37 protein-coding genes, 2 rRNA genes and 1 pseudogene (2 of these 40 running past the window's edge) are annotated in these 43,972 nt (G+C 37.4%); 37 read left to right on the forward strand and 3 right to left on the reverse strand.

Translation table 11 applies throughout. The features are described from left to right. From rsmB to IGI52_RS15985, 22 genes are all read left to right on the forward strand, one after another. Positions 1–313, forward strand: the final stretch of a protein-coding gene (gene rsmB / locus IGI52_RS15880; protein WP_016181577.1) for a 16S rRNA (cytosine(967)-C(5))-methyltransferase RsmB. It extends 1,040 nt beyond the left edge of the window; only the last 313 of its 1,353 coding nucleotides appear in the window; the start codon falls outside the window, past its left edge; it ends in the stop codon at positions 311–313. A gap of 21 nt (positions 314–334) precedes the next feature. Further along, positions 335–1,078: a Stp1/IreP family PP2C-type Ser/Thr phosphatase gene (locus IGI52_RS15885; RefSeq protein WP_016181576.1), complete on the forward strand. Its 744-nt coding sequence runs from the start codon at positions 335–337 to the stop codon at positions 1,076–1,078. Beyond that, the gene (gene pknB / locus IGI52_RS15890; protein WP_016181575.1) at positions 1,075–3,225 is read left to right on the forward strand and encodes a Stk1 family PASTA domain-containing Ser/Thr kinase; all 2,151 of its coding nucleotides are present in this window, start codon (positions 1,075–1,077) and stop codon (positions 3,223–3,225) included. The genes IGI52_RS15885 and pknB overlap by 4 nt, the downstream gene beginning before the upstream one ends. 165 nt (positions 3,226–3,390) lie before the next feature. After that, complete coding sequence (rsgA, locus tag IGI52_RS15895; protein ID WP_016181574.1) at positions 3,391–4,272, forward strand: ribosome small subunit-dependent GTPase A; 882 nt, start codon at positions 3,391–3,393, stop codon at positions 4,270–4,272. A gap of 206 nt (positions 4,273–4,478) precedes the next feature. Next, complete coding sequence (gene rpe / locus IGI52_RS15900) at positions 4,479–5,129, forward strand: ribulose-phosphate 3-epimerase (RefSeq protein ID WP_016181573.1); 651 nt, start codon at positions 4,479–4,481, stop codon at positions 5,127–5,129. Then, complete coding sequence (locus IGI52_RS15905; RefSeq protein ID WP_016181572.1) at positions 5,129–5,767, forward strand: thiamine diphosphokinase; 639 nt, start codon at positions 5,129–5,131, stop codon at positions 5,765–5,767. The genes rpe and IGI52_RS15905 overlap by 1 nt, the downstream gene beginning before the upstream one ends. A 157-nt stretch (positions 5,768–5,924) precedes the next feature. Beyond that, positions 5,925–6,785, forward strand: coding sequence for a rod shape-determining protein MreC (gene mreC / locus IGI52_RS15910; RefSeq protein WP_016181571.1), 861 nt, complete (start codon positions 5,925–5,927; stop codon positions 6,783–6,785). Then, positions 6,782–7,312: a rod shape-determining protein MreD gene (gene mreD, locus IGI52_RS15915; RefSeq protein ID WP_438781714.1), complete on the forward strand. Its 531-nt coding sequence runs from the start codon at positions 6,782–6,784 to the stop codon at positions 7,310–7,312. The genes mreC and mreD overlap by 4 nt, the downstream gene beginning before the upstream one ends. A 226-nt stretch (positions 7,313–7,538) precedes the next feature. Continuing rightward, on the forward strand, positions 7,539–8,978 hold the full coding sequence (locus IGI52_RS15920) for a C40 family peptidase (protein WP_438781715.1): 1,440 nt from the start codon (positions 7,539–7,541) through the stop codon (positions 8,976–8,978). Positions 8,979–9,041: 63 nt separating this feature from the next. Then, a complete protein-coding gene (locus IGI52_RS15925) occupies positions 9,042–9,545 on the forward strand; it encodes a VanZ family protein (protein ID WP_016181568.1) in 504 nt (167 codons plus the stop codon). A 597-nt stretch (positions 9,546–10,142) separates the two neighbouring features. Then, a complete protein-coding gene (locus IGI52_RS15930) occupies positions 10,143–10,733 on the forward strand; it encodes a hypothetical protein (protein ID WP_438781716.1) in 591 nt (196 codons plus the stop codon). Between the two features lie 214 nt (positions 10,734–10,947). After that, entirely contained in the window at positions 10,948–11,433 is a 486-nt protein-coding gene (locus tag IGI52_RS15935) for a hypothetical protein (protein WP_438781717.1), read from the forward strand. A gap of 42 nt (positions 11,434–11,475) precedes the next feature. Beyond that, positions 11,476–12,051 (forward strand): hypothetical protein, encoded by a 576-nt coding sequence (locus IGI52_RS15940; RefSeq protein ID WP_438781719.1) that lies wholly within the window; start codon positions 11,476–11,478, stop codon positions 12,049–12,051. A 378-nt stretch (positions 12,052–12,429) separates the two neighbouring features. Further along, positions 12,430–13,056 carry a recombinase family protein gene (locus IGI52_RS15945; protein ID WP_438781720.1) on the forward strand — a complete coding sequence of 209 codons (627 nt, stop codon included), beginning with the start codon at positions 12,430–12,432 and terminating at the stop codon, positions 13,054–13,056. 275 nt (positions 13,057–13,331) lie between these two features. After that, on the forward strand, positions 13,332–13,577 hold the full coding sequence (locus IGI52_RS15950; protein ID WP_438781721.1) for a hypothetical protein: 246 nt from the start codon (positions 13,332–13,334) through the stop codon (positions 13,575–13,577). Positions 13,578–13,598: 21 nt separating this feature from the next. Then, the gene (locus IGI52_RS15955; protein WP_438781722.1) at positions 13,599–13,940 is read left to right on the forward strand and encodes a hypothetical protein; all 342 of its coding nucleotides are present in this window, start codon (positions 13,599–13,601) and stop codon (positions 13,938–13,940) included. A gap of 91 nt (positions 13,941–14,031) precedes the next feature. Beyond that, entirely contained in the window at positions 14,032–16,158 is a 2,127-nt protein-coding gene (locus IGI52_RS15960) for a MucBP domain-containing protein (RefSeq protein ID WP_438781723.1), read from the forward strand. A gap of 1,040 nt (positions 16,159–17,198) precedes the next feature. Continuing rightward, positions 17,199–17,366: a hypothetical protein gene (locus IGI52_RS15965; protein WP_438781724.1), complete on the forward strand. Its 168-nt coding sequence runs from the start codon at positions 17,199–17,201 to the stop codon at positions 17,364–17,366. A gap of 12 nt (positions 17,367–17,378) precedes the next feature. Then, positions 17,379–17,510, forward strand: coding sequence for a hypothetical protein (locus tag IGI52_RS15970; RefSeq protein ID WP_438781726.1), 132 nt, complete (start codon positions 17,379–17,381; stop codon positions 17,508–17,510). Between the two features lie 305 nt (positions 17,511–17,815). After that, positions 17,816–18,097, forward strand: a complete 282-nt coding sequence (locus IGI52_RS15975) for a helix-turn-helix domain-containing protein (protein ID WP_438781727.1) — start codon at positions 17,816–17,818, stop codon at positions 18,095–18,097. Positions 18,098–18,183: 86 nt separating this feature from the next. Further along, positions 18,184–19,473 carry a tyrosine-type recombinase/integrase gene (locus IGI52_RS15980; protein ID WP_438781728.1) on the forward strand — a complete coding sequence of 430 codons (1,290 nt, stop codon included), beginning with the start codon at positions 18,184–18,186 and terminating at the stop codon, positions 19,471–19,473. 204 nt (positions 19,474–19,677) lie between these two features. Next, complete coding sequence (locus tag IGI52_RS15985; protein ID WP_127978364.1) at positions 19,678–20,400, forward strand: YebC/PmpR family DNA-binding transcriptional regulator; 723 nt, start codon at positions 19,678–19,680, stop codon at positions 20,398–20,400. Between the two features lie 98 nt (positions 20,401–20,498). Here the strand turns inward: IGI52_RS15985 and IGI52_RS15990 are convergent, their stop codons facing one another. After that, entirely contained in the window at positions 20,499–21,905 is a 1,407-nt protein-coding gene (locus IGI52_RS15990) for a L,D-transpeptidase family protein (RefSeq protein ID WP_438781729.1), read from the reverse strand. A 206-nt stretch (positions 21,906–22,111) separates the two neighbouring features. Further along, positions 22,112–23,092, reverse strand: coding sequence for an L-lactate dehydrogenase (locus IGI52_RS15995; RefSeq protein WP_016181565.1), 981 nt, complete (start codon positions 23,090–23,092; stop codon positions 22,112–22,114). Positions 23,093–23,451: 359 nt separating this feature from the next. On the opposite strand from IGI52_RS15995, the gene pth reads away from it, so the two are divergent. From pth to lysS, 13 genes and pseudogenes are all read left to right on the forward strand, one after another. Beyond that, complete coding sequence (gene pth / locus IGI52_RS16000; RefSeq protein WP_048721935.1) at positions 23,452–24,009, forward strand: aminoacyl-tRNA hydrolase; 558 nt, start codon at positions 23,452–23,454, stop codon at positions 24,007–24,009. A gap of 63 nt (positions 24,010–24,072) precedes the next feature. Then, positions 24,073–27,585, forward strand: a complete 3,513-nt coding sequence (gene mfd / locus IGI52_RS16005) for a transcription-repair coupling factor (RefSeq protein WP_438781730.1) — start codon at positions 24,073–24,075, stop codon at positions 27,583–27,585. A 39-nt stretch (positions 27,586–27,624) separates the two neighbouring features. Continuing rightward, positions 27,625–29,187: a putative polysaccharide biosynthesis protein gene (locus IGI52_RS16010; protein WP_438782254.1), complete on the forward strand. Its 1,563-nt coding sequence runs from the start codon at positions 27,625–27,627 to the stop codon at positions 29,185–29,187. A 3-nt stretch (positions 29,188–29,190) separates the two neighbouring features. Next, the gene (locus IGI52_RS16015; RefSeq protein WP_016181561.1) at positions 29,191–29,460 is read left to right on the forward strand and encodes an RNA-binding S4 domain-containing protein; all 270 of its coding nucleotides are present in this window, start codon (positions 29,191–29,193) and stop codon (positions 29,458–29,460) included. Between the two features lie 73 nt (positions 29,461–29,533). Further along, positions 29,534–29,968, forward strand: coding sequence for an FtsB family cell division protein (locus IGI52_RS16020; protein ID WP_016181560.1), 435 nt, complete (start codon positions 29,534–29,536; stop codon positions 29,966–29,968). A gap of 54 nt (positions 29,969–30,022) precedes the next feature. Continuing rightward, positions 30,023–30,466, forward strand: coding sequence for a S1 domain-containing RNA-binding protein (locus IGI52_RS16025; RefSeq protein ID WP_016181559.1), 444 nt, complete (start codon positions 30,023–30,025; stop codon positions 30,464–30,466). 268 nt (positions 30,467–30,734) lie between these two features. Next, positions 30,735–32,069, forward strand: coding sequence for a tRNA lysidine(34) synthetase TilS (tilS, locus tag IGI52_RS16030; protein WP_049219843.1), 1,335 nt, complete (start codon positions 30,735–30,737; stop codon positions 32,067–32,069). Positions 32,070–32,082: 13 nt separating this feature from the next. Further along, the gene (gene hpt / locus IGI52_RS16035; RefSeq protein WP_016181557.1) at positions 32,083–32,628 is read left to right on the forward strand and encodes a hypoxanthine phosphoribosyltransferase; all 546 of its coding nucleotides are present in this window, start codon (positions 32,083–32,085) and stop codon (positions 32,626–32,628) included. Between the two features lie 96 nt (positions 32,629–32,724). Further along, positions 32,725–34,794, forward strand: coding sequence for an ATP-dependent zinc metalloprotease FtsH (ftsH, locus tag IGI52_RS16040; RefSeq protein WP_049219842.1), 2,070 nt, complete (start codon positions 32,725–32,727; stop codon positions 34,792–34,794). Positions 34,795–34,915: 121 nt separating this feature from the next. Beyond that, positions 34,916–35,462: pseudogene (locus tag IGI52_RS16045) on the forward strand (GNAT family N-acetyltransferase). Between the two features lie 263 nt (positions 35,463–35,725). After that, positions 35,726–36,610, forward strand: coding sequence for an Hsp33 family molecular chaperone HslO (gene hslO, locus IGI52_RS16050; protein WP_049219841.1), 885 nt, complete (start codon positions 35,726–35,728; stop codon positions 36,608–36,610). A gap of 11 nt (positions 36,611–36,621) precedes the next feature. Further along, positions 36,622–37,620 (forward strand): tRNA dihydrouridine synthase DusB, encoded by a 999-nt coding sequence (dusB, locus tag IGI52_RS16055; RefSeq protein ID WP_102866124.1) that lies wholly within the window; start codon positions 36,622–36,624, stop codon positions 37,618–37,620. Between the two features lie 120 nt (positions 37,621–37,740). Continuing rightward, on the forward strand, positions 37,741–39,204 hold the full coding sequence (gene lysS, locus IGI52_RS16060) for a lysine--tRNA ligase (protein WP_102866125.1): 1,464 nt from the start codon (positions 37,741–37,743) through the stop codon (positions 39,202–39,204). Between the two features lie 66 nt (positions 39,205–39,270). Here the strand turns inward: lysS and IGI52_RS16065 are convergent, their stop codons facing one another. Then, positions 39,271–40,611, reverse strand: a complete 1,341-nt coding sequence (locus IGI52_RS16065; RefSeq protein ID WP_102866109.1) for an ISL3 family transposase — start codon at positions 40,609–40,611, stop codon at positions 39,271–39,273. A 730-nt stretch (positions 40,612–41,341) separates the two neighbouring features. Here IGI52_RS16065 and IGI52_RS16070 point away from each other — a divergent pair. Next, positions 41,342–42,900 (forward strand): 16S ribosomal RNA (locus IGI52_RS16070). Positions 42,901–43,139: 239 nt separating this feature from the next. Continuing rightward, positions 43,140–43,972: ribosomal RNA gene (locus tag IGI52_RS16075) — 23S ribosomal RNA — on the forward strand (it continues 2,079 nt past the right edge of the window). Together the 16S and 23S rRNA genes form the textbook arrangement of a ribosomal RNA operon.

Below are 43,972 nucleotides of genomic sequence, written 5' to 3' on the forward strand. Positions count from 1 at the left end.
GAAGCCAGATATCAAATACCAAAAACAACCACAAGATTTTGTTCAATTGCCTAAAATTCAACTAGAAATTTTAAAGAATTGCGCTCCCACATTGAAATCTGGTGGAATTATGGTATACAGTACATGTACGATTGCGAAAGAAGAAAACCAAATGGTAGTTGCTGAATTTTTAACAGCTCACCCAGAATTTGAAAAAATTGAACTAGATTTAGAGATGAAATTACAGCCAGCGGTTCATGAACAAATGTTGGTTTTATACCCAGAAATGTTTATGACAGACGGCTTCTTTATTTGTGCAATGCGAAAAAAATAGCTAAATGAGGTGGACAAAAAGATGGAGATTCAATTTCAATCAGACATCGGCAAGCGGCGCAATATGAATCAAGACTATGCAAATGTTTTTACCAATCAAGCAGGTATGTATTTAGCGATATTAGCCGATGGCATGGGCGGTCATTTGGCTGGCGATGTTGCTAGTAAAATGGCGGTTGACGGATTAGGTGCTGCTTGGTCGACCTCAACTATTGAGCAGCCTGAAGAAGCCGCTAAATGGTTTTCAGCTGAAATTCAAAATGTCAATGAAGCGATCTATCAAGAAGGGATTGCTCATCCTGAAATGCAAGGAATGGGAACAACAATCGTCAGTACAGCCTTGTTGGATGAAAAATTTGTATTGGCTCATGTCGGTGACAGTCGAGCCTATTTGATTCAAAATAATCAGTTGCAGCAATTGACAGATGATCATTCCTTGGTTAATGAGCTGCTGAAATCGGGAGAAATTACTGCAGAAATGGCGGCAATCCATCCGCAAAAGAATGTACTGACACGTTCGGTAGGAATTGCTGGCACGATCCAAACAGATATTTCAAAGCATCAGTGTCATCAGAACGATTATTTGTTGCTGTGCTCAGATGGCTTGACTAATATGGTTAGTGAAGAAAATATTTTAGCAATCGTGGAAAGTGATCAAACATTGGAAGCTAAGACGAAACAATTGATTAATGCGGCCAATGATGCTGGTGGTGCAGATAACATCACTGTCTTGCTGATCCATTTTGAAGGGGAGGCTCGTCCATGATCGAAATAGGCAAATTGGTCAATGGACGTTATAAAGTCATCGCCAATATCGGTAGCGGCGGTATGGCTAACGTCTTCTTGGCCCACGATTTGATTTTGGATCGTGATGTTGCCATCAAAATATTACGCTTCGATTTTCAAAATGATCAAACTGCGATTCGTCGTTTTCAACGGGAAGCTTTAGCAGCAACTGAAATGGTTCATCCCAATATCGTCGGTGTTTACGATGTGGACGAAGAAAGCGGTATGCAGTATTTGGTTATGGAATACGTGAAGGGAATGGATTTGAAACGCTATATTCAAATGCATCAGCACATTCCTTACGGCAAGATTGTAGATATCATGGAACAAATTCTATCTGCAGTGAGCCTAGCTCACGCACATGGAATTATCCATCGTGACTTGAAGCCCCAAAATATTTTGATGGATCAGGCAGGCGTGGTAAAAATCGCGGATTTTGGTATTGCGATCGCCTTATCTGAAACCTCTCTGACCCAAACCAATTCTATGTTAGGTTCTGTCCATTATCTATCACCAGAGCAAGCCCGCGGCAGTATGGCAACAAAGCAATCGGATATTTATGCTTTGGGGATTATTTTGTATGAGATGATCACCGGTAGTGTTCCTTTTGACGGTGAATCGGCCGTAACGATTGCACTGAAGCATTTTCAAGACGAAATGCCATCGGTAAAAGGCTTTGATCCTGAAGTGCCGCAAGCATTAGAGAACATTGTGATGCACGCAACTGCGAAGGAGCCGGCAGATCGTTATAAGACGGCCGAAGAAATGGCAGCGGATCTTTCAACTGCATTAACATCCGGTCGGGCAAATGAATTGCCGTGGCAACCAACGGTGATGCTGGATGAGACAAAAGTATTGACGCCAATTCAGCCAGAAGATATGCAGACTGAAAAACCTAAAGAAGAACAGCCTGCACCCGAAGAAAAGCCGAAAAAGAAAAAAGGTAAGAAGCGCTTTATTATCATTTTCTTATTGCTGATGTTGGGAATCGGCGGGGTTGTTGGGTATCTGCTAACCAGTTCCGCTGAAATATCGATTCCTCAAGTTGAGAATATGACTGAAGCAGAAGCGCGAACCGCGTTAAAGAATGCAAATTTGACCGTTGATAGTAAAACATCAGAAGTACCGAGCGATACGATAAAAAAGGGTCACGTTGTTAAGACAAGTCCTGAAGCGGGTACTATGATTAAAAAGAGTCGTTCTGTACGGTTATTTATCAGCTCAGGTACTAAGAAGGTTACGATAAAAAGCTATAAAGGTCAGACGATTGATGCTGCAACACAAGAGCTAGTGGAAATTGGTTTTTTAGAAAAAAATATTGTTTCTGAAAAAGTCAACGACGACACAGTTCCAGCAGGACAAATTCTGAGTCAAACCCCTCAAAGCGGGACCAAGCTTGATCCAAAAGAAGATGAGATTACTTTTAAGGTTTCAGACGGTCCTGAAAAAATAAAAATCGGTGATTATTCTCAAATGACCTATGATGAGGCTGAACAAAGCCTGTTGCAATTAGGGATTACAATAGATCAAATCAAACGGATAGATGAATATAGCGAGACAATTGAAGCTGGCGAGGTCATCAGTCAAGACCCTGTCAGTGGAACAGGATTGACTTCAAAAGACACAATTACTTTAAAAGTCAGTTCAGGATCAGAATATGCGGCACTAAATGACTTATCTGGTCAAGATAAAGCTACGGCGGAAAGTACAATTTCCAATTTAGGTTTAAAATATTCTGAGCAACAAGAATTTTCAGATGATGTTGAAAAGGGAAAAGTTATTCGAACAGATCCCGGAGCAGGTTCTATAAAGCTTGGCAGTAATGTAACAGTCTATGTTTCAAAGGGACCAGAAAATGAAGAGACAAGCTTTGATGTGACGATATCTGCTAAATTTACTGGTTCAGGTGATCAACAAGATACGATTACAGTGATGCTGAAAGATGCAAAAAACGCAACTTCAACACGAGCTTTAGACTTTAAATTAGACAAAAATACCCCCTCAATGGAACAGTCTGTCTCAGTAACGATTATCAAAGGAGAATCTGCCACCATTGAAGTCCAACGTAACGGTAATTCAGCAGTCACGAAAAATGTTCAAAAGGCTGAAACAATCTCAGTACCGTAGAAAAAACCTTTCCTAAATTCTTTAGGAAAGGTTTTTAGGTTATTTGTACTGAAATTAGATTTGAAGTATGCTACAATAAAGCTGAATTGTAAGATGATTTTAGAAATGTTTGTAAAGATAGTACACGGCTTGTAGATTGAATTAATTTTTCAAAAGAAAAAGGAGATGAGACGGATCGAAGGACAGATTCGTAAAGCCCTGAGTGGTTTTTATTATGTTGCTAGTGAAGGAGAAATTTACCAAACTCGCGCACGGGGAAACTTTCGTAAAAGAAAATTGACACCCTTAGTTGGGGATGAGGTTGTTTTTAGTAGCGAAGAAAATAGTGAAGGCTATATTCTTGAATTGCTACCAAGAAAAAATGATTTGGTTCGTCCACCAGTCGCTAACGTTGACCAAGGTGTGATTGTGACTAGCCTAGTGGAGCCCAATTTTTCTTACAATCTATTGGATCGTTTCCTAGTAACTTTGGAAAATAAGTATATTCATCCGATCATCTATTTGTCTAAGACGGATTTAGTCGCTGATGAAATGTTGGTTGATGAAATCCGTTCAGTTTATGAGCCGCTCGGTTATCCTGTAATTGATGGTGAACAAGATAAGCAAAAATTAACAAATTTATTTACAGATAAATTAACCGTTTTTATGGGACAATCAGGAGCTGGAAAGTCAACATTGTTGAATATTGTTTCGCCGGACTTGAATTTAGAGACAGGGGAAATATCTGATTCATTAGGTCGCGGACGCCATACTACTCGCCACGTCGAGCTGTTAGAGTTATTTGGTGGTTTGGTAGCCGATACTCCCGGATTCAGTTCGATTGATTTTTTAGAAATTACAGCTGATGAACTTCCAAAACAATTTCCAGAATTTCGTGAAGCTGCGCCGAATTGCCGTTTCCGTGAGTGTCGACACGTGAAGGAACCTGGCTGTGAAGTAAAGCATCGTTTAGAAGAAGGAACGATTGCACGGAGTCGTTACGATGATTATTTGCAGTTTCTACAAGAAATCGAAAAACGTCGACCTATCTACAAAAAAAATAAGTAGTTTTTAAAGGAAAATAAATACATTAAAAAGAAAAAGGATGTCAGTCCAACTTTTCGCAGTACGTTTTGTATAAAGGGGACCTTAAAAATATTAGTACGTTTCAATGTTGTAGGGCGCTAGTTGGATGATATACGGCTTGAAAATCAGACTTATTTTTTCTGAAAGGGAAAATAAATACATTAAAAAAGAAAAAGGAGTAAACGACTATGAAAATTGCCCCATCGATTTTAAGTGCGGATTTTGCACGCTTAGGTGAAGAAGTGAAAATGGTAGAAGATGCAGGTGTTGACTACATCCACATCGATGTGATGGATGGAAACTTTGTCCCAAATATTTCTTTTGGTCAAGTTGTGGTGAACGCATTGCGTCCAGTTACCAAATTACCGTTAGACGTCCATTTGATGATCGCTAATCCAGAAAATTATATCAATGATTTTGCAAAAGCCGGAGCGGATATTATTATGGCTCATGTAGAAGCTACACCGCATATTCATCGCGTGGTTCAAATGATCAAGGCTGCAGGTGTAAAACCAGGTGTTGTATTGAATCCAGGAACACCGGTAGAATCAATCAAGTACATTTTAAATGATGTAGATCAAATTCTAGTGATGACGGTCAATCCTGGTTTTGGTGGACAATCATTCATTGAGAGTCAAGTTGAAAAAATTGCAGAATTAGACCGGCTGCGCAAAGAGCATGGTTACCGTTATGAAATAGAGGTTGATGGTGGAATTCAGCCAGAATCAGCAAGAAAATGTGCAGAAGCTGGAGCAGATGTTTTTGTGGCAGGTTCATACATCTATGACGCGGAAAATCCAGAAGAAAAAATCAATGCACTGCGGACGGCTATCGAATAATGAAAACTTTACTTGTGGCAGGCGGTGATCCTAATCACTGGCCTGCTATTTCAAATGATTTTGATAAAATCATCGGAATTGATCGAGGGAATCTATACCTTTTGCGTCGAGGAATTATTCCTGATTTAGCGATTGGCGATTTCGATTCGTTAAATGATGCTGAAAAAAAGGAAGTGTTTAGCCAAGTTGCTGAAGTGCAAACCTCACCTGCTGAAAAGGATGATACAGATACACAATTGGCGTTAGTTCGTACCTTTGAACGATATCCTAAAGCGGATGTAACTTTAATTGGTGCGACAGGCGGACGTTTGGATCACTTATTAGCGAATTTGTGGTTAGGATTAGAACCACGGTTTGAACCTTTTTTGTCTCAGATCACCATAGCAGATAAAGGAAATACGGTAAATTACATTTCTTCAGGAAACCATGTTATTGAGAAAATTCCGTCTATGAAATATCTAGCTTTCTGTTGCTTGACTCCTGTAAGTAAATTGACTTTAAAGAATGTAAAATATGAACTTGACGTCGTTGATTTTCTACAGCCAACTAGCTTAGCTAGCAATGAGTTTTTAACAGGAAATGCTGAGGTAAGTTTTTCAACTGGTCTGATTGCTGTGATACAAAGTAAAGATATTTAATCGAGGAGTATTGAATCGTTTTTTGGGAACGAGTTCACTGCTTCTTTTTTGTTTATGTAGAGATACTAAAATTCTCTAAAATCAATCGCCCAAGCTTTTTAATCCCTTCATTTAGTGTTAAAATTTGTTCTATATTATAGCGTTCAGAGGTGCCTACGTGAGAAAGTTTAATCCGAATAAGAATATTATTATCATACTAATTGTTGTTATTATTATTGTAGCAACTGTATCGATTACTGCAGCAAATCGTGCGAAGGATAGTGATACAAATGTTGTTCAATCGACCATTAATGATACTATCAGCGTGGTTGATAAAGTTATTACTGCACCAGGACGTTGGCTTGGCAGCGGTGTAGCAGCTGTTTCCAATTTAATTAATACGTATGACGAAAATCAAAAACTAAAGAATGAAATTGATCAATACGATGAGGTGAAACAGCAGACAAAGAACCAAGCTCAAGAAATCGAACGTTTAAAAAATGAACTTGAGTTGAATCAAACGTTGACCAGTTATGAAAAAGTTACAGCTAATGTTATCACCCGTTCTCCTGATACTTGGCAAGATATGCTGATTGTTGATAAAGGCAGCAGTGACGGAGTTGAAGGGAATATGGCGGTTATGTCCAAAAAAGGTTTAATTGGTCGAGTAATGGAAGTGAATGCTCATTCCTCCAAAATTCAACTATTAACCTCTGATAATAAAAGCAGTAATCATTTTCCGGTAAGAATAAGTTCAGATAAAGGGAATTCATTTGGTGTTTTAAGTAAGTATGATGTAAAGGCGCAACAATTAATTGCGTCAGAAATTACAGGTGATCAAGATATTAAAGAAGGAGACGTCGTTCAGACTTCTGGGTTAGGTGGGAACTCACCAGCTGATTTAGCCATCGGTACGGTCGTTAAAGTGAAGCCAGACAGCTATGGGTTAAATCGTGAAGTTTACATCAAACCCTATGCACAAATGTATGATATTTCAGTCGTAACGATTATTCAAAGAATGGCGGGAGCGACAGAATGATTAGCAGAACAACTCTAAAATATATTACCCCGTTCTTATTATTTTTCTTATTTTTAATAGATGCCCATGTCACACGAATTATCGCAGCTTGGACAGACAATATCTATGTTGCAAACGCACATTTAGCGCTGTTGGTCCTTTTGATTGTCTCGCGTGTTGTTAACGAGCGTTTTTTATTAGGAACTTCTTTAGTCTTGGGGACATTGTATGATCTGTATTATATTGGCGTTATTGGAATCTATGCTGTGATTTTCCCATTACTAGTCATGGTATTTTATTTTTTCAAAAAAACCATTCAGCAAAATATTTTAACGCTCTTTTTTACTGTTGTAATCAGTGTAACGCTCTTTGAATTAATCAGTTTATTATTGCAATCTGTTTTCGGACTAACAGGGGTCAGCAGCGATTTTTTTGTTCCGCGATATTTAGGCCCAACGTTGCTTTTTAATATTCTAACATTTGTAATTTTAATCTTTCCATTAGAAAAAATGTTGATTGGGCCACCCGAAGAAGAGCTTGGTATATAAGGGATAATCCGATTATTTTAATAAACAAAAAAAACAGAAGGAATTTTCTTCTGTTTTTTTGTAGACAAAATTTGTAACTAAAAAATAGTGAATTGAAATGTTTTTGTAACAAAGCTATTATCTGCATGACATACAGCTGTGGTAAACTCATGAATGTGTTAGAAAAAAGTCTAATAAAAATCAAAACTTTAAAATTAAACTTAAAAAATAGTCGGAGGACATAAGAGTGAAAAAAAGTTTGTTATCAGCATTAATGGTATGTTCAGTAACATTAAGCGCATTAGCAGCTCCAGCCGCAGCTTCTGCCGATGAATTTGATAGTAAAATTGCAGATCAGGATGCGAAAATTTCAAGTTTACAAAACCAACAAACCGATGCGCAGTCACAAATTAGTGCATTAGAAGGTGAAGTTGCTTCAATTAACGATAAGGCTCAAGGCCTATTAAACGAACAAGAATCTCTAAGACAAAAATCTCAAGAATTACAAAAGCAAATCGAAACGTTAGATAAACGTATTGAAAAACGCTCCGAGGCAATCAAAGAGCAAGCGCGTGATACACAAGTTAAACAATCTTCAGGTACAAATGTTATTGATGTAGTATTGAATGCTGAATCATTCACTGATGCTGTTAGCCGTGTTCAAGCAATGACAACGATCGTTAAAGCAAATAACGATTTAGTTGAACAACAAAAAGCGGACAAAGCAGAAGTTGAACAAAAACAAGCTGAAAATAAAAAGCAACAAGAGCAAATTGCTGCTAACCAAGCGACTTTAGAAAGTCAAAAAGGTGATTTGATCGCTAAGCAAGCTGATTTAAATGTTCAAACAACAACATTAGCTGCTGAACAAGCAACAGCTGAGAGCGACAAAGCAAGTTTGAAAGAAAAACAAGAAGCGGCTATCAAAGAACAACAACGTGTTCAAGAAGAAGCTCGTAAAGCTGCGGAAGCACAAGAAGCTGCTAAGAAAGCAGAAGCTGAAGCACAAGAAAAAGCAGATGCAGATGCTAAAGCGGAAGCTGATCGTAAAGCGCAAGAAGAAGCTGCGGCTAGCACGACTACAACTGAAAGTTCTAGTTCTACTGTAGAATCTTCTTCAACTGAGCAAACTCAATCAAGCACAGTGGATTCTTCAGCGACAGAATCTTCAAATGAAGATAATTTCCAAGGCGGCGGAGCAACACCAACAACGCCTTCTGAGTCTGATACAGGAAATACAAATTCAAATAATCAAGGCTCGACTTCATCAACAACAAATAACCAAACGCCATCAACACCTGCACCGACGCCTACACCAACTCCAGCACCATCTGGAAATGGCTCAGGCGTAGTTGCGGAAGCTATGAAATATATTGGTACGCCATATGTGTGGGGTGGAAAAACACCTGCAGGATTCGACTGCTCTGGCTTTACTTCATACGTGTTCCGTCAAGCTACTGGACGCGAAATCGGTGGCTGGACAGTACCTCAAGAATCAGCTGGAACTCGTATCTCAGTTGGCGAAGCACAAGCGGGAGATTTATACTTCTGGGGTAGCCCTGGTGGAACGTATCATGTTGCCATTGCAATGGGCGGTGGACAATACATCCACGCACCACAACCAGGTGAAACAGTTACAGTAAGTTCTGTAAGTTACTATGCGCCAAGCTTTGCGGTTCGTATGTAAGCTAATTTAATTAATCGTGACCGGTACGAATTTCGTACCGGTTTTTTTAATGGAGGAAATGCAATGCAAAAACAATTGAAAAATGGAAATTTTTATTTAGGTATTGCTGTTTTGATGATGCTGGTTCTATTTATTAGTTCTTCAATGACCTATCAACAGCAAAGTCAAGTTGGACTAATTCAAAGAGTATTAGTGAACGAACCGCTAAAAGGCTTTTTTAGCAAGATTTCTTTTGACTATGCAGGTAGTGAGGTAAGTATTTCAGCAAAGGGTTATGTTAAGTTTGTTGAATTTTTTATTCGTAAAGGTGCACACTTTATGACTTATTTTATTTTAGGTGGCAGCTTATATTTAGGATTATCCCCGAAATTAAAGCAAAAATCATCAGTCTTAGGTCTGTATTTCGCATGGATGGCTGCAACTGGTTATGCCGCAACAGATGAATTTCATCAAATGCTGAATGGTGGACGAACACCATTATTTCAGGATGTTATGTTAGATTCTTTTGGGGCACTGACTGCTTGTCTAATTATTATTGTTTATCAGACGATTCGTAAAAAGCGCTAATAGTGTTTATTCTTGACGGAAAGTAGTTTCAGGTAGACAATAATAGAGACCAAAAATATGGGAGGAATGTACCATGTCAGGACATAGTAAATGTCCTGCGTAGGTACTTGACAACGTATAAAATAATTGATACATAGCGATTTGTATGCTTTTTTTTAGTCTACTTAAAAAATAAAAAGTCTACAAACTGCTCAAAATATAACCCCGAAGTAGACTTTTTTGTAGACTAAAATTTAGTATGATACTAATTTGATGGTATACAGAAAGGTGTTGATTCTATTCTTAAATAACGAAGTAGTGTTATTTAAGTGGGTAGAATTTATTACCCAATTTTTTCTAATTTGGTAGACTAAAAAGTAGACTTTCATTTTTTGTTATTTGTTATTTGGTCAAATTGGTGTTATTAATAAATTTGTAGGATGTCAAGTATGATATAGTCGTTATTTAAAATTTGATTTTTTGCAAAAAAAGTGGTAATAGTAACATAGTTGGTACTTATTCTTGAAATTTTCAGAAAAGACTTGATGAAGTATTAGAACAGAGTTATCCTTCAATCGTTAAAAGAAAACGATTACAAAATATTGGAGGGTAATTTAAATGTCAACTACATCGAAGATTAAAGAAGAACTTATCAGATTACTGAACGAGGAAGAAAACAAGGCAGGACTAACTTTTTCAGAGGTCTGGGATAAGCTAGAGCAAACAGATTTTAAAGAGGAACTATATAATGACAAAAAAGAAAAACGTATTGGTTGCTTGGTAGGTTTAAGCACAAGAATTAGAAAGGGAAAAATTCAAGGATTAAAGATACTCAAAAATTCGAGTAATGAATTAGTATTTGTATCTTCTTCAAATGAAATTGATTATCTTATGAAATTGACTGAAAAGTTTGTAAAGGATACAACTAATATACAAGTGAAGACAGATAATTATTCAAAAGAAAAAATTGAAGTGATTGAAGGGTACAATAGTTTACTTGAGCAACTAAAACAGTATGTTAAAAAGCTTGAGAAGGTTTCGAGTGATGTTGAAATAGATAAGATACTTGAAAATAAAAAGCAAGAGAAAGAAAATGTTAAACCAAAGAAAATAATTGGAACAAGTAAAAAAGAAATTTCAAAAATTGAAGTAAAGGAAAAAGCATTTAAGAAGAGTAAAGGGAAAGATACTAATAGCGCCAAAAAGTAGACAAGGAGGAGCCTAATAGGCTTCTTTTTTATTTGAGTGTACTGGTAGGCTGTATAAGAGGATATAAAATTTTAAGGGTAAAATGTGTATTTAAAATTTTAAAGTGGCTTATAAGGTTCGACAAGTACCTTAGAGTTAACAAAAAGTAGTTTATCTCAAAATTTATCCTCTTATTCAAATATGATATACTGTTACCATTGGTGCAAGGGGTTGAATGGATTTGGTTGCAAAATTGATAAACGATGAGTATTTTGATTTTGATGGATTGGTGAAAAATTTAGATAATGAAAGAATTGGAAAAACTTACAGATTAAAATTCTGCAGGTTTTTACATGATATCTGTGAATTATATACACTTGAAAAAAACGAATTGCTGGAGAATACGATTTCTTTTTATGTTAAAGACAAAAATGGGAATAAATTAGTAAAGACTATCAAGTATCTAACAAAAGATAGGTACGGTAATATAGTAAAAAAGACAAGAAAAGAATTTGTCGTTAGTTGGAAATTCAAGAGTGCTAGCAAAATTGATAATTACTATAATGTTCTGAAATATCGTTCTTATTATTATCTGTTATTCAATTTCATCTATTTTGATTATTCTCTTGATGATGTTCTAAAATTCAGAAAATTACTTGAAGAAAGATTGAACGAAGAAAAATATTTTGAACCTTTTGAAGGGGATGAATATCTTGGTTAGGAAACTATGTATGCTGGGATTGCTGATATACGTGGATATATAATGGCAAAGGAAGAATACCAATACTTTTTATCAAACAAGCGAGTATCTGTGAAAAAATACTTAAAGGCAGATTTAATAGAAAAACAGTGTAGGATTTTGAAAAAGGATGTACAAGAAAGAGGGTTTCAATATCTAACTTATTACAGAAATGTAAACCCTTTTATTACTAATGGAAAAAGCAAAAAGAAGATATCGAATTCAACAAGATTGAGAAATGCTCGAAGGAATACTACAGATATATATGAATTTCAAAAAGAGAAAAGTGAAGAGACTGATAAGTATTTAATTAAGGTTATGGAAAATTATTATACTTTGAAAAACAGAAATTCAAAAATGATTATCAATGAATTCTTGAAAATGAACAACAATATTTCAAGAAGAACTTTCTTTAATTACAAGAAAATTTATGATGAAAGATATAAAGGGAGAAGTAAATTTGAAAAGGCTCGTGAAGAATATCTAAGTGAAATAGAAAAAGACCCAAATTTTAAAATTACTGCGGAATTTGTTGGTAAGTATAAAATATCCCAGAAGCAATTTAAACAATATTTAGATGATAATAGTGCAGAGGCTTGAATGAGTTATGCGAAATAACCTAATTCATAAAAACCTCTGTATTTTTATCATTCGAAATTATTTTATAGAAATTTTACAAAGAGCATTACTGGAAATCCAATTGACTTTATTACTTTAAATTATTACCAATAAAAGTTGTCTCCATCAACTCCCTTTTTCCGAGTCGATTAGTTGTTGGAAATACTAACTCGAATTAAATAACTACCAAATTTTGATAGATGATAATAAAGAGCAACATCATTACGATTAAGATGTTATGCTTACTTTAAGAAAAAAATAAAATTAAGCCCAAAAGTATATATACCATCATAGGACATATTGAAACATACTAATGATTGAAACATAGAATACATGATATCAACATTAGGAGGTTTCAATATGAGTAAGAAGAAATTAGAAAAGAAAATTATTAAGATAGGATATTGCAGAGTGTCGACGGATGATAGACAAGAGATGTCTTTAGAAAATCAGATTCAAATGATGGAGCAACAAAATTGTGGTTACATCTATTCGGAGCATGGAAGTGGAAGAAATGATAATCGAGTAGAATTTAGGAAGATGCTTAAGCATATCAAAGAATTGGCAAAAGATGAAAATAATGAGGTTTACCTTATTGTTTTTAAAAATGATAGGTTATCAAGAAAGTTTAGAACCCTTGTGAATACCGTTGAGGATTTAATGGAATTGGGTGTAAATTATATCAGCTTGGTAGACCATATAGATACTTCAACTATCGGTGGGAAAATGTTCTTTCAAATACTAAGTAGCTTCAATGAATACGAAGTAAACAATACTCGGGAACGTGTAAAAATTGGACTAGACAAGGCAAGGGAGAAAGGAAAAGTATTAGGAAGACCAAGTATTACAAAATCTCAATTTAATAAGTTAATAAGACTATACCAATTGAATAACCTTACTGTGGAAGAAATTTCAAGGAGATGCGGCATTAAAACGTCAACGGCATACAAATACCTAAAAGAAGCAAACATCCAAAGAAGAAGGTAAATAGGGTTTTATGATAATTAGTATCATGGTAAAATAATACTTGTAATCTGAATGTGAACCAAATGTCTGTTTTTTAGTTGATTTATAGAGTAGTTAGATAAAAAAATATAGGCAGTACATAAAGCTTGTGAAGGTTGGGTTTCCAATTTTCATGAGCTTCTTTTTTATGCTCTTTTTACTATTTCTATAAATCAACTGATAAATAGAGATAAGTAGTGTTTCACAAAAGATAACAAGTAAAGAATTATTAAATGAGGTTAGGAAGGAAGAGTGTAATGGCATTTAATATTAAAGGTTTTGCAGAAGAGGTAAATGCAAGTAGGTTAGCTTTAGAGGAGGGGAAATTGGTTTTCTTATTAAAAGATGGCAGTAGGGAAGAACATAATCTAAGTAGTGAAATTATTGGAATTGATGGGTTCTTTGGAAAGACTTTAGAGTGGAAATCTGATGGGAAGAAGCAAAGTAAAGATATCTACTATATTAAAAGTGCAAATGGTATTCAAAAATCAAAATTTGAGTAATTTTTAGGAGGTTGTTAAAAAGTGAAATACGGTTTTAGTAGATTAATATTGCAGTTGGCGTGGTATGGAACATTTGCTTGCCAGGCGATAATGGTAATTTTATGGATTAGTTCATTTTTTTCACAAGATTCCTCATTTTTTTTCAAGATGAACCTATTTACGGGTGTTCTAATTTTCCTATTAAACTTTTTTGTTCTTCGAAGAGGCTGGGAAATAATTGATGGGACTAATAGTGTAAATGTTCTATATATTGCTACTGGTGTGTTAATGATTTTAAATGTTTTTTGTCTGCCGGTTGGTGTGGTTTATGTCGGAATACCAATGTTTATGCGAATAAAAGAACATATTGAATTGAGAGGATAAAAAGTACTACAGAACATTAGGTAAAAGATGATCATCTTTTACCTACAGCCGCATAGATTATTTTGATTAACTAAAAAAGGAGTGTCAAACAGTGAAGAAAACTAAAATACTAATGGGTTTATCACTATTTCTAGGTTTAAGTATTAGTGTAGCATTCGGAGATGAGGCAGATGCTGCAAGGAGTATGCATCGATTATATAACCCAAATAGTGGTGAACATTTTTATACTGCAGATACAAATGAAAAAAATGTATTAGTTAATAAACATCGGTGGAAATACGAAGGTGTGGCATGGACAGCACCAGATGTTGGGAATAATGTTTATCGTGTATACAATCCAAATTCTGGAGAACATCATTATACAATGGGATTAAATGAAAAAAACTTTTTAGTAAAATTAGGTTGGCGATATGAAGGAGTAGGTTGGAAGAGTGATACTTACAAAGGACAAGCATTGTATCGTTTATATAACCCAAATGCAGGAGCAGGTGCCCATCATTACACGAAGGATATGAATGAACGAAAACATTTGTTAAAGGTCGGTTGGAAGAATGAGAATATTGGTTGGTATGGGATGAATCCAAATCAACAAATGAATATTACAATAATCCACAAAGGAAATGATGGAAAAGTATTAAATAAATCTGTAGTAAAAGTAAAACGTGATACTAATTACACTGCAAAAGGAAAAAGTTTTAATGGTTATTCTATTAAAGGTAGTAGCTCCCAAAAAGTAAAGGCAGATGGAAATAAAACAATTACTTTTAATTACATCAAAAACGCAGTAAAACCACCATCAGCACAAAAATTTACTATTAAAACAATTCATTTAGGAAGTGATGGAAAAACATTAAAATCATATTCAACAGTAATAGAAAAAGGAAAAAGTTATACTGCTAAGGCAGAAAGTTTTAGTGGATACACTTTAAAAGGAAATAACAGTAAAACAATTACTGTAAATGGAAATACAAATATTGTATTCAATTACACAAAAAATACTGTAGCACCAACTAAATTTAAAGTTTCTGTGCAATATAAAGAGAAGAATGGCAAGTTATTAACCGCGACAATTGATACAGCAACAGTAGAAAAAGGGAAGCAATATATTGCAACTGCAAGAACTTTTGATGGATATGTTGTAGAAGGAAGCAAAACACAAACAATAACAGTAAACCAAGATACGTTAATTACATTTAATTACTTAAAAAATGTACCTACAGTGAATAAAACAGAATTACAAAATTTGTATAATTCAGTAAAAGGAAAAGTAAAAGGGAATTATACAGATACGAGTTGGAAAACTTTCCAAAACTCTTTAAACATTGCAAAAAATATTTTAGATAATACTAATGCAACACAAACACAAGTAGATAATGCAAAGAATGCTTTGCAAATAGCTGTAAATGGATTAAAAGAAAATCCAATAACTATTCAGAAATTTAATGTGACAGTAGTTCATAAAGATACTAATGGAACAACATTACAAACAGAAAATACTGTTCAAATAGAAAAAGGTAAAACGTTTACAGCAAAAGCAAAAGTATTTAATGGATATACCTTACAAGGACAAAATTCACAAACAATCACAGTAAATGGAAATGCAACAATAACATTTACTTATAAAAAAGATGTAGTAGAAGATTTATTAGCAATTGAAAATCAATTAAACAATCAAGCATTAGTAAATATCAATAATCATCGGAGTTCGAATGGTAAAGCAAAATTAACCTTTAATAGTGCTTTACAAAAAGCAGCAACAGTACGTTCAAGAGAATTACCAATCAGATGGGACCATAAACGCCCAAATGGTAGTGATAGTTCAACAGCGGCAGAAGAGGCTGGATACGATAAACTAAATTGGAATGAAAATATTTATAAAGGTAATGGAATGTCTTTAAATTGGATTAAAACCAATGGTGCACAATTAATAGTAAATGCTTGGATTAACTCTCCTGAGCATAATGGAACTTTACTAAGTGGATATAACATTGATGGTGCTGTAGGAGTTTATATTAAAGATGATGGAGGTGGTCGTTATAGCCTATACGCCTCATTTATGCCGGGGGAAAAAAGATTAGGTACAAGAAAAACTCAAAATGAAAATATTGAACAATCAGAAGCTACACAAGAGGAAAGTAATAGTGCAAAAGAAATAAGTTCTACAGAAGCAAGTTCTATTGAACAACTTGAAGAAACAACATCAAGTATTGAAAAGTAAATTACCATTTTCTATATAAAGCCCTAGGAGCGATTCTGGGGCTTTATAAACGTTTGGGTGTAATTATCCCAAAAATATTTTTAGAGGGCACACAAGTAATCTGGTAGCTCTGAAAATTACAAATATTACCTTTTTAATAACTTGATAGAAGAAATTCCAAATCATGGAAACAAAAATGAATTGACATCAAATTTTAATAATTGAATATCTCCAAAAAAATTTTTTCAGTTATGAGAACATTGATTAAAATGTCAATACCGAGTATTTTTAGATAAAAAAATTTGAAAAGATGATAAGAAAAAGAGGAAATAAAATTGACATGATGCTATACTTAATTTAAGAATGAAAGATAAAAGAATAACAAAAAATAAAAATAATAATTGAAGGGAAACTTTATACATATATAGATAGTTAGATGATTGATACATAGAACATGATATAGATATATGATGAATAAGATACAGAGTAGATTCCTGATAATTGATATTAGGAGTCTATTTTTTTATATAGATGAAAATATCCTAATAATAGAATACATGAAGTATGTTGGAATTTGAGTAAACCAATAACATGGGGCAATTGCAGAAAATAAAAACGTTACGAAGACTAAAAAAAAGAATCCGATAGGATTCTATAAAAGAAATTGATTTAGGAAATACTCTTTCTGAATTTGTAATTTTGCCAAAACATATAAATTGAAAAAAATATCAAACTGAAGATTAGTAATTTCCAACTGTGGAATCGGAAGGAAAAGAATAATATAGCTAAGAAAACTGTTAAAAAAAATATCACTGCGTAGCCTGCTTCTCTTTTAATCATTTCACACCTCATGGTATAGATTTAGTTATTTAAATTCTATGCGAAATAAACAAAATATACAACATATTTCAGTTGAATAATATAGTTACTACACTAGTGGACGGAATAACATAGATTCAGAATCCGTGAATTTAATAAGTATTTAATAAATGTAGAAGGGTGTTCCACAAATGGATGAAGAGCAAGCTTTAAATTGATAACAATAACAAGGAGAGGATGATATGAATAAGAAAGAAAAAGAATTAATGAAAAGGTTATCACAAATGATGAAGGAAAATGGATATATCTTAGAAGATGCAAAAAGCCAATTGGATTTTAACATCTATACTGTAATGCTTTTTGACAAAATTTTAGAAAAGGACTATACCATACCTTTCGAGAAATTTTAAGGAGGCTACATAATGGTGAAATTAAATAACAAGGATGAGAATAATATCAAATACATAATAGAAAAATATGAACATGATATCGAAGTTTACATATACCTAACTAATTTATTAAAAATAATTTTAAAGGAAAATAAGGACAAATAGTTTAATCAAATACGGACATAATGTTAGTTCAAAAACGGAATATTTTAGAGCAACCTTATGTCCTAATTTTTTGATAAAAGTGTCAATACTTGTGAACCGAAAAATAAAAATTTTAGAGGTAATTAGATAAATTTTCTTGATGATTTAGATATTGAACAAGCAAATGTCATCATCAAATTAATTCAACAGGTGATATTTTAGAAGAACATCAAAATATAAAAATGAACCTTTTGTCCTATTTTAAATTAAAAAAGTGTCAAGGATTGTGAAGTAGGAATTAGGACATAAGGTTGAAGGAGGAACGAATGGAAGAAAAACAAAATTATGTTCCAAAGATTTTATTCAGTAGAATTGATGGGAATGAATTAAAAAAAGTATATAAGACTTTAACTAAGAATAAAAAAATTAGTGATGGGTTAAATACTTCAATACAGCAAGTCGGAAGACCCTCAAAAATTACAGAAGAAGCTGTAAAACGAGCATATCTATTATGGAAGCAAAAGAAAATTACTCAAAAAGAAATTGCGAAGAATTGGAATGTTAGTGAAAGGACTGTTAGAAGAAGATTTAAAAGGTTGGATAACTAAATATTAATATAAATTCAAATGTCGTGCCATTATTCCTACAAAAAGTCTACTTTTAGAGGTATAATTTCATTGATGGGGTGAGTTTGATGCTGAAGACAAGTCAAAAGGTAAAAGGTGAAGTTCTTAAAGTTGATGGTCGGAAATTTTCAGGGAGGCAAGGTATTGTCAAAACTGGAAAATATGAATATGCTTTCAATTATATTATAAGGGATGAAAATAAAAAGGATGTTATCTATTCAAAAAGTTCTTTCAAACATGTTGAAGGAACTGCAAAACTATTAAAAAAATACGATGCTTTTGTGAAAAAAGCAGAAGATAGTTATAGAAAACATCTTACTGTTAAGGAAAATAAACTTGAGGAACTGAAGTTAAAGGAAACTAAAAAAACTCAATTCAATCAATACATCAAAAGTGAAGAATTTTTGACAGAATACAAAAAGAACTATACTAATAGTAGCTACAATAACAATTTAGCAAATTTATATCGACTGCAAAAGAAGAATAAGACAATATTTCAACAACAATTTTATGATATTAGTACAGCAGATATAACAAAGATGCTGAACAAGATAGATAAGGATAATACAGTAGCAACAACAAGGAAATATTACTATTCGTTAAACAAAGCGTTTAAAATAGCTCTAAGGATGAACAATATTCCTTTATCAAATAATCCGTGTTTAGGATATGAATTTGATAGAGATAAAGCAATTGCGGAACAAGAGCGTGAAGCTAAGAAAGATAAACGAAATGTCTTAGATGTGAATGAAGAGAAATATGTGATAAGTAATTTGGAAAAATTAGATAAAATTTACGAGGTTGGATTTAGATTTGTTCTACTAACTGGTGTTAGAAATGGTGAATTTTTAGGATTAGAGTGGGATGCTATTGATTTTGAAAATAAAACAATAAGTATTCACCAAGTATTAACAGAAGCTGAGGGTAATAGGCAAAATACTGTAATCAATAAATACACAAAGAACAAAGGTAAGAGGATTATTCCTCTGTATAAGGAACTTGAAGAAATATTAATCGATTGGAAAAAATATCAAGATGATGTTTATAGTAAGTTTGATGTGAAGCATGAAGAATTAGAGTATGATTTAGTATTTGCTAAACAAGATGGTCAAAGTTATAATTTATCTCGATTTTCTTCGGAGTGGTTAAAATTTAGAAAAGATATTAAACTAGGAAAAGAGACAACATTTCATAATTTACGAGGTACTTATATTAGTAGATGCTTAAATAATAAAGGAATTCCGGCAACAGTAGTACAAGCGCTTTCAGGACACAAGACATTAGATATAACAACTATATATTATAATGAGGTATCTGTAGTGGATATTAAAGCATTAGTTTCTGAATATTTTATATAATTAGTGTTATATTAAATATATAAGTTGTTGACAACCATTAAAAAAGGTGTTAAAAAGTAGACTATTTAAAAGCGTGAAAAGTACTGATATATAGCGGTTTCTTTTGATTTTTAGAACCTAAAAGTAGACTATTATTTTTGGAAGCAAGTGTAAAACTAATTAATAACGTTGATATATAAGGGTTTAAGAGAGGATGAAAAATGAATGTCAGGACATAGTAAATGGCATAATATTCAAGGGCGTAAAAATGCTCAAGATGCGAAAAGAGGAAAAATCTTTCAAAAAATGTCGCGGGAAATCTATATGGCTGCTAAAGCTGGAGGACCTGACCCAAGTACAAATCCCGCACTTCGCTTGGTGATAGACAAGGCGAAATCTGCTAACATGCCTAATGACAATGTTGACCGTGCGATCAAAAAAGCGACATCAGCAGGCGAAGGTGAACATTATGATGAGATTACGTATGAAGGTTATGGGCCCGGTGGTGTCGCAATATTAGTTCATGCTTTAACCGATAATCGTAATCGAACAGCAACGAATGTACGTGTAGCTTTTACTCGAAATGGCGGGAATTTAGGAGAAACTGGTTCAGTGAACTATATGTTTGATCGCAAGGGATATATTGCTATTGAGCGTGAGGGCTTATCTGTGGATGAGGATACAATGCTTGAAGATGTGCTAGAGGCTGGAGCAGAAGATCTAGAGGTTTCGTCAGAAGTCTTTGAGATATATACTGCAGCGGAAGACTTTGCCAGTGTGCGAGACCAATTAGAAGAGGATGGTTTTACTTTGGCACAGGCAGAATTGACGATGATCCCTCAAACCACAGTTGCATTAAATGAAGAGCAACAAGAAAAGTTAGATCGTTTAGTTGAGAAGTTGGAAGATGATGACGATGTTTCAGAAGTGTTCACTTCAGCAGGATAATTATAAACTCAGCGAATCATCTAGCTTTGATTATTAGAGCTAATATTACAATTGAGCCGAATAAAAAAACCAGCGAAATTCTCGCTGGTTTTTCGTTTCTAAAATACTAATACTGGTGTACCGACTTCCACCATGTCGAAGAGTCTAGACATTACATCAGGTGGGGTGTTCACGCAACCATGGGAGCCGCGAGTTTTCCAAAGTTCCCCGCCATATTCAGGCTGCCAATCTGAATCGTGAAGGCCGACCCCGGTCCAATCAATCGGCATCCAGTATTTTACTGGACTTGCATAATCTGTTCCGTCATCATTTTTTCCCTTTAAGGTTTTGTTGGTCTCTTTTGACCAAACATAATTGACACCCGGAGGCGTTGGAGAACTTGGTTTTCCGCTGACAATATCTGTCTCTAAAGCAACTTTGCCATCTTTGTAATACCACATATGTTGATTTTGCAAATCTACTTCAATATACGTTTTATCTATTAGAGGTTTGTCAGCTGTTGTTGCACCAGTAACGATTGGTGAGCGAGTAAAATCTTTACCTTCTAAGATTTGTTTCGTTAAAGCTTCAACTTCTGCTGAAGTGTTGATAGTCCAGCTGTAAGTACCTGCCGGAACAGAAACCTTTCCGCGGCGAGTACTATTGAATTCGGTTGGTTTTGAACTGGTATTATATTTTTCACCTAAACTAGTAACATAGGCGGTAACTTTTTCTTGGTCTAGTGACATTGTACCATTGTCATCAATTAACCAGCTGTTGATATCTGCTGTAGGGATTTGGAAATTTTCTCCATTGATGTTGTAGTTCGCTTTGATTTTTGCTACAGCATTCATTTTGTCCATCGTTTTTTTCAACTCAGGATCATCTTTAGTGATAGTAGGTTTAGTTAGATAATTATCGAAATCAATATCCTGTTTCCCGTTTTTTGCTGCCTCTTTGAAAGCGTCAACGGCAGCGTCAATATCGATTGTATTTCCTTGTTTTTCTGGGGTTATCTCAAAACCCTCATTTGTCCGAGTAACCTTTGCATTTTCTGTAGCTGTTCGAGTTGTGTTTGTTTGAGTTAGTTCTGCTCGGACTGCTTCACCGACGGCATTCAATTTTGTTTCGTCCAAGGTATTGCCGTCAACATCCTTTTTCTCAGCTGCGGAGACTAATTGCATGCCCCAGCTAAAAGGATTTTGTTTTTTCTGCAACGTTTTTAAACCGGGCAGATAATCATTTTGCCAGCCTAAATCTTTGCGATTGATTTCTTTCCAATTTTCGTTGTCAATCTTAATTAGGAAAGGTGAGTCCGATAGCTCACGGGTAATCTTTCGATTGGCTTCACTTACCGTAAGATTATTGATTTTTACTCCATTAACTACTGTATTTGGGAGAAACCTTTGAGCATAATATGTACTGCGAATAGTGTATCCGCCAACCAAAACTACCAATAAACCTAAAACAACAATTACACCGATCCGTGTTCGGCTACGAGAATTTCTTTTTTCATTTCTTGTCATCGAAATAACTCCTCATGGCTTTTTTGTATTTGGTCTTCATTAATCATCAAAGCAATTTTATCTATATAATAGCTACTAATTTTAAATGATATACCGAGTATAAATATACCACAGAATAGCCGAAATACGAGTGATTTGTCTTGAAACGTTAGCAAATATTAAAAAAACCGCAAAGAATATGAGGATTCTTTGCGGTAGTGAAAAGTCTATTTTCCTTCAGCTTCAAGATCAGCGAAAGCTTTGTCCATAACTTCTTTAAGTTGGGAAGCAGAAGCATCCATACGATCTTTTTCAGCATCGCTTAATGGAATTTCGATAATATTTTGGATTCCTTTCGCATTGATAACTGCTGGAGCACCGATATAAATATCATTTTGTCCGTATTGTCCTTCTAAATAAACAGATAGTGGGAATACAGCACTTTCGTCATTTAAGATTGCACGAGTGATACGAGCCAAAGCAACAGCGATTCCGTAGAATGTTGCGCCTTTTTTCTCAATAATTTCATAAGCAGCGTCACGTACACCGAAGAACAAGTTAACTAATTCTTCTTCATCAACTTCTGGGTTATCTTTGACCCATTCGTAAATTTGCAAGCCAGCAACGTTAGCGTGTGACCAAACTGGGAACTCTGAATCACCGTGTTCACCTAAGATATATGCATGGACGTTACGTGCATCAACGTCTACTAGTTCTGCAATTGCTTGACGGAAGCGAGCTGTATCTAAAGATGTACCAGATCCGATAACGCGTTCTTTAGGGAAACCTGAGAATTTCCAAGTAGAGTAAGTTAGGATATCTACAGGGTTTGCTGCTACTAAGAAAATTCCGTCAAAACCAGAAGCAACAACTTGTTCTACAATGCTTTTGTTGATGCGTAGGTTTTTACCAACTAAATCCAAACGAGTTTCGCCTGGTTTTTGTGGTGCACCAGCGGTAATGACAACTAGGTCAGCATCGTGACAATCTTCATAAGAAGCAGAATAAATTTTCTTAGGTGACGTAAAGGCTAATGCGTGTGATAAGTCGATAGCGTCTCCTTGTGTACGGTTGGTATCGATATCGATAATACCGATTTCTTGAGCGATATTTTGATTGACAAGAGCGAAGGCATAACTTGATCCTACTGCGCCGTCTCCGATTAACATTACTTTTTGATGGGTTTTACTAGCTGCTGTTGCAGTCATGTGTACCAATCCCTTCTAATATTTGTTTTTCCAGAGGAATGATAACACTAATTAATGAAACTTGTCACGTATTTTACTCATTAATAATACAGTTATTTTAGCTGTTTCAGAAGAAAACGCTTCATGTGTTAATAGCTCAAGAAGCTGGTACTATTAACTTTTTTCAAAAATAACAGAAACTTATAAGAGACTTAAAGCGCTGAAAACGGTCACTACAGGTTAGTTTGTGTTATACTGTATAAAGAAAAATTTGGACTGGGTAGTCATTTGACTATCCAGCATTTTGTCATGCAGATGAAAAGTGACATTCCTTTGCTACAAGAAGGAATTACATATCTAAAAGAACGAGGCGAAACAATATGAAAATGATCGTAGGTTTGGGAAATCCAGGAAAAAAATATGAAAATACAAAACACAACGTTGGCTTTATGGTTGTGGATCGATTGGCGACGGAGCATGGTGCAGTTTTCAAAAAGAATGCTTTTGAAGCAGAAGTGGCTGATTATTTCGTAGATGGTGAGAAAGTATTGTTGGTAAAACCAATGACCTTTATGAATGAATCCGGTCGAGCAGTTGGTCCGTTAATGACCTATTTCGGCGTCTATCTAGAGGAATTAGTTGTCATAGCAGATGACTTGGATATGGATCTTGGCAAACTGCGCTTGAGACAAAAAGGCAGTGCGGGTGGGCATAACGGATTAAAAAGTATCATCTCACATATTGGGACGCAAGAGTTCAATCGAATCAAGATTGGTATCGGTCGTCCAAATGGAAAAACAGTGGTAAATCATGTATTGAGCACATTTGGAAAAGAAGATGAAATGACAATCGCGGATAGTGTTGCTCGTGCGGCTGATGCAGCGGATGATTTTGTTATAGGTAATGATTTTTTAAAAACGATGAATCGGTTTAATTAAAGCTGATTCTTTTTCAACGTTATTCAGAATTTTGAAGATTAGAAGTAGATAAGGAGTAAGAAAATGAATTTGATTGAAATTATTAATCAGTTGCCACTAGTAAAAGAATGGCAGTCTAATTTAGAAAAAAAAGCAAAGCGGCAATTGCTGATTGGACTTTCAGGTTCGGCGAAAGCTTTGGTAATGGCTGCTACACATCAGGCGGAAGAAAAACAAACAGTAGTAGTAGTTCCGAATCTCTATTACAGTAATCAACTTGCTGATGAGCTACGGCAGATTGTCGAGGATGTTCATTTATTCCCAGTGGATGAGGTGCTTTCAGCTGAGATGGCCTTTGCGTCACCAGAAGCACGCGCTGAACGTGTTTCTACTTTACAGGCTCTATCACAAGGAGAAAATGGAATATACGTTGTGCCTGCTGCTGCTCTACGTAAATATCTACCTTCAATCGAGACATGGAGAGAAAACCAATTACACTGGGAAATTGGCAGTGAGGTTGATTTAGAGAACTTAGCGCAGCGTTTAGTATTGATGGGATATGAACGTCAAACAATGGTTGGTAAACCTGGTGAATTCAGCATGCGAGGAAGTATTATTGATATTTATCCCTTAACGACAGAATATCCTGTTCGGGTAGAGCTATTCGATGTTGAAATTGATTCATTACGTTATTTTGAACCAGAGACTCAACGTTCGGTAGAGAATCTAAATGAGGTATGGATTACACCAACGACTGATCTAGTTTTTTCTGCACACGATTTGGCACAAGGGGCTTTAAAAGTAAACCAGCTCTTGCAAAATCGTTTGGCCGTCACTAAAGATAAAGAAGATTACAATTTCTTAAATGACTATTTTGGACAATTAATTGCTTCTTGGGAAGACGGTATTCCGACAGAGCAAGCTAAGTATTACACAGATTTATTATACGAGGAAAAAATTTCACTACTGGATCATTTTGCCAAAGATGCACAGTTGTTTGTCGACGATTATCCACGTATGATGGAAGCACAACGCGAAATGGAGCGGGAAGAGGCCGAATGGCATACGCAAAAAATTGAAGAATTGCGTGTTTTTTCTGATCAAACTTTTGGTATGAATGCTCATGACCTAATCAAAAAGAGTAAGTTAGTGACTAGCTTCTTTTCGTTATTTCAAAAAGGGATGGGGAATTTACGCTTTGAAGCGATCCATAATTTCCAATACCGATCAATGCAGCAATTTTTTGGACAAATGCCTTTATTAAAAACAGAAGTTGACCGTTGGCAAAAGCAAGAACAAACGGTATTATTCCTTGTATCTGACCAAGAACGGCAAGAAAAGCTAACTCAGGAGTTTCATGATGTGGAAATCAAAGCAGTTCAAACGACTCCTGATCAATTATTGATTGGTCAGACCCAGATTGTTACAGGTAGCTTGACGAATGGATTTGAATTACCGCAGGACAAATTAGTTGTAGTAACAGAACGTGAAATCTTTCAAAAAGTCACAAAAAAGCGGGCTCGAAGACAGACAATCTCCAATGCAGAACGCCTAAAGAGTTATAATGAATTAAAAGCCGGAGACTATGTTGTTCATGCCAATCACGGTATCGGTAAATACATTGGGATGGAAACGATTGAGATCGATGGGGTCCATCAAGACTACATGTCAATTGTATACCAAAAAGATGATAAACTATTCATTCCAGTGACCCAATTGAACCTAATTCAAAAATATGTCTCTTCTGAGGCGAAACCGCCGAAGATTAATAAATTAGGCGGTAGTGAATGGTCGAAAACTAAGAGTAAAGTATCGAAAAAAATCGAAGATATCGCAGATGATTTGATTGAGCTTTACGCCAAACGTGAAGCAGAACGTGGCTATGCCTTTGGTCCTGATGATGAATATCAAAAAGAGTTTGAAGACGCCTTTCCATATAGTGAAACAGATGACCAGCTGCGTAGCACTGCTGAGATCAAACACGACATGGAAAAAGCTCGCCCAATGGATCGCTTATTAGTTGGGGATGTCGGTTTCGGTAAGACCGAAGTAGCATTACGCGCAGCCTTTAAAGCAATCAAGGAAAACAAACAAGTTGCGTTTCTTGTACCAACGACGATTCTGGCTCAGCAGCATTTTGATACAATGACGGAACGGTTCGAGAATTTTCCCGTTAATGTAGCGATGCTGAGTCGCTTCCGTACAAAAAAACAACAGAATGAAACAATCGAACAAATCCGTACAGGACAAATCGATATCGTGGTGGGAACTCATCGGCTTTTATCACAGGATTTGCAGTTTGCTGATTTAGGCTTGTTGATTATTGACGAAGAACAGCGTTTTGGGGTAAAACACAAAGAACGGTTGAAACAGCTGCGATCACAAGTTGATGTGTTAACGTTGACGGCGACACCGATTCCTCGAACATTGCATATGTCGATGTTGGGTGTGCGTGATCTGTCCGTAATCGAAACGCCGCCAGAAAATCGTTATCCGATCCAAACATATGTAATGGAGACGAATCCTGGCGCAATCCGCGAAGCAATCGAACGTGAAATGGCACGTGGTGGACAAGCGTTTTATCTCTATAATCGAGTAGAGACAATTGAACGGAAAGTGGAAGAACTGCAAATGTTAGTTCCTGACGCAAAAATAGGATTTGCTCATGGGCAAATGACAGAAGTTCAATTGGAGAATACATTGATGGATTTCATTGATGGACAATACGACATATTAGTTACTACAACGATTATTGAGACAGGTGTCGACATTCCAAATGTTAACACATTGTTTGTTGAGAATGCCGATTATATGGGGCTGTCAACATTATATCAATTACGTGGAAGGGTTGGCCGAAGCAACCGTATTGCCTATGCCTACTTTATGTATGAGCCACAAAAAATCTTGAATGAAGTCAGTGAAAAACGGCTCCAAGCAATTAAAGACTTCACTGAATTAGGTTCGGGTTTTAAAATTGCGATGCGCGATTTATCAATTCGTGGCGCCGGAAATCTTTTAGGAGCGCAGCAGCATGGCTTCATTGATGCGGTCGGATTTGATATGTATTCACAAATGTTGTCTGAAGCAGTCGACCGTAAGCAAGGGAAAAATACCCAGGTTGAACGTACTTCCGTCGAAATCAACTTAGGGATTGATGCCTATATTCCGGGAACTTATATCGAAGATGAACGACAAAAAATTGAAATTTATAAACGGATTCGTGAGTTAGAAAGTATAGAGATGCTAGACGAGGTAGAAGCTGATTTAGTGGACCGTTTCGGAGATTATCCAGATGAAGTAGCGAACTTGTTAAACATCGGACAAATCAAGATGGACGGTGATCGTGCGCTAGTTGAAAGTATCCAAAAACGTCAGGAGCAGATTATCTTTACTTTAAGCAAGGTTGGGACGAAAGCATATAAAGTTGAACAGCTATTCGAAGCATTGAGCGCTACGAAGATGAAAGCAACTTTAGGCGTTGAAAAGGATCATATGGTCATAAAACTAGTAGTTGAAAAAACGATGGACGAAGCGATTTGGCTAAGAGAGATCAGCAAATTTGTTCGTGCATTACGAGAACAAAAATACAAAGAATAGGTGGTGGAGGCACTGGCGAATAAAGAAATGCGAGTGATGATGCAGGGGGCCTTTGTCTTAACTGCCGCATCTTTTGTAGCAAAATTATTGAGCGCTATTTATCGTGTACCCTATCAAAACTTTGCGGGTGATGAAGGCTTTTATGTGTATCAGCAGGTTTATCCAATTTATGGTATTGCCATGACTTTGGCGTTGTCAGGTTTGCCACAGTTTATTTCAAAATATGTAGCAGAGCAAAAAGAACCTAGAGAACAGCGTCGAGCACTGGAAGAGCTGTTTCCTTTGATCAGTGCTTTTGGTTTAATCTTGTGGGCGTTGTTTTTTTTCTCGTCTCAACCATTAGCAAATTGGATGGGAGACAGAAATTTAGCGCCCTTGATTCAAGTGGTGTCCTTTACTTTTATTATTATGCCTTTCCTCTCGATTACTCGAGGAGAATTTCAGGGAAAATTATTAATGGTGCCGACAGCTGTATCACAAGTGTTGGAGCAATTGATCCGTGTTTGTGTGATCGTAGTTGCTGCTTGGTCATTTAAGCAATTTGGCTGGGATGTTTACTACACGGGAAAAGTAGCGATGTCTGGTGCTTTGGTTGGCGGAATTGCGGCAGTTCTAGTTTTGTGGTATTACCGAAGAAAGGTTTTAGGAACGAGTCTTTTACGAAGAGTACCGGTTTTTGGCACAAAGATGATAGCGCTAGGAAAACGATTAGTACTTGAGGGAGGCTTGATGACGATCTACAGCGGTCTATTGATTTTATTTCAATTGATCGACTCCTTTACCGTAAAAAAAGCCTTAGTTGATTTTGGACTAAGCGAACATGGTGCAAAGTTAGCAAAAGGAATTTATGATCGGGGTCAGCCGTTGGTTCAATTAGGTTTAGTGATAGCCTTAGCCTTGAGTTCTAGTTTTTTACCATTACTTACACGGTATTTGATCAGTCGGGATCGTGGAATGTTTGTGAAAACGAGTCAGATTTTTTTGCGTTTGACTTGTGCGATTGGTGCAGCAGCCTCGATCGGGTTAGCTATGCTGCTTCCCTATGTGAATTATGCGCTATTCAAAGATTATCAAGGGAATAGTCCTCTAGTCCTGTTTGTTTTTGCGATTTTTTTGATGGCAATGGTACAGGCTTATCAAAGTATTGCACAAAGTCAAAACGAATATCGTAGTTCACTACAGGCGGCAGGAGCTGGACTGTTAATAAAAATGGTAACCACGGGAGGGCTGACAAAACAATTTGGTACAGTTGGAGCCAGCCTGTCGACATTATTAGGATTAGCGGTAGCTTTACTTATCTTGCATTTAGCCTGTGATCATGAAATACGGAATTATGGTACTCAGCGTCATTTTATGCGAAAACTTTTTATTTGTTTAACTGGCATGGTAGTAGTGCTCTTATGTTATTATGGCGGTATCAACATTATTTTTGGAATGGTCTATAAAAGGAGTTTGGCATTAGTGGCTGCTGTTTGTGGTGTACTGATAGGAGGGAGCGCTTTTCTAATCCTTGCTATCCACTTACGTTTATTAACCATTCGAGAATGGCTGATGTTGCCATTTGGAAGTAAATTATTGAGAATAAATTGGAAAAGGAGATAATTTATGCGATTAGATAAATTTTTAAAAATTTCAAGAATCATCAAACGCCGTACAGTGGCGAAAGAAGTTGCTGATAAAGGACGAATCCAAGTAAATGGAAAATTAGCAAAATCTTCAACAGATGTAAAAGTTGGTGATGAACTGCGTATACAATTTGGGAATAAAATTCTAGAGGTCGCTGTAGAAGAACTGCATGAATCAACAAAAAAAGATGACGCAGCTAAAATGTACCGTATCATTAGTGAGACACGTGTAGAAAATAACGGAAATTAGGGGTAATTCAAATAGACAATTATAACTTGAGTTGATATAATAGTAAAGAATTTCATGTAAGGAGCGAGCAGTAATGAATGAAAACGAGACGCAAAAAATTGCTTCGTTAGATACGCCATATGCAAAAGAGCAATATCTTAAATTTCAAAAGCAACATCGTCAATTGATTTTTAAACGTCGTCGTTTAGCAGCTTTAATAGCTATTGCTGCCTTTGTCGCTATTGTCATGGGAGTTCAAATCTTTAATGAGCAACGTCATTTAAGTGAACTAAATGAGATTAAAGTCAAAACTGTTGCTGAGTCTGCCAAAGTGGATGACCGAGTCGCTGACTTGCGGCAAGACGTAAAGCTCTTGAAAGATGATAACTATGTGGCTAAGCTAGCCCGTAGTCGTTTCTATTATTCAAAAGATGGTGAATTAATTTTTGTTTTACCAGATTCAGCAAATACATCTAATAAAGATAAACAAACTGCTGATGAAGTTGTTAAATCCGAAACTGCTAAATAAATTTCGTTGCAGTTTTAAATAAATTGGAAAAAAATTAGGAGGAACAATTTTTTTATGTCAATCGAAGTAGGAGCTAAGCTGCAAGGAAAAGTATCAGGGATCACCAATTTTGGTGCCTTTATTGACTTGGGAGAGGGCAAAACGGGCTTAGTCCATATCAGTGAAATATCTAATGGTTTCGTAAAAGACATTCATGATGTATTAACTGTCGGCGATGAAGTAACAGTGAAAGTGACTTCAGTCGGAGACGACGGTAAAGTTGGTCTTTCGATTCGCAAAGCCCAAGATCAGCCACAGCCAGAAAAGAAACCTTTTAAACGTGAGTTTCGTGATAATAATCGCTCAAAACCTGCGCCTAAAGGCAAACCACAAAATAGCGGCAAACAGGACTTCGATTCATTGATGAGTTCCTTTTTAAAGGATAGCGATGATCGCTTGTCATCGATCAAACGTAATACTGAAGGAAAACGCGGTGGTCGCGGAGGCCGCCGTAGTTAAAATAAAGGAAGGTTGTGACAGAAGTGCTCAGCTCTAAGAAATTTCGGTATATTTCCTAAGAAGCTACTTCTGGAACAACGTGTGTTCGGAAAAAGGAGCTGTGACAAGACTTTTGTCACAGCTCCTTTTTTTAAAGGAAAAGAGATTCTATTGATTACTTGGCGATAAAATCAATACAAGTGAAGTTCATAATGAATTAATAATTGGAAAGTATGATTAGAGAATATATGATAGAGATTGAGTATTCTTATAAATCAAGGAGTTTGACATGAAACAAGACTTTTTTCGTAAAAATCCTGAATTAACTGCTGATAAAAAGATACTACTAGCAGTTTCTACAGGCGTTGACTCAATGGTTCTTTTGCATCTATTGGAGCGGCAAGGACTGACTATCGGTGTAGCTCACGTGGATCATCAATTGCGCACTGAATCGAAGGTTGAAGCGGATTTTTTACATGATTATTGCCGAAAACAAGACATACCTTTTTATTTAAAAATTTGGAAAAAACCTGCTAAGAAAAATGTTGAGGCTGCTGCCCGTAATCTCCGTTATGCTTTTTTTAAGGAAATTATGGAGCAGGAAAACTATGATCTAGTTCTTACTGCTCATCATGGAGACGATCAGCTAGAGACACTTTTAATGCGTTTGACGCGTGGCGGCTCGTTTACAGGTCATAGCGGAATCGTGCGCCAGCAAACATTCGGTAATGGAATATTGCTGCGTCCACTGTTGTCCTTCTCGAAAGAGACGCTTTATGAATATGCTGAAGAGAAGAATTTGACTTATTTTGAAGATGCTACGAATATTTCACAAGACTACTTTCGAAATCGAATCCGTCAAAATATCGTACCAGAGTTAAAAAAAGAAAATCCGCAAATATTAGCGAATGCTCAACAGTTTCATCAGCAATTGCTCTGGGCAGATCAGTTAATTACAGAGGCGCTAAAAGAAAATTTAAGAAATATCGAATACGATGGACAGCGGTGGTTTTTTTCAGCTGATACGCTTCCCACGGATACGGGTGCTCGTTATTATTTTCTGTCGATATTTTTTCAGCAGAAGGCTCTACAAACGAATCTAGTCGTCTCACAGCGACAATTGTTTTTACTGCTAGACCAAATCCAGCGTCCTGTCAGTCAATGGGTCTTAGATTTAGGGGAGGGCTGGCAATTTTCACGTAGATACCAACATTTCTATTTGGAAAAGAAGATAATTGTCCATCAGGAAAAATATTTTTTGGGAGAAAACGAACGCTTTTTCTTATCCGACAATGAAACGATTGCATTAAGAAGAAGTGATACAGTCGCGGATAAAGGTGTATACCAAGTTCCGTTACCACTCACAGTTAAACTCCCTCTAACGATCCGTCGTCGCCAAGATGGTGATCGAATCCGTTTGACTGAAACATTAACAAAACGCATTAGCCGTTATTTTATTGATAAAAAAACTCCGATGGATATCCGTGATCAAGCATGGGTGGTGGAAGATTCTGCTGGAGAAATTGTAGCGCTTTTGCCTTTTGTCAATTCCTATTTGAGTATTGCAACTGAAACTGATAGAATACACTACATACTTGACTATACGCTTCAAGTAGCGAAATGAAAGGAGTTTCTACATGCTAGCAAAAGATATTGAAAAAGTATTGATTACTAGAGAAGATATTCAAAAACGCTGTGTCGAATTAGGCGTACAATTAACAGCAGATTATACCGATAAAAATCCATTGGTAGTTGGTATTTTAAAAGGAGCCATACCTTTTATGGCTGACATCGTTCGTGAAATTGATGCTCATTTAGAATTGGATTTTATGGATGTTTCAAGTTACGGGAATCAGACAGTTTCTTCGGGCGAGGTAAAAATCATCAAGGACTTAGATACCAATGTGGAAGGTCGCGATTTATTAATTGTAGAAGATATTATTGATAGTGGTCGAACACTTGGCTATTTAGTTGATCTATTTAAATATCGGAAAGCTAAATCAGTGAAAATCGTCACATTGTTGGATAAACCAGAAGGACGCGTGGTGGATATCCATGCTGATTATGTTGGTTTTGATGTGCCTAATGAATTCGTCGTTGGCTATGGTTTAGACTATGCTGAAGCATATCGGAACCTGCCATATGTAGGTGTATTGAAGCCGGAAATTTATCAATCAAATTAGTGACCGAAAAAATCACAGTATGATATACTTAAAAGGTCAAAATTGATAAAACTTTTTTAACAAGCTAATAAGCTAACAAGTGCGAGGAGGACGCAGATGAACAAAAACAATAAGGGAGTAAAAAATGCTCTCTATTATATTCTCGTCATCTTGGCTATGGTCATGGTTGTTTATTTCCTTTTTGGAGATAACAAATCAGCTTCGCCAGATATCGAGTATTCAACCTTTACGGAACAGATTCAAGATGGCAAAATCAAGAACATCAAGATCCAGCCTGCTGGTGGTGTCTATAAAATCACTGGTGAGTATAAGGCAAAACAGGAAGTTGCTAATTCCGGCGGCTTGAGCATTATTGGGGGAGGAACAGAGTCAAAAACGACACATTTCTCAACCATTGTTTTGCCAAATGATTCAACTCTGAGCCAGGTCAATGACCTAGCAAAAGAAAATAAAGTTAAAATAACGATTGAGGAAGAATCAAGCAGCGGTATGTGGGTTACTTTATTAGTAAGCTTCTTGCCTATCTTGATTATGATATTCTTCTTCTACATGATGCTAGGACAACAAGGCGGCGGTGGCGGCGGCAATGGCCGTGTCATGAACTTTGGTAAATCAAAAGCTAAAGAAGCTGATAAAAAAGCTAATCGTGTACGTTTCTCTGACGTAGCCGGCGCTGAAGAAGAAAAACAAGAATTAGTCGAAGTTGTGGAATTCTTAAAAGATCCACGTCGTTTCGTCGAATTAGGTGCCCGTATTCCGGCTGGTGTACTACTTGAAGGACCTCCCGGGACTGGTAAAACATTGCTTGCTAAAGCCGTAGCTGGTGAAGCAGGTGTGCCGTTCTATTCAATTTCAGGGTCAGATTTCGTGGAAATGTTTGTTGGGGTCGGAGCTTCTCGTGTTCGTGACCTATTCGAAACAGCTAAGAAAAATGCGCCAGCGATTATCTTCATCGATGAAATTGATGCTGTTGGTCGTCAACGTGGTGCAGGCATGGGCGGCGGTCACGATGAACGTGAACAAACGCTGAACCAGTTACTTGTTGAAATGGATGGATTCGATGGAAATGAAGGTGTGATCGTCATTGCTGCAACCAACCGTTCTGATGTGTTGGACCCAGCGTTATTACGTCCAGGCCGTTTTGACCGTCAAATCTTAGTTGGTCGCCCAGATGTTAAAGGTCGTGAAGCGATTCTTAGAGTGCACGCTCGTAACAAACCTTTGGCAGACGATGTTGATTTGAAAGTTGTTGCGCAACAAACGCCAGGCTTTGCCGGTGCGGATTTAGAAAATGTCTTGAATGAAGCTGCTTTAGTTGCTGCTCGTCGTAATAAGAAAAAAATTGACGCTTCAGACGTGGATGAAGCAGAAGATCGCGTTATCGCAGGACCTGCTAAGAAAGACCGCGTCATCAGTAAACGTGAACGCGAGATGGTTGCCTACCATGAAGCCGGTCATACGATTATTGGTATGGTCTTAAACCGTGCTCGTGTGGTGCATAAAGTAACGATTATTCCTCGTGGACGTGCTGGCGGATATATGATTGCCTTACCAAAAGAAGATCAAATGTTGATGTCGAAAGACGATATGTTTGAGCAAATCGTTGGGTTACTAGGTGGTCGTACAGCAGAAGAAATCGTCTTTAATGCTCAAACAACTGGAGCATCAAATGACTTCGAACAAGCTACTGGATTAGCTCGAAGCATGGTAACTGAATACGGAATGAGCGAGAAGCTTGGACCGGTTCAATACGAAGGAAATCATCAAGTCTTTGTTGGTCGTGACTATGGTCAAACAAAAGCTTATTCTGAACAAGTTGCTTTTGAGATTGATGAAGAAGTTCGAAATATCTTGATGGCGGCACATGATAAAGCTCGCGAAATCATTGAGACACATCGTGAACAGCATAAATTGATTGCGGAAAAATTATTGGAATTCGAAACACTGGATGCCAAAGCAATCAAATCATTGTTTGAAACAGGCGAAATGCCTGCAGGTTCTGATAGTCTTTATCCAAGTGAAAAAACTCAAGCTCAAACATTTGAAGAAGCAAAACGTGCTTTGGAAGAAAAAGATGCTGAAAAACAGGCTGAAGATAAAGCAAATGAACGTAAAGATTCAGATGATAAAATCGAACCAGAAGATACAAACGATAATCAAGAGTAAAATAAAGCGAAACGGCATGTCCTTAGGATATGCCGTTTGTTTTCTATTTGTCAGAATCGTATAGGAAATTTAAAGAGAAATATCGAATAAAGCAGATTGTTAATATAGGCGGATGATAAAGATGGAAGGATCTATTCGTATATGCAAAATTAAAGATTTGCTCGAATTGCAAAAAATCAGTATAGAAACGTTCAGTGACACTTTTGCTGAGCAAAATGATTCAGATAATCTTGAGGAGTATTTGATTGAAGCGTATCATTTAGAAAAATTAAAAAAAGGAAATGATGAATTCAAATTCACGTTTCTTTTTTATCTATTTAGATAATCTACTTGCTGGATATTTAAAATTGAATATCGATTCAGCGCAAACTGAGAAGATAGATCGGAATGGACTAGAGATCGAACGGATTTATATCCGTAAAGAATACAAGCGTCAGGGTTTAGGCCGACAATTATTAGAGTTTGCTATTGAACTTGCTACTAAGGAGAGACGTAAACTTATCTGGCTAGGTGTATGGGAAGAGAATGAGAATGCGTTGCTTTTTTATCAAATGTTTGGTTTTAGAAAAAACGGGACACATAATTTTTATATTGAAATAGATAAGCAAACGGATTTAATTATGGTGAAAGAACTTGGTAGAACGATTAAGAATGATGTGAGTTGTTAAAGGTGCGACCTATTGAATAGGTTTGAATATAGAACACAAGGCTACGAAAATGAGAGGCTAGTTATAGACTTGCAAATTATTAGAGGATCTGTGTAAAAATATCTGTTGCTCAAAACTACATTTAGCTAACGCTTTGATTGAAAAATATTGTTAAACTTTCCATATGACGTCGTACGAAGAAGTTGAAAAAAGCTTGAACACCTAGTATGATGCAATCACGAGTAAAAACAAGGAATAATATAAAATATTAAGGAGCAAATAGATTGAGTGACTATTTAGTGAAAGCATTAGCCTATGAAGGATTTGTAAGAGCGTACGCTGTTAATGCGACAGAAACCATCGCTGAGGCGCAGCGTCGTCATGATACATGGAATACGTCTTCTGCAGCCCTAGGACGTACGATGATTGGGGCTTTAATGCTAGGCGCAACGTTAAAAGGCGAAGATAAAATGACTGTAAAAATAGAAGGCAATGGACCGGCAGGAGCTATCGTTGTAGATAGTAATGGAAAAGGCGAGGTAAAAGGCTATATCAAAAATCCACATATCAGCTTACCTTTGAATGAAGTCGGTAAGATCGATGTGCGTGGAGCAGTTGGAACAGAAGGTATGTTTACGGTCATTAAAGATTTGGGATTGAAAGAACCATTTTCTGGTCAGACACCGATTGTTTCTGGCGAGATTGGGGAAGATTTTACCTATTATTTAGCTGTATCAGAACAAATTCCATCAGCGGTTGGTGTTTCTGTTCTAGTTGATACGGATGATTCTATCAAAACGGCTGGCGGTTTCATGATCCAAATTATGCCGGGAGCCAGTGATGAGATTATTGATCAAATTGAGGCGCGACTTAAAGAAACAGCCCGTATTTCGACCTTGTTAGATGAAGGTCAGACGCCAGAAGAAATTCTGCAGAAGTTATTAGCAACAGATGATGTAGAATTTTTAGAAACCATGTCTGTTCAATTTAAATGTGATTGTTCAAAAGAAAAATTTGCATCAGCGATTATTACACTAGGAGCGGAGCAAATTCAAGAATTGATTGATCAAGATCATGGTGCAGAAGCGGTCTGTGCTTTTTGTAACAACAAATATGAATATAGCGAAGCAGACCTTTATGAATTGAAACACGAAATTTTGGGGGAATAGCAGTGAAACCATTGAACGGTACATGGAAAATCGGCAATGTGGAAATTCCAAATCGGGTTGTTGTGGCTCCTATGGCTGGAATAACAAATGCGGCTTTTCGGGTAACGGTGAAGGAATTTGGTGCTGGATTAGTTGTTTGTGAAATGATCAGTGATCAAGGAATTCATTTTAGAAATAAAAAAACCTTAGAGATGCTTTATGTTGATGAGGGTGAGCATCCACTAAGTGTACAGATCTTCGGAGGCAGTAAGGAGACACTAGTAGAGGCTGCACGATTTGTCCAAGAGAATACGGAAGCAGACATCATCGATATTAATATGGGCTGTCCAGTGAATAAAGTCATCAAAGCAGAAGCGGGAGCTAAATGGCTGTTGGATCCTAATAAGGTCTATGAAATGGTAGAGGCTGTTTCCTCCGCTGTGGATATCCCTGTAACAGTCAAAATGCGCATTGGTTGGGACAAACAGCATATATTTGCCGTTGAAAATGCATTGGCCGCACAAAGTGCCGGAGCGTCAGCGCTTGCAATGCATGGTAGAACACGGGTTCAAATGTACGAAGGCCAAGCGGATTGGGAGGTATTGAAGCAAGTCGCTGATCAACTAACCATCCCCTTTATGGGAAATGGCGATGTTCGTACCCCAGAGGATGCAAAACGAATGATTGAGGAAGTCGGTGTTGATGCAGTGATGATTGGCCGTGCGGCATTAGGAAACCCCTGGAGGATTCATCAAACGCAGCATTATTTAGAAACGGGAGAATTGATCACCGAACCAAGTGCTCGAGAAAAAATTGAAACAGCCAAGCTTCATTTAGAACGATTGATAAATTTAAAAGGTGAAAAAATCGCTTGTCGCGAATTTCGCCAACATGCTAGTTACTATCTGAAAGGGATTTCACGATCAACCAAAACAAAAGTAGCGATTAATCAAACAGAAGACAAACAAGTCATCTTCGATTTACTTGATCGACTTGTTGAAAAGACTGAAACAAAAGCAAAAATTAGCTAAACTTCAAGCCGAATGAGGAATTCGGCTTGATTTTTTGCCTATTCATTGGCATTATAAGTAAGAGTAATTACATACTGAGGAGGAACATTCGTGACTGAGGAACAAACAAATTTGACAGAAATGAACGATCAGATGCGTGTTCGCCGCGAAAAAATGGAAAATCTTCGTGAAGAAGGTATTGACCCATTTGGCGCACGCTTCGAACGCACGACAAATTCAAAAGAGTTGCATGAAACTTACGATGAAAATACTAAAGAAGAGCTATTAGAAAAGCAATTAACGGCAAGCGTTGCTGGTCGAATGATGACCAAACGGGGGAAAGGTAAAGTTGGATTTGCTCATTTGCAAGACCGCGAAGGTCAAATTCAAATTTATGTTCGTAAAGACGAAGTTGGAGAAGAGCCTTATGCGATCTTTAAAAAGGGTGATTTAGGTGATTTCTTTGGTGTAACCGGTGAAATCATGAAGACTGATACAGGAGAAGTATCAATCAAAGCGAAAGAAATTACTTTACTATCAAAAGCATTGCGTCCGTTACCAGAAAAATATCATGGGTTAACAAACGTTGAACAACGTTATCGTCAACGTTACTTAGACTTGATCAGTAATCGTGAAAGCTTTGATCGTTTCACTAAACGCAGTCAAATCATTAGTCAAATCCGTCGTTATCTAGATGGTTTAGGGTATATTGAAGTAGAAACACCAGTTTTGCATAATGAAGCTGGCGGAGCGACTGCTCGTCCATTTATCACACATCACAATGCTTTAGATATGGATTTATACCTGCGTATTGCCCTTGAGTTGCATTTAAAACGTCTAATTGTTGGTGGAATGGAAAAAGTCTATGAAATCGGCCGTGTCTTCCGTAATGAAGGAATTGATACTACCCATAATCCAGAATTTACGATGATGGAAGTTTATACTGCGTATCATGATTATTTAGACGTGATGAATCTAACAGAAGGAATTATCCGTGATGTTGCAAAAAATGTTCTGGGGACAACAACACTTTCTTATGATGAGCAAAGTATTGATCTAGGCTCTGACTTTAAACGTATTCATATGGTTGATGCTATCAAAGAACAAACTGGGGTCGATTTCTGGCCTGAAATGACAGTTGAAGAAGCTCGTTCATTAGCAAAAGAGCACAATGTTGAAATCAATGATAATATGGAAGTTGGACATATTATCAATGAGTTTTTTGAAACATTTGTTGAAGAAACACTACAACAACCAACTTTTGTTTATGGTCATCCAGTAGAAGTATCTCCACTTGCCAAGAAAAATACGGAAGATGGACGTTTTACTGATCGTTTCGAACTATTTATAGTAGGGCGTGAGTTCGCTAACGCCTTTACCGAATTAAATGATCCAATTGATCAACGAGAACGTTTTGAATCACAAGAGAAAGAACGTGAGCAAGGAAACGATGAAGCACATGGTGTGGATGAAGATTTCTTAGAAGCGTTAGAATATGGTATGCCGCCTACTGGTGGGTTGGGAATCGGGATTGATCGACTGGTCATGTTGTTGACAGATGTTCAGTCAATTCGTGATGTTTTATTGTTCCCGACTATGCGTTAAAAATAGGCTCTTCGTCAATAAGTGTTGGTGAAGAAATTCAATAGAATAATCGAGATACTCACACGGCTAGACAGCTATCTTGTCTATCCGTGTTGTTGTTCTGGCTTTAGTCAGTTGGGTAGTGTTCTTAGTTTTCTTAAAATATTTTCCTCGATGTAAAAAGATTCGTTCTCGGTAGTTTTGAAAGTTTCTAAAGCCATAGGCAATTCGTTTTAGTACTTTGATATGGTTATTCAAACATTCTATAGGGCCGTTGGAATAGGGAACGCGCAACGCTCGTTTGATTTCTGTTCGATATTTTTTGAAGGTCGTGAACACTGGTTGGTAGTGCTCTGGCAACTTCTTGTAGTCTTCTTTTAGGAGCGCGACGAATTCAGGAACATCTTGTCTTCTGATAGTGGAAAGAAAATCCTGGTAGACTTCGTAGCCTCGCTTTAAGGAATCATCATAAGATAATAGCCGATCGACTATCTCTGCTTCTGTCAGATGATCTCGAAATGACGGACGCCAGTAGCGATGCTGACCCTTCAATTCCCACGCATTCTTTTGAAGTAGTCTCCAGTATTTCTTTAAGTGCTTCGACCGACGATCCCCTTTTTTAAAGGTCTTCATTACTTGAATTCGGTGGTTGGTAAAGGCCCGACCGATGTGTTGGCTAATATGAAAGCGATCGGCGACAATTCGGGCATTCGGAAAACACTCTTTCACCAATGTGCGATAGGGTGTATAGAAATCTGAAACCACTAGACGTACTTGTTCACGGACTTTTCTAGGGTAGCGCAAGAAATAGTCGCGTAAAGGATTGAGTTGCCGATTTTCCACAATATCAATCAGTTGATGGGTCTTGCCGTCCATCATGACAAAGCTCATGGCTCCCGAGACGTTTTTCACCGATTTGAATTCATCGAAACACACCACTTCTGGTAACGGCTGGTTCAAAGAAACGGTTTTAGGCCGAAGGCTGCGAAGTATTCGAATGACAGTGGTCGGAGAAATGTGCTTCATACGTGCGATCAAAGACATAGAAAGAGGTTCGCTTAATAGCTCAAGAATGGCTTGTTTGACTCTGCGAGCAATGGAGCAGTGACGATCACTAACGGAATCTTCTGCTAAAAAAGTCTTTCCACAGTGTTTACATTTGAAGCGCTGTTTGTTAATCCGCAGAATGGTCTTGTAGTTACTGACATCATTCAATAAGATGGATACTTTTTTCCAGCCCCATTTAATGATCGTTTGCTCATTTTCATAGTGGCAATGAAAGCATTCCTCTGGTTGATAGGTCAATGTGCCATCAAAAACAAAACATGTTTCGTCATTGATTCGCTCTTTGCGAAAGGCATCTTCATGGAAGGTAAGATTTAGGTCTAGAATATCTAGTAACTCTTTGGTAAACTCTGAATAGGACATCTTGAAACACTCCTTTGAATGGTTTTCGTCGACTTTATTCTAAAGGATTTCAAGGTGTCTGTTTGCGTTTATTAGAAAAAAGAAAAAGTATTGGCAACAGAAGGCGTCACCAACACTAGATATTATAGAGCCTAAAAATAAATTTTCAAAGACGTTCAGTTATGCTGAGCGTCTTTTTATAATCTTAAAAAGAATTATTAGAAAATGATGTAACTCTTCAATTCTAAAATGCGGCCTATCTTTTTGTGAAAAGGGAATTTTCAATTAGTTTTCATGTTATTTGCGAACATTTACACTAGCAATGAGTAACAATGGTCAGGAATGAAAAAAAGTTGAAAAAAATCAGTATTTTTGATTGACCGAAGAGGATTATGTTGGTATATTATTTTATGTTCCAAAGCGAGCGTATACCGCTCAAAAAAACTTGAAAATTGTTATTGACAGATGACTGACTTTCAGTTATTCTATCAAAGTCGCATAAAGCGATGGCAACAACTTCTTCGAAAAAAACTTCAAAAAAGTTATTGACATCAAAACGGCAATCTGTTATGATTTAAAAGTTGCTGAAACAAAGCGACGAACAATGTAGACCTTTGAAAACTGAACGAATAAAACAAACCAAATGTGTAGGGCGCTTCTATTATATAGAAGCAAACAACATAGCAAGCAATATGCTAGCAAGTCAATTATTACAATTGAGCTTAACAGTCGCAAGACTGTTTCAAACACTTTTTATGAGAGTTTGATCCTGGCTCAGGACGAACGCTGGCGGCGTGCCTAATACATGCAAGTCGAACGCTTTTTCTTTCACCGGAGCTTGCTCCATCGAAAGAAAAGGAGTGGCGAACGGGTGAGTAACACGTGGGTAACCTGCCCATCAGAAGGGGATAACACTTGGAAACAGGTGCTAATACCGTATAACAATCGAAACCGCATGGTTTCGGTTTGAAAGGCGCTTTTGCGTCACTGATGGATGGACCCGCGGTGCATTAGCTAGTTGGTGAGGTAACGGCTCACCAAGGCAACGATGCATAGCCGACCTGAGAGGGTGATCGGCCACATTGGGACTGAGACACGGCCCAAACTCCTACGGGAGGCAGCAGTAGGGAATCTTCGGCAATGGACGCAAGTCTGACCGAGCAACGCCGCGTGAGTGAAGAAGGTTTTCGGATCGTAAAACTCTGTTGTTAGAGAAGAACAAGGATGAGAGTAGAATGTTCATCCCTTGACGGTATCTAACCAGAAAGCCACGGCTAACTACGTGCCAGCAGCCGCGGTAATACGTAGGTGGCAAGCGTTGTCCGGATTTATTGGGCGTAAAGCGAGCGCAGGCGGTTTCTTAAGTCTGATGTGAAAGCCCCCGGCTCAACCGGGGAGGGTCATTGGAAACTGGGAAACTTGAGTGCAGAAGAGGAGAGTGGAATTCCATGTGTAGCGGTGAAATGCGTAGATATATGGAGGAACACCAGTGGCGAAGGCGGCTCTCTGGTCTGTAACTGACGCTGAGGCTCGAAAGCGTGGGGAGCAAACAGGATTAGATACCCTGGTAGTCCACGCCGTAAACGATGAGTGCTAAGTGTTGGAGGGTTTCCGCCCTTCAGTGCTGCAGCTAACGCATTAAGCACTCCGCCTGGGGAGTACGACCGCAAGGTTGAAACTCAAAGGAATTGACGGGGGCCCGCACAAGCGGTGGAGCATGTGGTTTAATTCGAAGCAACGCGAAGAACCTTACCAGGTCTTGACATCCTTTGACCACTCTAGAGATAGAGCTTCCCCTTCGGGGGCAAAGTGACAGGTGGTGCATGGTTGTCGTCAGCTCGTGTCGTGAGATGTTGGGTTAAGTCCCGCAACGAGCGCAACCCTTATTGTTAGTTGCCATCATTTAGTTGGGCACTCTAGCGAGACTGCCGGTGACAAACCGGAGGAAGGTGGGGATGACGTCAAATCATCATGCCCCTTATGACCTGGGCTACACACGTGCTACAATGGGAAGTACAACGAGTCGCGAAGTCGCGAGGCTAAGCTAATCTCTTAAAGCTTCTCTCAGTTCGGATTGTAGGCTGCAACTCGCCTACATGAAGCCGGAATCGCTAGTAATCGCGGATCAGCACGCCGCGGTGAATACGTTCCCGGGCCTTGTACACACCGCCCGTCACACCACGAGAGTTTGTAACACCCGAAGTCGGTGAGGTAACCTTTTGGAGCCAGCCGCCTAAGGTGGGATAGATGATTGGGGTGAAGTCGTAACAAGGTAGCCGTATCGGAAGGTGCGGCTGGATCACCTCCTTTCTAAGGAAATAGTTCATCGAAGATGAACGTTACGGAAACTACACAGGAATGTTTTATTCGTTCAGTTTTGAGAGGTCTACTCTCAAATCGTTCATTGAAAACTGGATACAGAAACAATTTTAAACAAACCGAGAACACCGCGTTGAATGAGTTTTTTAATAAGTTCAATTGCTTATTTATTACTAAAGAACATGATCGCTCATGGGAATTAGTAAGACCCTTGACGAAAGTCAAGATAAGGTTAAGTGAATAAGGGCGCACGGTGGATGCCTTGGCACTAGGAGCCGATGAAGGACGGGACTAACACCGATATGCTTCGGGGAGCTGTAAGTAAGCTTTGATCCGGAGATTTCCGAATGGGGAAACCCAACATCTTTTATAGGATGTTACTTTTCAGTGAATACATAGCTGATTAGAGGTAGACGCAGAGAACTGAAACATCTAAGTACCTGCAGGAAGAGAAAGAAAAATCGATTCCCTGAGTAGCGGCGAGCGAAACGGGAAAAGCCCAAACCAAGAGGCTTGCCTCTTGGGGTTGTAGGACTCCGATATGGTAGTCCAGTGAGATAGTCGAAGGACCTGGAAAGGTCTGCTAGAAAGGGTAAAAGCCCCGTAGACAAAATTTGACTGGCACCTAGGAGGATCCTGAGTACGGCGGAACACGAGGAATTCCGTCGGAATCCGGGAGGACCATCTCCCAAGGCTAAATACTCCCTAGTGACCGATAGTGAACCAGTACCGTGAGGGAAAGGTGAAAAGCACCCCGGAAGGGGAGTGAAATAGATCCTGAAACCGTGTGCCTACAACAAGTTAGAGCCCGTTAATGGGTGATAGCGTGCCTTTTGTAGAATGAACCGGCGAGTTACGATTACTTGCGAGGTTAAGTTGAAAAGACGGAGCCGCAGCGAAAGCGAGTCTGAATAGGGCGAATGAGTAAGTGGTCGTAGACCCGAAACCATGTGATCTACCCATGTCCAGGTTGAAGGTGCGGTAAAACGCACTGGAGGACCGAACCCACGTACGTTGAAAAGTGCGGGGATGAGGTGTGGGTAGCGGAGAAATTCCAAACGAA

Origin of the sequence: Enterococcus sp. DIV0187 (genome assembly GCF_051713785.1) — a bacterium.
GTDB classification, from domain to species: Bacteria; Bacillota; Bacilli; order Lactobacillales; family Enterococcaceae; genus Enterococcus_A; species Enterococcus_A avium.

Bases quoted from the DNA above. Each gene is read 5' to 3' on its own strand.
- IGI52_RS15885 (WP_016181576.1), top strand. From the start codon at position 335: ATGGAGATTCAATTTCAATCAGACATCGGCAAGCGGCGCAATATGAAT.
- pknB (WP_016181575.1), top strand. From the start codon at position 1,075: ATGATCGAAATAGGCAAATTGGTCAATGGACGTTATAAAGTCATCGCC.
- rsgA (WP_016181574.1), top strand. From the start codon at position 3,391: ATGAGACGGATCGAAGGACAGATTCGTAAAGCCCTGAGTGGTTTTTAT.
- rpe (WP_016181573.1), top strand. From the start codon at position 4,479: ATGAAAATTGCCCCATCGATTTTAAGTGCGGATTTTGCACGCTTAGGT.
- IGI52_RS15905 (WP_016181572.1), top strand. From the start codon at position 5,129: ATGAAAACTTTACTTGTGGCAGGCGGTGATCCTAATCACTGGCCTGCT.
- mreD (WP_438781714.1), top strand. From the start codon at position 6,782: ATGATTAGCAGAACAACTCTAAAATATATTACCCCGTTCTTATTATTT.
- IGI52_RS15925 (WP_016181568.1), top strand. From the start codon at position 9,042: ATGCAAAAACAATTGAAAAATGGAAATTTTTATTTAGGTATTGCTGTT.
- IGI52_RS15930 (WP_438781716.1), top strand. From the start codon at position 10,143: ATGTCAACTACATCGAAGATTAAAGAAGAACTTATCAGATTACTGAAC.
- IGI52_RS15935 (WP_438781717.1), top strand. From the start codon at position 10,948: ATGGATTTGGTTGCAAAATTGATAAACGATGAGTATTTTGATTTTGAT.
- IGI52_RS15940 (WP_438781719.1), top strand. From the start codon at position 11,476: ATGGCAAAGGAAGAATACCAATACTTTTTATCAAACAAGCGAGTATCT.
- IGI52_RS15945 (WP_438781720.1), top strand. From the start codon at position 12,430: ATGAGTAAGAAGAAATTAGAAAAGAAAATTATTAAGATAGGATATTGC.
- IGI52_RS15950 (WP_438781721.1), top strand. From the start codon at position 13,332: ATGGCATTTAATATTAAAGGTTTTGCAGAAGAGGTAAATGCAAGTAGG.
- IGI52_RS15965 (WP_438781724.1), top strand. From the start codon at position 17,199: ATGAATAAGAAAGAAAAAGAATTAATGAAAAGGTTATCACAAATGATG.
- IGI52_RS15970 (WP_438781726.1), top strand. From the start codon at position 17,379: ATGGTGAAATTAAATAACAAGGATGAGAATAATATCAAATACATAATA.
- IGI52_RS15975 (WP_438781727.1), top strand. From the start codon at position 17,816: ATGGAAGAAAAACAAAATTATGTTCCAAAGATTTTATTCAGTAGAATT.
- IGI52_RS15980 (WP_438781728.1), top strand. From the start codon at position 18,184: ATGCTGAAGACAAGTCAAAAGGTAAAAGGTGAAGTTCTTAAAGTTGAT.
- IGI52_RS15985 (WP_127978364.1), top strand. From the start codon at position 19,678: ATGTCAGGACATAGTAAATGGCATAATATTCAAGGGCGTAAAAATGCT.
- IGI52_RS15990 (WP_438781729.1), bottom strand. From the start codon at position 21,905: ATGACAAGAAATGAAAAAAGAAATTCTCGTAGCCGAACACGGATCGGT.
- IGI52_RS15995 (WP_016181565.1), bottom strand. From the start codon at position 23,092: ATGACTGCAACAGCAGCTAGTAAAACCCATCAAAAAGTAATGTTAATC.
- pth (WP_048721935.1), top strand. From the start codon at position 23,452: ATGAAAATGATCGTAGGTTTGGGAAATCCAGGAAAAAAATATGAAAAT.
- mfd (WP_438781730.1), top strand. From the start codon at position 24,073: ATGAATTTGATTGAAATTATTAATCAGTTGCCACTAGTAAAAGAATGG.
- IGI52_RS16010 (WP_438782254.1), top strand. From the start codon at position 27,625: ATGCAGGGGGCCTTTGTCTTAACTGCCGCATCTTTTGTAGCAAAATTA.
- IGI52_RS16015 (WP_016181561.1), top strand. From the start codon at position 29,191: ATGCGATTAGATAAATTTTTAAAAATTTCAAGAATCATCAAACGCCGT.
- IGI52_RS16020 (WP_016181560.1), top strand. From the start codon at position 29,534: ATGAATGAAAACGAGACGCAAAAAATTGCTTCGTTAGATACGCCATAT.
- IGI52_RS16025 (WP_016181559.1), top strand. From the start codon at position 30,023: ATGTCAATCGAAGTAGGAGCTAAGCTGCAAGGAAAAGTATCAGGGATC.
- tilS (WP_049219843.1), top strand. From the start codon at position 30,735: ATGAAACAAGACTTTTTTCGTAAAAATCCTGAATTAACTGCTGATAAA.
- hpt (WP_016181557.1), top strand. From the start codon at position 32,083: ATGCTAGCAAAAGATATTGAAAAAGTATTGATTACTAGAGAAGATATT.
- ftsH (WP_049219842.1), top strand. From the start codon at position 32,725: ATGAACAAAAACAATAAGGGAGTAAAAAATGCTCTCTATTATATTCTC.
- lysS (WP_102866125.1), top strand. From the start codon at position 37,741: ATGAACGATCAGATGCGTGTTCGCCGCGAAAAAATGGAAAATCTTCGT.
- IGI52_RS16065 (WP_102866109.1), bottom strand. From the start codon at position 40,611: ATGTCCTATTCAGAGTTTACCAAAGAGTTACTAGATATTCTAGACCTA.